General features: G+C 40.2%; 63 protein-coding genes (2 of these 63 only partly in view). 51 read left to right on the top strand and 12 right to left on the bottom strand.

Features of this window, described 5'->3' with window-relative positions:
• The 13 genes from EXT43_RS17710 to EXT43_RS17650 form a co-directional block, all read left to right on the top strand.
• Window positions 1-230 carry the final stretch of an energy transducer TonB gene (locus EXT43_RS17710; RefSeq protein ID WP_054552071.1) on the top strand. It extends 376 nt beyond the left edge of the window, so only the last 230 of its 606 coding nucleotides appear in the window; its start codon lies beyond the left edge, outside the window; its stop codon occupies window positions 228-230.
• Window positions 231-247: 17 nt separating this feature from the next.
• A complete protein-coding gene (locus tag EXT43_RS17705) occupies window positions 248-1555 on the top strand; it encodes a hypothetical protein (protein WP_130167574.1) in 1308 nt (435 codons plus the stop codon).
• A gap of 290 nt (window positions 1556-1845) precedes the next feature.
• Window positions 1846-4599 (top strand): hypothetical protein, encoded by a 2754-nt coding sequence (locus EXT43_RS17700; RefSeq protein ID WP_062565603.1) that lies wholly within the window; start codon window positions 1846-1848, stop codon window positions 4597-4599.
• 78 nt (window positions 4600-4677) lie between these two features.
• Window positions 4678-7311 carry a TonB-dependent receptor gene (locus tag EXT43_RS17695; protein WP_062565602.1) on the top strand — a complete coding sequence of 878 codons (2634 nt, stop codon included), beginning with the start codon at window positions 4678-4680 and terminating at the stop codon, window positions 7309-7311.
• A gap of 159 nt (window positions 7312-7470) precedes the next feature.
• Window positions 7471-7794: a hypothetical protein gene (locus tag EXT43_RS17690; RefSeq protein ID WP_130167573.1), complete on the top strand. Its 324-nt coding sequence runs from the start codon at window positions 7471-7473 to the stop codon at window positions 7792-7794.
• 370 nt (window positions 7795-8164) lie between these two features.
• The gene (gene yegS, locus EXT43_RS17685; protein WP_062565600.1) at window positions 8165-9061 is read left to right on the top strand and encodes a lipid kinase YegS; all 897 of its coding nucleotides are present in this window, start codon (window positions 8165-8167) and stop codon (window positions 9059-9061) included.
• Between the two features lie 119 nt (window positions 9062-9180).
• Window positions 9181-10323 carry an aspartate-semialdehyde dehydrogenase gene (gene asd, locus EXT43_RS17680; RefSeq protein WP_062565599.1) on the top strand — a complete coding sequence of 381 codons (1143 nt, stop codon included), beginning with the start codon at window positions 9181-9183 and terminating at the stop codon, window positions 10321-10323.
• 61 nt (window positions 10324-10384) lie between these two features.
• Window positions 10385-10996 (top strand): FMN-binding negative transcriptional regulator, encoded by a 612-nt coding sequence (locus EXT43_RS17675; protein ID WP_130167572.1) that lies wholly within the window; start codon window positions 10385-10387, stop codon window positions 10994-10996.
• A 285-nt stretch (window positions 10997-11281) separates the two neighbouring features.
• The gene (locus EXT43_RS17670; RefSeq protein ID WP_130167571.1) at window positions 11282-13240 is read left to right on the top strand and encodes a methyl-accepting chemotaxis protein; all 1959 of its coding nucleotides are present in this window, start codon (window positions 11282-11284) and stop codon (window positions 13238-13240) included.
• A gap of 159 nt (window positions 13241-13399) precedes the next feature.
• On the top strand, window positions 13400-14938 hold the full coding sequence (locus EXT43_RS17665) for an EAL domain-containing protein (RefSeq protein WP_082710908.1): 1539 nt from the start codon (window positions 13400-13402) through the stop codon (window positions 14936-14938).
• Window positions 14939-15001: 63 nt separating this feature from the next.
• Window positions 15002-15436 carry a GNAT family N-acetyltransferase gene (locus tag EXT43_RS17660; RefSeq protein ID WP_062565595.1) on the top strand — a complete coding sequence of 145 codons (435 nt, stop codon included), beginning with the start codon at window positions 15002-15004 and terminating at the stop codon, window positions 15434-15436.
• A 302-nt stretch (window positions 15437-15738) separates the two neighbouring features.
• On the top strand, window positions 15739-16422 hold the full coding sequence (locus EXT43_RS17655) for a hypothetical protein (protein WP_062565594.1): 684 nt from the start codon (window positions 15739-15741) through the stop codon (window positions 16420-16422).
• A gap of 346 nt (window positions 16423-16768) precedes the next feature.
• Window positions 16769-17149 (top strand): VOC family protein, encoded by a 381-nt coding sequence (locus EXT43_RS17650; RefSeq protein WP_062565593.1) that lies wholly within the window; start codon window positions 16769-16771, stop codon window positions 17147-17149.
• Between the two features lie 74 nt (window positions 17150-17223).
• On the opposite strand, the gene EXT43_RS17645 is transcribed toward EXT43_RS17650, so the two are convergent.
• Window positions 17224-18030, bottom strand: a complete 807-nt coding sequence (locus tag EXT43_RS17645; RefSeq protein WP_171037160.1) for an ion transporter — start codon at window positions 18028-18030, stop codon at window positions 17224-17226.
• 88 nt (window positions 18031-18118) lie between these two features.
• Between EXT43_RS17645 and EXT43_RS17640 the strand changes: the two genes are divergently transcribed.
• The 8 genes from EXT43_RS17640 to EXT43_RS17605 all read left to right on the top strand — a co-directional run bounded on the left by EXT43_RS17640 (window position 18119) and on the right by EXT43_RS17605 (window position 21661).
• Entirely contained in the window at window positions 18119-18325 is a 207-nt protein-coding gene (locus tag EXT43_RS17640; RefSeq protein WP_054563817.1) for a hypothetical protein, read from the top strand.
• Window positions 18318-18590, top strand: a complete 273-nt coding sequence (locus tag EXT43_RS17635) for a hypothetical protein (RefSeq protein WP_055199120.1) — start codon at window positions 18318-18320, stop codon at window positions 18588-18590. The genes EXT43_RS17640 and EXT43_RS17635 overlap by 8 nt, the downstream gene beginning before the upstream one ends.
• Window positions 18591-18592: 2 nt before the next feature.
• Window positions 18593-19039 (top strand): hypothetical protein, encoded by a 447-nt coding sequence (locus EXT43_RS17630; RefSeq protein WP_062565592.1) that lies wholly within the window; start codon window positions 18593-18595, stop codon window positions 19037-19039.
• A 59-nt stretch (window positions 19040-19098) separates the two neighbouring features.
• A complete protein-coding gene (locus EXT43_RS17625; RefSeq protein ID WP_036971837.1) occupies window positions 19099-19293 on the top strand; it encodes a YwbE family protein in 195 nt (64 codons plus the stop codon).
• On the top strand, window positions 19290-19817 hold the full coding sequence (locus tag EXT43_RS17620) for a DUF4240 domain-containing protein (RefSeq protein ID WP_062565591.1): 528 nt from the start codon (window positions 19290-19292) through the stop codon (window positions 19815-19817). The genes EXT43_RS17625 and EXT43_RS17620 overlap by 4 nt, the downstream gene beginning before the upstream one ends.
• 498 nt (window positions 19818-20315) lie before the next feature.
• Window positions 20316-20732: a DUF805 domain-containing protein gene (locus tag EXT43_RS17615; RefSeq protein ID WP_082665559.1), complete on the top strand. Its 417-nt coding sequence runs from the start codon at window positions 20316-20318 to the stop codon at window positions 20730-20732.
• A gap of 49 nt (window positions 20733-20781) precedes the next feature.
• The gene (locus EXT43_RS17610; protein WP_130167570.1) at window positions 20782-21171 is read left to right on the top strand and encodes a DoxX-like family protein; all 390 of its coding nucleotides are present in this window, start codon (window positions 20782-20784) and stop codon (window positions 21169-21171) included.
• Window positions 21164-21661 carry a hypothetical protein gene (locus EXT43_RS17605; RefSeq protein WP_062565588.1) on the top strand — a complete coding sequence of 166 codons (498 nt, stop codon included), beginning with the start codon at window positions 21164-21166 and terminating at the stop codon, window positions 21659-21661. The genes EXT43_RS17610 and EXT43_RS17605 overlap by 8 nt, the downstream gene beginning before the upstream one ends.
• Here EXT43_RS17605 and EXT43_RS17600 read toward each other — a convergent pair.
• The gene (locus EXT43_RS17600) at window positions 21639-22535 is read right to left on the bottom strand and encodes a LysR family transcriptional regulator (protein ID WP_063529569.1); all 897 of its coding nucleotides are present in this window, start codon (window positions 22533-22535) and stop codon (window positions 21639-21641) included. The two genes, EXT43_RS17605 and EXT43_RS17600, sit on opposite strands and share 23 nt — an antisense overlap.
• 120 nt (window positions 22536-22655) lie before the next feature.
• On the opposite strand from EXT43_RS17600, the gene hutH reads away from it, so the two are divergent.
• From hutH to EXT43_RS17565, 7 genes are all read left to right on the top strand, one after another.
• Window positions 22656-24149, top strand: coding sequence for a histidine ammonia-lyase (gene hutH / locus EXT43_RS17595; protein ID WP_062565586.1), 1494 nt, complete (start codon window positions 22656-22658; stop codon window positions 24147-24149).
• Window positions 24150-24160: 11 nt separating this feature from the next.
• Window positions 24161-26161 carry a urocanate hydratase gene (locus tag EXT43_RS17590; RefSeq protein ID WP_062565585.1) on the top strand — a complete coding sequence of 667 codons (2001 nt, stop codon included), beginning with the start codon at window positions 24161-24163 and terminating at the stop codon, window positions 26159-26161.
• Between the two features lie 121 nt (window positions 26162-26282).
• Window positions 26283-26693 (top strand): GFA family protein, encoded by a 411-nt coding sequence (locus tag EXT43_RS17585; protein ID WP_062565584.1) that lies wholly within the window; start codon window positions 26283-26285, stop codon window positions 26691-26693.
• A 290-nt stretch (window positions 26694-26983) separates the two neighbouring features.
• Window positions 26984-27376, top strand: a complete 393-nt coding sequence (locus EXT43_RS17580; RefSeq protein WP_062565583.1) for a hypothetical protein — start codon at window positions 26984-26986, stop codon at window positions 27374-27376.
• A 26-nt stretch (window positions 27377-27402) separates the two neighbouring features.
• Window positions 27403-27765 carry a hypothetical protein gene (locus EXT43_RS17575; protein WP_062565582.1) on the top strand — a complete coding sequence of 121 codons (363 nt, stop codon included), beginning with the start codon at window positions 27403-27405 and terminating at the stop codon, window positions 27763-27765.
• A 176-nt stretch (window positions 27766-27941) separates the two neighbouring features.
• Entirely contained in the window at window positions 27942-28754 is an 813-nt protein-coding gene (locus tag EXT43_RS17570; protein ID WP_130167569.1) for an AraC family transcriptional regulator, read from the top strand.
• Window positions 28755-28829: 75 nt separating this feature from the next.
• Complete coding sequence (locus EXT43_RS17565; protein ID WP_130167568.1) at window positions 28830-29387, top strand: YbhB/YbcL family Raf kinase inhibitor-like protein; 558 nt, start codon at window positions 28830-28832, stop codon at window positions 29385-29387.
• 368 nt (window positions 29388-29755) lie between these two features.
• On the opposite strand, the gene EXT43_RS17560 is transcribed toward EXT43_RS17565, so the two are convergent.
• The gene (locus EXT43_RS17560; protein WP_130167567.1) at window positions 29756-30187 is read right to left on the bottom strand and encodes a hypothetical protein; all 432 of its coding nucleotides are present in this window, start codon (window positions 30185-30187) and stop codon (window positions 29756-29758) included.
• 183 nt (window positions 30188-30370) lie between these two features.
• On the opposite strand from EXT43_RS17560, the gene EXT43_RS17555 reads away from it, so the two are divergent.
• Both EXT43_RS17555 and EXT43_RS17550 read left to right on the top strand, forming a co-directional pair.
• Window positions 30371-30826 carry a hypothetical protein gene (locus EXT43_RS17555; protein ID WP_130167566.1) on the top strand — a complete coding sequence of 152 codons (456 nt, stop codon included), beginning with the start codon at window positions 30371-30373 and terminating at the stop codon, window positions 30824-30826.
• Between the two features lie 58 nt (window positions 30827-30884).
• Window positions 30885-31358, top strand: a complete 474-nt coding sequence (locus EXT43_RS17550; protein ID WP_054552094.1) for a mechanosensitive ion channel domain-containing protein — start codon at window positions 30885-30887, stop codon at window positions 31356-31358.
• A 57-nt stretch (window positions 31359-31415) separates the two neighbouring features.
• Here the strand turns inward: EXT43_RS17550 and bfr (EXT43_RS17545) are convergent, their stop codons facing one another.
• From bfr (EXT43_RS17545) to EXT43_RS17520, 6 genes are all read right to left on the bottom strand, one after another.
• Window positions 31416-31880 (bottom strand): bacterioferritin, encoded by a 465-nt coding sequence (bfr, locus tag EXT43_RS17545; RefSeq protein ID WP_062565576.1) that lies wholly within the window; start codon window positions 31878-31880, stop codon window positions 31416-31418.
• Between the two features lie 11 nt (window positions 31881-31891).
• Window positions 31892-32365: a bacterioferritin gene (gene bfr, locus EXT43_RS17540; protein ID WP_054552096.1), complete on the bottom strand. Its 474-nt coding sequence runs from the start codon at window positions 32363-32365 to the stop codon at window positions 31892-31894.
• Window positions 32366-32574: 209 nt separating this feature from the next.
• Complete coding sequence (locus EXT43_RS17535) at window positions 32575-34710, bottom strand: TonB-dependent receptor (RefSeq protein ID WP_130167565.1); 2136 nt, start codon at window positions 34708-34710, stop codon at window positions 32575-32577.
• Between the two features lie 221 nt (window positions 34711-34931).
• Window positions 34932-35267 carry a DUF3703 domain-containing protein gene (locus tag EXT43_RS17530; RefSeq protein WP_130167564.1) on the bottom strand — a complete coding sequence of 112 codons (336 nt, stop codon included), beginning with the start codon at window positions 35265-35267 and terminating at the stop codon, window positions 34932-34934.
• Window positions 35268-35295: 28 nt separating this feature from the next.
• Window positions 35296-36366 (bottom strand): PepSY-associated TM helix domain-containing protein, encoded by a 1071-nt coding sequence (locus EXT43_RS17525; RefSeq protein ID WP_130167586.1) that lies wholly within the window; start codon window positions 36364-36366, stop codon window positions 35296-35298.
• A gap of 64 nt (window positions 36367-36430) precedes the next feature.
• The gene (locus EXT43_RS17520; protein ID WP_130167563.1) at window positions 36431-37291 is read right to left on the bottom strand and encodes a cation diffusion facilitator family transporter; all 861 of its coding nucleotides are present in this window, start codon (window positions 37289-37291) and stop codon (window positions 36431-36433) included.
• A 169-nt stretch (window positions 37292-37460) separates the two neighbouring features.
• Between EXT43_RS17520 and EXT43_RS17515 the strand changes: the two genes are divergently transcribed.
• The 9 genes from EXT43_RS17515 to EXT43_RS17475 all read left to right on the top strand — a co-directional run bounded on the left by EXT43_RS17515 (window position 37461) and on the right by EXT43_RS17475 (window position 46610).
• Window positions 37461-37838, top strand: coding sequence for a hypothetical protein (locus EXT43_RS17515; RefSeq protein WP_130167562.1), 378 nt, complete (start codon window positions 37461-37463; stop codon window positions 37836-37838).
• A gap of 58 nt (window positions 37839-37896) precedes the next feature.
• Entirely contained in the window at window positions 37897-39021 is a 1125-nt protein-coding gene (locus EXT43_RS17510) for an efflux RND transporter periplasmic adaptor subunit (RefSeq protein ID WP_082710907.1), read from the top strand.
• 9 nt (window positions 39022-39030) lie between these two features.
• Entirely contained in the window at window positions 39031-42141 is a 3111-nt protein-coding gene (locus EXT43_RS17505) for a CusA/CzcA family heavy metal efflux RND transporter (RefSeq protein ID WP_062565572.1), read from the top strand.
• Window positions 42142-42268: 127 nt separating this feature from the next.
• Complete coding sequence (locus tag EXT43_RS17500; protein ID WP_062565571.1) at window positions 42269-42754, top strand: GNAT family N-acetyltransferase; 486 nt, start codon at window positions 42269-42271, stop codon at window positions 42752-42754.
• Between the two features lie 122 nt (window positions 42755-42876).
• Window positions 42877-43383, top strand: a complete 507-nt coding sequence (locus EXT43_RS17495; RefSeq protein WP_062565570.1) for a hypothetical protein — start codon at window positions 42877-42879, stop codon at window positions 43381-43383.
• 15 nt (window positions 43384-43398) lie between these two features.
• On the top strand, window positions 43399-44010 hold the full coding sequence (locus EXT43_RS17490) for a superoxide dismutase (protein ID WP_062565569.1): 612 nt from the start codon (window positions 43399-43401) through the stop codon (window positions 44008-44010).
• Window positions 44011-44097: 87 nt separating this feature from the next.
• Window positions 44098-45447 carry an AlkA N-terminal domain-containing protein gene (locus tag EXT43_RS17485; protein WP_130167561.1) on the top strand — a complete coding sequence of 450 codons (1350 nt, stop codon included), beginning with the start codon at window positions 44098-44100 and terminating at the stop codon, window positions 45445-45447.
• Between the two features lie 2 nt (window positions 45448-45449).
• Window positions 45450-45917: a methylated-DNA--[protein]-cysteine S-methyltransferase gene (locus EXT43_RS17480; protein ID WP_062565928.1), complete on the top strand. Its 468-nt coding sequence runs from the start codon at window positions 45450-45452 to the stop codon at window positions 45915-45917.
• 108 nt (window positions 45918-46025) lie between these two features.
• Window positions 46026-46610: a thymidine kinase gene (locus EXT43_RS17475; RefSeq protein ID WP_062565567.1), complete on the top strand. Its 585-nt coding sequence runs from the start codon at window positions 46026-46028 to the stop codon at window positions 46608-46610.
• Here the strand turns inward: EXT43_RS17475 and ltaE are convergent.
• Window positions 46593-47600, bottom strand: a complete 1008-nt coding sequence (gene ltaE, locus EXT43_RS17470; RefSeq protein WP_062565566.1) for a low-specificity L-threonine aldolase — start codon at window positions 47598-47600, stop codon at window positions 46593-46595. The genes EXT43_RS17475 and ltaE overlap by 18 nt on opposite strands.
• A 10-nt stretch (window positions 47601-47610) precedes the next feature.
• Window positions 47611-48516, bottom strand: coding sequence for a 23S rRNA (adenine(1618)-N(6))-methyltransferase RlmF (gene rlmF, locus EXT43_RS17465; RefSeq protein ID WP_062565565.1), 906 nt, complete (start codon window positions 48514-48516; stop codon window positions 47611-47613).
• Between the two features lie 327 nt (window positions 48517-48843).
• On the opposite strand from rlmF, the gene EXT43_RS17460 reads away from it, so the two are divergent.
• The 12 genes from EXT43_RS17460 to EXT43_RS17410 all read left to right on the top strand — a co-directional run bounded on the left by EXT43_RS17460 (window position 48844) and on the right by EXT43_RS17410 (window position 55966).
• The gene (locus EXT43_RS17460; protein WP_062565564.1) at window positions 48844-49302 is read left to right on the top strand and encodes a hypothetical protein; all 459 of its coding nucleotides are present in this window, start codon (window positions 48844-48846) and stop codon (window positions 49300-49302) included.
• Window positions 49303-49366: 64 nt separating this feature from the next.
• Window positions 49367-49534 (top strand): hypothetical protein, encoded by a 168-nt coding sequence (locus EXT43_RS20720; protein WP_165385119.1) that lies wholly within the window; start codon window positions 49367-49369, stop codon window positions 49532-49534.
• Between the two features lie 89 nt (window positions 49535-49623).
• On the top strand, window positions 49624-50079 hold the full coding sequence (locus EXT43_RS17455) for a DUF4262 domain-containing protein (RefSeq protein WP_062565563.1): 456 nt from the start codon (window positions 49624-49626) through the stop codon (window positions 50077-50079).
• Between the two features lie 66 nt (window positions 50080-50145).
• On the top strand, window positions 50146-50643 hold the full coding sequence (locus tag EXT43_RS17450; protein ID WP_062565562.1) for a hypothetical protein: 498 nt from the start codon (window positions 50146-50148) through the stop codon (window positions 50641-50643).
• A gap of 262 nt (window positions 50644-50905) precedes the next feature.
• Window positions 50906-51358: a hypothetical protein gene (locus EXT43_RS17445; protein WP_105173436.1), complete on the top strand. Its 453-nt coding sequence runs from the start codon at window positions 50906-50908 to the stop codon at window positions 51356-51358.
• 118 nt (window positions 51359-51476) lie between these two features.
• Window positions 51477-51797: a hypothetical protein gene (locus EXT43_RS17440; protein ID WP_062565560.1), complete on the top strand. Its 321-nt coding sequence runs from the start codon at window positions 51477-51479 to the stop codon at window positions 51795-51797.
• Window positions 51770-52420 (top strand): hypothetical protein, encoded by a 651-nt coding sequence (locus EXT43_RS17435; RefSeq protein WP_240701532.1) that lies wholly within the window; start codon window positions 51770-51772, stop codon window positions 52418-52420. Before EXT43_RS17440 ends, EXT43_RS17435 begins: the two co-directional genes overlap by 28 nt.
• A 115-nt stretch (window positions 52421-52535) precedes the next feature.
• Window positions 52536-52892 carry a hypothetical protein gene (locus tag EXT43_RS17430; protein WP_062565559.1) on the top strand — a complete coding sequence of 119 codons (357 nt, stop codon included), beginning with the start codon at window positions 52536-52538 and terminating at the stop codon, window positions 52890-52892.
• A 129-nt stretch (window positions 52893-53021) separates the two neighbouring features.
• On the top strand, window positions 53022-53492 hold the full coding sequence (locus EXT43_RS17425; RefSeq protein ID WP_062565558.1) for a hypothetical protein: 471 nt from the start codon (window positions 53022-53024) through the stop codon (window positions 53490-53492).
• Between the two features lie 99 nt (window positions 53493-53591).
• A complete protein-coding gene (locus EXT43_RS17420; protein WP_130167560.1) occupies window positions 53592-54095 on the top strand; it encodes a hypothetical protein in 504 nt (167 codons plus the stop codon).
• Between the two features lie 82 nt (window positions 54096-54177).
• Window positions 54178-54645 carry an N-acetyltransferase gene (locus EXT43_RS17415; protein ID WP_205990970.1) on the top strand — a complete coding sequence of 156 codons (468 nt, stop codon included), beginning with the start codon at window positions 54178-54180 and terminating at the stop codon, window positions 54643-54645.
• 418 nt (window positions 54646-55063) lie between these two features.
• Window positions 55064-55966 carry an alpha/beta fold hydrolase gene (locus EXT43_RS17410; RefSeq protein WP_062565546.1) on the top strand — a complete coding sequence of 301 codons (903 nt, stop codon included), beginning with the start codon at window positions 55064-55066 and terminating at the stop codon, window positions 55964-55966.
• On the opposite strand, the gene EXT43_RS17405 is transcribed toward EXT43_RS17410, so the two are convergent.
• Window positions 55899-57347, bottom strand: partial view of a sulfotransferase gene (locus tag EXT43_RS17405; RefSeq protein ID WP_130167559.1) — the 3' portion only. The gene runs 36 nt beyond the window's last position; only the last 1449 of its 1485 coding nucleotides appear in the window; its start codon lies off the right edge, out of view; it ends in the stop codon at window positions 55899-55901. The two genes, EXT43_RS17410 and EXT43_RS17405, sit on opposite strands and share 68 nt — an antisense overlap.

The raw sequence follows: 57347 nt of genomic DNA, 5'->3' as shown, positions 1-57347 counted from the left end.
GCCGAGCTTTATCGCGTGGGATCGAAGGCTATGTGATTGTTGAGTTTACAGTAACCAAGCAAGGCACAGTACGTGACCCGAAAGTTATTAAAGCTGAACCAGAGTCATTGTTTGACCGCGCTGCGATGGATGCAGCACTTAAATTTAAATATAAACCGCGCGTTGTTAACGGTGAAGCTGTTGAAGTAGCGGGCGTACAGAACAAAATTTCTTTCCAAATTAACGGTTAGAAAAGAGGAATGCGATTATGAAACCTTTAAAAGTTGCCGTGATTTGCGCGGCTGCTTTCACAAGCAGCCTTGTAGTCCCAAGCGTTGTTAGCATGTTACCAGGTGTAACACTGGCAACAGCTTACGCACAAGAACAAAAAACTAAACGAGTACCTGCACTGCGCGAAAAAGTGTATAGCCAATTAGCACGAGCACAGAAGCTGGCTGATGATGGTGATGCAAAAGCAGGGCTAGAAGCTCTTGATAGTATTCAAGAGCGCTCTTCGAGCATGAACTCGTATGAAATTGCCATGATGCATAATTTCTATGGTTTTATTTACTACAACGAAAACGACCTTGATAAAGCAATTGCATCGTTTGAAAAAGTAGTGAACGAAGATGCGATCCCAGAAACATTACGTGTAAGCACCACCTTTAGCTTAGCGCAACTTGCAATGGCTAATAGCGATTACGAAAAGGTAATCAAATATTTAGCACAGTGGGATGTGATTAACGACAAGCCTAAAACAGATGCTTATTACGTATTGAAATCTCAAGCGTATTATCAGCTTAAAGATTACCAAAAAGGCATTGAGAACATTAACCTAGCTATCGCAGAAGCCGACAGCAAAGGTGAAATGCCAAAAGAAAACTGGTTAATCTTACAACGTGCAATGTACTACTCACTTAATCAGTCTGACAAAGTGGTCGAGGTACTTGAGGGTTTAGTTAAGCTTTACAACAAGCCAGAGTACTGGGTTCAGTTAGGTGGCATGTACGGTGAAACAGGCGCAGAGAAAAAGCAATTAGCGATTTTAGAAGCGGCATACCAACAAGGTTTCATGAAATCTAAATCAGATTTACGTCAATTATCACAAGTGTATTTATACAACGGCCTGGCTTTTAAAGCGGCGAACGTGATGAGTAAAGCTATGCAAGACGGTGTCGCTGAAAAATCAGCGAAAAACTATGCCTTTGTTGCAGAAGCAATGGTACAAGCAAAAGAAGCTGAAAAGTCACTTGCTTACTTTGCAAAAGCCGCTGATTTAGTAACGCATGGTCAGTACGAACAACGTATTGCAGAGGTAAGTATTAATCTTGAAAAATACGAAGAAGCAGCGGATGCAGCACGTAAAGCTCTAGATAAAGGCGGCTTAGAGTTCGAATCAAATGTATATGTTGCCTTAGGTATGGCGCAGTACAATTTACAAAACTTTGATGCCTCGATTTTAGCGTTTGAACAAGCGGAAAAACACAAAAAGTCGCAGCGTTTAGCTGAGCAATGGATCAAGTATGTGAAGCGTGAAAAAGTGCACGCCGAAACATTACGTACCGCTTTACTCTAAATCGTATTCAACAGGTAAGCGTACAAAAGAACTAATTTATAATCGCAACACCAAAGCTGCCTTCGGGCGGCTTTTTTCCGTTTCAAAAATAAACTAACTTACTCTTTTTTAAATAATTAATATTGTCATTTTATGTTTATTAAAGTGTAACTAGTTTGTCATACAGCTCCCGTAAGGTAGTCGCAGTTTAAAACTCAAGTGACCCAAAAGCATTAAGTTTCAGTGCTTTTTGGTGACTTGAGTTTATGCGCTAACACAATAATTAAATATCTATCTTAACGGAGTGAACAATGAAATTATCTGGCTTATTCAAGGTTAGTCTTGTAGCTACAGCAATCTCACTAGCAGGTTGTGGCGGTGGTGATATCAACATCAACGTAGAAGAAACAGTTGAGCAACCAACTACACCTACTAACCCAACTACACCACCAACAACTGAAGAGTTACCGGGTGTATACAGCCAAAGTCTTTCGAATGAAGTGTCTGCTGCATTAGGTCGTGATGTGACAGTACAAGTTCTTTCAGGCGTAATCACTGAAGATACAACATTATCAACAGACGCATTCTGGGCACTTGATGGTGCAGTATTTGTTGGTAACGATAAAGCAGACAGTGCAACATTAACGATTGAAGCAGGTGCGGTAGTATTCGGTAACAGCGGTTCTGATTACCTAGTTGTTAGCCGTGACTCTAAAATTGAAGCTACAGGTACTAAAAACGACCCTATCATCTTTACTTCTAAGCAAGACGTAGTTGGTGAAGAAACATCTGCAGGCCAATGGGGCGGTATGGTGCTTCTTGGTAATGGTATTTCTAATAAGTGCCCTGCTGAAGGCGATTGTGCTCTTCAAGTTGAAGGTGTTGAATCAGGTGCTGTATTTGGCGGTACAGACAATACAGATAATTCAGGTACATTAAAATATGTTGTTGTTAAAAACGCTGGTTATGAAATTGCCCCAGATAATGAATTAAATGGTATTACATTTGGTGCTGTTGGTTCTGGTACAACGGTTGAGTACTTACAAGTTCACAACAACTCAGATGATGGTGTTGAATTCTTCGGTGGTGCGGTAAATCTGAAGCACGTTGTATTAACAAGCATCGACGACGATAGCATCGACTGGGACAATGGTTACCAAGGTAAAATGCAATTCGTTTACGTTGAACAAGATCCAGATTCAACAGATGCAAACCGTGGTATCGAAGCAGATAACGACGGTAGCACACCGTCTAAAGAACCAAAATCATTACCAATCATTTCTAACTTAACAATCATCGGAAACAACTTTGACGGTGAAGATGATGCAGAGGGTATCTACCTTCGTGAAGGTACAGGTTTACACCTTTACAACTCTGTGATCACTGGCTCTGACGAAATGGGTGAGTGTTTAGAAATTGAAGGTGCGGAAGACGGTGCTAGCGAAACAGTTAACAACGCTAACGATGGCACTATCTTAATGCAAAATACGTTTATGTCGTGTACTAATGGCGAAAACTTCAAAAACCCAGTTGATGGTAGCGGCAACACGTTACTTGAGCTTGAAACATGGTTTACAGCTCAATCTGGCAACGTAATTAATGATAAGCCAATGCTTGGTGCAAACGGTCAACCAATTGCAGGTTCTCCATTACTAGGCGCGGGCCAAGATGTAGCGAATACTGTTGATGCGTTCTTTGATACAGTTGACTTTGTTGGTGCATTAAATGACTCAGATGATTGGCGTGAAGGTTGGGCATTTGGTTACGGTGGCGGTGAAGTAACTGCACCACCAGCAGTAGCAGGTTGCCCATCAGGTACAACGTCAATTTCTCCAGTTGATGGCAGCACAACAACATGTGAAGTGTCTGGTCGTATCACCGCAGATTTAACACTTACTGCGGGTAACTACTACGCATTAAGCGGTGCAGTATTTGTAGGTGATGATAATGCAGATTCAGCTACTTTAACAATTGAGCCAGGTGTAACAGTATATGGTCGTACAGGCGATGATTACTTAGTAATTAGCCGTGGTTCAAAAATTAATGCTAACGGTACTAAAGATGAGCCAATCTCATTCACTTCAAGCCAAGATGTTATGGGTGGTACTACAGCAGCTGGTCAGTGGGGCGGTTTAGTTCTTCTTGGTAACGCACCATCAAACAAGTGTCCAGCAGAAGGCGATTGTGCGCTTCAAGTTGAAGGTGTTGAGTCAGGTGCCGTGTTCGGTGGTACTGATACAACGGATAACTCAGGTACGCTGCGTTATGTTCGTGTGATGAATGGTGGTTACGAAATCGCACCAGATAACGAATTAAACGGTATCACGTTCGGTGGTGTTGGTTCTGGTACAACTGTTGAGTATGTACAAGTACACCAAAATGCGGATGACGGTGTTGAGTTCTTCGGTGGTAACGTACAAGCGAAGTACTTAGTACTAACAAGCATTCAAGATGACAGCATCGACTGGGACAATGGTTTCCAAGGTAAAATGCAGCACATTCTTGTTAAGCAAGCAGCTGATAACTCAGACGCCAACCGTGGTATTGAAGCAGACAACGATGGTTCTACACCGTCTAAAACACCTAAGTCAAACCCAACAATTGCTAACTTAACAATTATCGGTAATACCTTTGATGGTGAAGATGACTCAGAAGGTATGTACTTCCGTGAAGGTACGGGAGCGCAAATCTATAACGCAATCGTAACGGGCCCTGAAGGTATGGGCGAATGTCTTGAGATTGAAGGTGCTGCTTCAGGTGAAAGTGAAACAGTGAACAATGCCCAAGATGGTACTTTAATGATTAAATCATCAGTGATTGCATGTTCTGAAAACTTCAAAGACCCAAGCGGTGTAGATTTCAGTGTTGAGAACTGGTGGACAAACACATTAGGTAACTTAGTTGCTACAGGTCAAACGCAAGTTGTAAATGGTATCTTTACTATCGATACAACAACAGCGACAGACGTTAAAGCAATCGACGGTTTCTTCGATACAACAACGCACATTGGTGCAGTATCTGCTGATAACAACTGGACTGAAGGTTGGACGGTAGGTCTGGAATAACACAGTAAGCGAGGTGCTAAACAACGTGTTTAGCACCTTTAAACAACTTTCTGTAACTTATTTCAGATAGAGGTAAACATGAAACAATATTCAAAACAGTTCAGCTTAACAGCACTAAGCGCAGCTATCTTATGCGGCTTGAGTGTCTCAGCACACGCAGCTGAAGTAGACGAAGAAGCTGTTCTTGAAGAAGTTGTTGTTAGTGCAAGTCGTTTAAAAGGCACTGCAACAGCTGTTCTAGAAGAGCGTAAACAGCAAGCATTCGTTGCTGATATTATGGGTGCAGAGCAAATTTCACGCAGTGGTGATAGTGACGCTGCTGCAGCGCTACGCCGTGTAACAGGTTTAACACTTGTTGATGGTAAGTTTATTTATGTTCGTGGTTTAGGTGAGCGATATTCAAGTACACAGTTAAATAACTCTGCTGTACCAAGCCCAGATCCAACGCGTTCGGTATTACCACTGGATTTATTTCCATCAGGTATTATCGAAAGTTTATCAGTACAAAAATCGTATTCACCGTCAATGCCAGCGTCTTTTGGTGGTGGTAACGTTGATATTCGTTTGAAATCAATTCCAGATCAATTTGTATTTGATGTGACGGGTCAGCTTGGTTACAACACCAATAACTTTGATGATGGTCTTGAATACAGCGGTGGTTCGGATGACTGGTACGGTGTTGACGATGGCACACGCGAAATTCCACGTCCTATCCTTGATGTATACCAAAGTGGTCAATCGCTTGATGATTTAACACCTGAGCAAAGCCGTGCTTTAGCACTGTCGTTAAATCGCGAATATGATCCAAAATCAGCAAAGGTTGATCCGAATACGAAGTTCACTGCCACATTAGGTAATAGCTTCGAATCAGATAAATGGCGCTATGGTTTCTTATCGTCGCTTAGTTATGATAATAAGCATGTTGTTGCAGATGAGTATCAAGGTCAAGGCTTCTTGATTGGTGAAAACTCAACAACCATGATCCGTGGTTATGACCAAGTACTAAGTACAGAACACACGGTTAAAACATCAGGTATGGTTACTGTTGGTGTTGAGTATGACAAAGCGCATAAAATTGACTACACAGCATTAATCTTACGTGATACTGAAGATAAAATTTCAGACCGTTTAGGTATTGACCAAAACAACAATACCTCAGACAACAAGCGTGTACGCTCGTACGATGTTCGTTATGAAGAGCGTGAGCTGATCGTTAATCAGTTAAAAGGTATGCATACTTTTGATTGGTTGAATTACGCGGGTTTTGACTGGAAGTATTCAATTGGTCGCTCAAACCGTTACGCACCAGGTAACATGGAAACTCGTTTCATCGTTACTGATGCTAACGAAGATGGGTTTTACGATACAGTAAACGAAAGCGCATTAACCAATGCAACAACAGCTGCACGTTACACTTTCCAAGATTTGGATGATGAAGTAGAGAACTACGGTTTTAACTTTACGTTGCCTATTATGTTAGATGGCGTGGATGTTGAGCTTAAATCAGGTGCTGACTTTATATCTAAAGAGCGTTCAGCAACTAACCGTCGTTTTGATATCAATACACGTGCATTCTCAGATGTTGACTTAAACGGAAATGAGTTAAACACCATTTTATCTGATGATGTACTTACAAACGCGTCACTAACGCAGCCAATCTTAAACGACACAACGGTTTCAGGCGATGACTATAAGTCAGCGCAGAAAGTGGATGCATACTACTTCGAAGCTGATTTCTTCTTCAATAACACATGGCGTATTACCGGTGGTTTACGTTGGGAAGATTTCCGTCAAGTATCTGTTCCTCTTGACCCATTTACTGGTGGCCTTGCATCTTCAATCGATTATGATGAGTTAGATCAGCTCGCATTCCGTGAAGATGACGTTTATAGCGCACTTGCTTTAACTTATGTGCAAAACGACGAAACGCAGTGGCGATTAAGCTATGGTGAAACAGTTGTTCGTCCAGATTTACGTGAGATTTCTGATGCAACTTACATCGATCCGCTTACTGAATACCCTGTAGGTGGTACGCCTGGTTTACGTACAACGCAAATCAAAAACTATGATTTTCGCTGGGAAAACTATTTTGATACGGGCGAGAACTTCTCTGTTGGTGTGTTCTATAAAGACATGGTTGATCCAATTGAGTCTGTTCAATCACCTGCACAAGATGGTCCACCATTGGTACGTATTGCTAATGCAGAAGATGGTTATGTTGCTGGTGTTGAATTTGAATACCTGAAAGATTTCGCTTTCTTAGGTGGATTCTGGCAAGACGTGTTCATGACAGGTAACGTGACTTTAAGTGACTCAGAAATCAACATGGACCGTCAGGCGATTGTTGAACAAACAGGGGTTTCTGCAGCGGTTACAAATACAACACGTCGCATGACGGGTCATTCAAAATATGTTGTGAATATGCAGTTAGGTTATGACGCACCTAGTGGGCAACATGCTTCAACACTAATCTATAACGTATTTGGTGAGCGAATTATAATTCCTGGCATTGAAGGTCAAGAAGACTGGATGGAGCAACCTTTCCACTCTCTAGACTTTAACTACACCTATTTCCCTGATTTCAACTCAAGCTTGAAGTTCAAAGTGACGAATATCTTGGGCGCAAAATCTGAAATAGAGTCAGCGGGTACCTTAACTCGTTCTAAAGAGAAAGGCACTGAGTTCTCAATTGAGTACAAATATCAGTTTTAAATCTCTGACCAAGGAAGGATACAATAATAAATCCTAACGTTGATTTAGCCCTGCATTAGCAGGGCTTTTTTAATTTTTTTGTAATTTAAATAATATACAACTGTCATGGAAATATATGAGTATTTATAGCTGATTTAACAAGGAACAATGGAGTTAATTATGAAGAACATGTTATCAGTAGTGATTTTAAGTGCTTTATGCTCATTCTCAGTTAATGCAACCCAATGTGAAGGATATGTAGATAAGCTGTATAAGCTTTCAAATGGTAAGGTAAAGGTTTCACTAGCTCAATTTTCAAATACTTATGATATTAAAGATGAAAGTGATTTGATTTTAATTACAAATGCAGCATTGGCTAATAAGATTTTAAAATTATCCGTTGTTGAGATGGATGGAAGCGTTATTACTAATTCAAATGCAAATTGCGGTGATAATGATGCTGATGATCAATTAACAGTAATAGCTACATCTTTAGATTTTTAATTGTATAAATCCTAACGTTGATTTAGCCCTGCACTAGCAGGGCTTTTTTGTTTCTATACCCAAACCACCTCAAGATGCAGAATTCAGCGTTTCACAGGTGCTTAATATCAAGGCGTTACTTTGCAAGAATGGCAGTCCCTTTTAAGAAGTAAGAACGATGAGAGTAAGTGCCTGTGAAGCGCCCAAAGGGTTGGTTTAAAAGCGATTTATACTGCGTTATTGATTTTAACAATAGAACCACTATTACTTGCAATCAATGCCTTGCCTAAATCGCTTTTAATTCCAACTGAAACTCGCATCTTGAGGTAGTTTGGGTATATTAAACCATTGCGTGTTATGGTAGTTCTAAGTGTTAAAACAGGGATTAAAAATGGACTTACGGTTAATTATAAATGGCAAAAAAGCGGCTGATGAGCAGCTTCGTGACGCTATCGGTCAATTTCGAACCAGTCAGCCACTTGCAGTGCGTGTTACTTATGAAGGCGGTGACATTGAGCGCTTTATTAATGAAGCCGTGGCAGAGGGTGTAAAACGTGTTGTCGTAGCTGGTGGTGATGGCACCGTTAATGAAGCCGTTAATGCATTAATGAAACTGGAAAAGTCACAACGTTTAGAGCTTGCTATTTTACCTATGGGCACAGCGAATGATTTTGCTACAGCCGCTAATATTCCTCATGGGTACTTGCCAGCACTGAAACTTGCCGCAGATGGTCAGCCGCATGCAATTGATACCGTAGAGGTTGATAAGCGTTATTTTGTGAACGTAGCCAGTGCTGGCTTTGGGGCAAAAATTACCGCAACCACACCGCCTGCACTGAAAAACTTACTCGGTGGTGGGGCGTATACCTTGGCTGGTCTTGTACAAGCGCTGAGTTTTGTCCCTTACAGTGGCGAGTTAACGCTGCCTGATGGTGAACGTACTTCGGGCGATATTATTGCCGCTGCCGTATGTAATGGCCGCCAAGCGGGCGGTGGCCAGTCACTTGCGCCACATGCGTACATAAATGATGGCTTGGTTGATTTAGTGGCGTTTACATCATTTGCAATTTCAGATGTACCAGCGGTTATCGAAGAGCTAAGCAATTATCCTAATTCATCACAACAGTGGGTAAAACGCTTTCAAGTGCCATGGCTCGAATGGCAAACACAAACAGAAATGCCAATAAACTTAGATGGCGAGCCAATCACCTCAAAACAACAGCGTTTTGAAGTGCATGTTGGTGCGCTTAACTTAGTGCTGCCAGAGGCTTGCCCGATGCTAAGATGAAAATTTTTGATGTTACTCGGTTAGCGCTGGTTTTGCTTGGGCCGCAATGCTAGATTACTTCTGTAAAAATTAAACTCTCACGCAATGGACTTTAATTTTTAACAGTTTAGGTAATTTGAATGAATCAAACAGTGGAACAAACAATGAAAAAAGTAGGATTAGTCGGTTGGCGGGGCATGGTTGGCTCTGTGTTATTAGAACGTATGCAGCAAGAAAATGATTTTTCTAATATCGACACGACTTTTTTCACCACCTCACAAACCGGTCAATTAGGTCCTGATCTTGCGGGTCCTGCTAAACCGCTTTTAGATGCCAATGATATCGCTGAGCTTGCGAAGATGGATATTGTTGTTACTTGCCAAGGCGGTGACTATACCAAAGCCGTTTACCCGCAATTACGTGAATCAGGTTGGCAAGGTTATTGGATTGATGCGGCATCGGCACTGCGTATGAGTGACGACAGTATTATTGTGCTAGACCCAGTAAACAAAGACGTTATCAGTGCAGGCTTAGAGCGAGGTGTTAAAACCTATGTGGGCGGAAACTGTACCGTATCACTTATGCTATTAGCCCTAGGCGGTTTATTTGAGCAAGACTTGATTGAATGGGTAAGCCCAATGACATATCAAGCGGCTTCTGGTGCAGGCGCACGCAACATGAAAGAGTTAATTGCGCAAATGGGTGCAATTCACGAAACAGTGGCAGACAAGCTTGCAGATCCAAATGCTGCGATTCTTGAGATTGATAAGTTAGTCACCGAAAAAATTGCCTCAAGCGATTTACCACAAGACCAGTTTGGTGTTCCTCTAGCTGGTAGCCTTATCCCTTGGATTGATGTACCAATGCCAAGCGGTCAAAGTAAAGAAGAGTGGAAAGCGCAAGTTGAAGCGAACAAAATTTTAGGTAGTAGCGAACAACCTGTCCCTGTTGATGGCTTATGTGTTCGCATTGGCGCAATGCGTTGTCACTCACAAGCAATGACAATTAAGCTGCGCAAAGACATTAGCGTTGAGAAAATTGAAGAAATTCTTGCTTCTCACAATGAGTGGGTAAAAGTGATCCCGAATGATCGTGGCATTACATCAACTGATTTAACGCCTGTAAAAGTAACTGGCACACTGTCTATTCCGGTAGGTCGTATTCGTAAATTAGCGATGGGACCAGAATACATCAGTGCATTTACAGTGGGTGACCAACTGTTATGGGGTGCAGCTGAGCCACTTCGTCGTATGTTACGCATTATTGTTGATGGTCAACATTAATCACACAACTCAATATTAAGGCTAGCAGTTTGCTGGCCTTTTTTAGCACTAAAGGAAAGTAATGCACACCCCTAATAAATGGAAAATGACACCAGAGCGAGTATCGCAGTTCATCAAAACCTACAGCTTTGCATTGATGGTTGATAGTGAGTTTGAGGCAACTCATTTACCATTAGTGTATAAACCCGATGAGGGCGAGTTTGGTACCTTATATGGTCATGTGTCACGAGCGAATCGTCATGGCAAAAGCTTGCAAGGTACCCGTGTATTAGTGGTTTTTAATGGGCCGCATAGTTATATTTCACCCACTTGGTATAGTGAGAAGCCAGCTGTATCGACCTGGAACTACGCTGCGGTGCATGCCCAGGGCAAAGTAGAATACCTCGATGATGACAACACCTTAGCCTGCCTAGATGAGCTAATTAGCCAATACGAGCCAAGTATTTTAAACGACACCAGTTTGTTGCCAGTTGATTATCAAGCCAAGTTACTTCGTGGCATAGTGGGTATTAAAATCGAACTTGATTCAATTCAGGCAAAAGAGAAGTTAGGCCAGCATAAATCGGCGGCGGATCAACAAGGTGTTGTAACAGGGTTAAAATCAGATAAACACCCAGATGCCCAAGCTTTACTTAGCTATATGCTTAAACATAAAGTAGGAATAGGCAGCTAATTTGCATCCCGCAAATGCTGCCAATTGGTTGGAAAGTATCTAGCATGGCTTTGTTAAAAGCATGTTAATTACTAATGTTAAAGTTAGTACATTCCATGTGTCTGTCAACTAAATGTCATATTTTGAGAAAGTAAGATTCGAGTTAAAGCAATCTTAGAAGATATGTAAAACTCATTGATTTTATTTAGTCTAATCTACTTTGCTCCGAAAAAATAAACACTTAATTATTTGCCGAACTTCCAAGGCCTCACTATATTTTCTTAAGTGCTTAGTTGGAAGTTGGCTATGAACATTTCAAAAAAATTAAAACTCGCCTTTGCGTCAGCAATTGTGCTGCCACTCATCATCATTGCTGTGCTTGTAATTACACAAACAAGACAGCAAGCCCTCGATAGTTTTGCCGAGCTTAGTCAAAGAGAAGCAAGACAAGTCGATAATGGTATCAGTATGTTTTTTGCCGAAATCGAAAAAAACGTCGATTACCTTGCATCCCATGCCGCTATCTTAGACGCCAAGCAAGGCGTTAAAACCCATATACAGTCACCTAGTGCAGAAAAGCTTGATCATTTAAGTGGTAGTAGCACCGAACAAAACGCCTTTAGTTTGTTTGATCACTTTGGCGCCACCCACCCGGGACTTGCTTATATTTATATGGGTAATGAGCAAGGCGGTTATATTCAATGGCCAGAGGGTGAAGTTACAGCGAATTATGATCCAAGAGTAAGGCCTTGGTACGAAACAGGCAAAGCAGCAGATGGTAAAACGGTAAGAACCAATGCCTATTATTGGGCAGCCGATGACATGGTCATTGTTTCTACTGTTAAAGCGATTAAACAAGCAGGAGAGTTTATTGGTGTGCAGGGCATGGATGTATCCTTGCAGGGCCTTACCGATATTATTGCGAACATTAAACTTGGTGAAACTGGCTATTTAATGTTGATTGAAGATAGTGGCAATATACTCGTTGACGTTAAAAATGCTGATTACAGGTTTAAGCAGCTAGCACAAGTCAATAACGGAAAATACAAACAGCTCGCTGATAATAATCAGGGGCAATTTGAAATTGACATTAATGGCAAAGATTACTTAGCGAATATTTACACCTCGCAAGAACTAGGCTGGAAATTTATAGGTTTAGTTGAAAAATCTGAAGTGATGAGTGCTGCAAACGCAATGACGATTACTATTTTAGTCATCAGTGCAATCTTGATTGCTGTGTTCATTTTAGTTGCTAGCTATATTTCTAAATTAATTTCTGCACCTATTGTTGAAGTAAGTGATGGTCTTACCGAGATATCGCAAGGTGGTGGTGATTTAACTAAACGTTTAGTGATTAAAACACGCGATGAAACGGCCAAACTGGCTAACAGCTTTAACTTATTTTTGAATCTAATATCGGATTTAGTCACGCAAATTAATGATTGTGCGCAAAATGTTAGTGATACCTCAGCGCAAACATCATCACAGGCGGCACAGTTATCTGGCTCAACATCACAGCAACAACAAGCCCTTGAAATGGCGGCCACAGCAATTAATGAAATGGCAGCGACTGCTAATGAAGTATCTGCTAGTTGTGCCAATGCAGCCGAGCTTGCATCGCAAACACAGCAGGCCTCTGAGCTTGGGCAAAGTGTTATATCTGAAACGGTTGATAGTGTTGTGTCTTTGTCTGAGGTGATCACCAAAGCAACCCAAGATATAAACCAACTCGACGCTGAAAGCGAAAACATCATGTCGATATTAAGCGTGATAAGAGGCATTGCAGAGCAAACCAATTTGTTAGCCTTAAATGCAGCAATTGAAGCGGCGAGGGCAGGCGACCATGGTCGAGGGTTTGCGGTAGTTGCAGATGAGGTGCGTGCGTTATCACAAAGGACCTCAGAATCAACAGAAGAAATAGCAAGTCAGTTAGATACGTTACGTAAAATGTCTGATCAAGTGTCTAAAGAGATGACAACCAGCTTAAACCGTACAAACAAAACAGTTGATTTAGCTCATTCAGCACAGCAACAATTTAGCGAAATAACCGCGTCTATCGTCAATATTAGCGATTTAAATACACAAATTGCCACTGCAGCCGAAGAGCAACAGCATGTAGCCGAAGACATTAACCGCAATGTTGTTGAAATAAAAAATGCGGCTGATGATGTAAGCGAAATTGCCGATAGTGCAAGAGGCAATGGAGAGAAACTAAACCTGTTATCGAATACACTGACAGATTTAGTGGGTAAATTTAAAGTGTAAGTGAGGCATTATTGAAACATTGTTGCTATTTGTTTTTAAGTAGACTTACGAGCTGGATCAATTTATAAAATAATAATTACCTGTTTTAGGTTCTAGGACTTGATTTAATAATACAATATGATTAATTTTTAACAGCAACCAACAACACAGTAATGAGCTATGCAGGGAAGAACATTCAACTTTAACAAATTGCCACTTATTGTTTGTTTACTAATGTTCTTTCTAACCTGCGTTTTTCATGTGTCTGTAAGTTATTTTCAGGTAAGACACCAAAAGCAATTTTCGAACGTTTTATTAAATAAGGCTGAGCATATATCTGCAGATATCTCATCAGCAATAAATGCCGCGTCACAGATATCATCTCGTCAATGTGACACTCAAACCATTAATAAATTACGGGTGATTTTGGCAAATTATGAATACGTTCATGATCTAGGTTTAATTAGAAAAGGTAAGGTTAAGTGCTCTGCAAATTGGGGTAAGTTAGATAAAACAACTTTACTTACTCAGCAATTATATAATTCATCTTCAGGATATGATTTTGCAGCAGAGGTTGCGGGTGTTTTTCCGGTAGAAACAAAGTATGACGTCACTAAACGTGACGATATCATCGCATTCACTGTAAACAAGCCTTTTAAACATATTGATGAATTAAATAAGCACTTTGAATTTAAAATTATTTCTAAAAATAAAGAGTATGTTTTTCATCACTATGAAACCCAATATCAATTTAACAGCAAAACATTTTTACCAACGCAACAGGTAGAAACGTGTAGTACACAATTTTCTTATTGTGTTGTCACTGAGAATAATCGCCCAGGTATTTTGTATTTCCCGCTGTATATATCTGTATTGATCATATGTATGCTTGGTTTAATTAGCTTTTTAATAGCCTATTCTTTGAGCTCATATTTTGATATGCAAAACTCCATGGAATTCAGACTTCGAAGTGCAATCAAAAATGCACAGTTGTATCTTGAGTATCAACCCATCATAGATGTTAAAACTAACAAAATAATTGGTGTTGAGAGTTTAGTCCGCTGGAAAGACGAAATACATGGCCAGGTTTCACCGGAACTATTTTTAGGTGTTGCTGAGCAGTTATCTTTGTATCCTATGTTGGCCTATGAATGCGCGACGAAGGCCCTTCAAGAATTAGCACCAATTATGAAAACCGATCATGGTTTTTCTGTCGCAATTAATGTTAATGCATATGAAATTGAAAACCCCGAGTTTTTAGATTACTTACATCAGCTTTGCAGTAAGCATGAGCTAAGGAGTGAGCAAGTAAAGATAGAGATCACAGAGCGCATTGGCCTGCCATTAACTTTATTAGCTTGCTTCGCTTTAAAGGCTAAAAAATATGGCTTTAAAATAGCGCTCGATGATTTTGGAACCGGGGTATCTAACCTTGTGTGGCTTACAGAAATCAACTTTGATGTAATCAAGATAGATAAGGTATTTACCCAATCAATTACAGATGGTGTTAAGCAAAAAATGATTTTGGCGATAATGTCATTAGTCTCAGAGTTGAACCGAACTGTTATCTTTGAAGGGGTTGAAACTGTGGACGAGTACAATTTTATCGAGAGTCATAACCAGGATTACCAAATACAAGGGTGGTATTTTTATAAATCATTGTCTTTGCAAGAGTTACAAAGTGCTTTAGTTGGTAATGACAATGCTCAAACGCTCTAGACTTATTTTGCTGTTACACATTAGTATGTAACCGGCAATCAATGTAGAACAAAATGGCAAATAATGAAAATAGACAATGTGAACGCTCAAGATTACCCAGAGCTACTTGCTGTATGGGAAAACTCAGTACGAGCAACTCATGATTTTATAACAGAAGACGACATAGCCTTTTTTAAGCCAATCATCATTGAGCAGGCGTTTCCTAATGTGACTTTAAAGTGCATTAAGGATGAAAATAAAACAATTTTAGGATTCGTTGGCGTACATGAGTGCAAAATAGAAATGTTGTTTATTTTAAATGCCGCAAGAGGTAAGGCCATAGGTAAAGCCCTACTTAACTTTGCGGTTGAGCAATTAGCCGCCAACAAAGTGGATGTAAATGAGCAAAACCCACTTGCAGTTGGGTTTTATCAGCATATGGGTTTTAAAGTTGCCTCACGTTCCCCTTTAGATGATATGGGCAAGCCTTTTCCAATATTGCATATGGAGCTCGTGTAGGAACGGCTTCAGCCATGTAGGTCGCCATTTATGGCGACAAAACCTTGAACATTTTTCAAATTACGCGCTAAAGCACGACCTACAAACGCGCGAAACAAGTTTCACGCCTACGAAAGAAAACATTAGGCGCTAGGATTTAGGCTCTGGGACGCGATGTAAAATCGCTGCTACTTGTTCGGCGTTGAAACGCCTCCTACAAACTTCCCCTTGTATCTTATAAACTAAAAAATCATTACTTGTCATACAAAATAATCTATTGTATTTTCAAGGAATTAAGGTTTAAAAATAAAAGGATTTTAGTAATGGTTAAACTAAATGGATTCACAGTTTTAATTTTGATTGCTATCAGTTCGCTAATAACTTATTTGGTTACTTCATCGAGCAACAATAGTGAGGTGACGGCTACCGTAATAGAGAGTCAAGTTAACAGTGATTCTAATAAAGAAGTGATCTCGGCGAATAACAAAGATACACATCAAAGCACTATTCAAGTTAAACAATTAGCCAGTTCAGATCCTGAAGGTAATAAGGTGAGTGAAGAGCAAGGTCAACAAACGAATTTAGCTGATAGACATTTTTCATCATCAGAATCTGTTACCAATTTATTCATCACTGATAATGAGCAAATTAAACAGCAAAGCGTATTTGGCGCAATCACAATTCCTGAATTTCATGACTTTTTGAATAATGTACGAGGTGCAGAAGAAACCGATAATTCAATAGAAAGAGAAGTTAAGCTGCTCGAGATGTTGAATCAAATTCGCACAAACGATGTTTATGCTGAAGACTTTGCTTGCAGAGGTAAAGTCTGTGCTATGTCATTTCACCATGAGGCTAACTCTGATTTTGATCTTGATAAGTTGAGTACTTTTGATGAAAACTACCTTTTCACAAACACATCAAAAGACGAATCAGGTTCAACAGTGACAAGAGTCTTGTTTATTCAAACAGACAACCCATCTCAATTAGTTTTTACCAATGGCTAGTCTTTGTAAGTCGCTATTTATGGCGACAAAACCTTAAACATTTTTATGTAGGAACGGCTTTTGCCGTGAACCATAAATGTTTGGCGTTTGAAACGCCTCTTATAAACAAACGCGCGAAACAAGTTTCACGCCTACGAAAGAAAACATTAGGCGCTAGGATTAAGGCTCTAGGACGCGATGTAAAATCGCTGCTACTTGTTCGGCGTTGAAACGCCTCCTACAAACTTTGCTCTCGTAACTCGCTAACTTTACTCTCGCAACTCGCTAACTCATAACTTATCTTTTGCTTAATTTAATGAACGCGATATGCTGATGTAACGAATAAAGCATTACATGGGAGTAGCAAATGAATCTCAATCAGGTGACGTTACCTGTAAAGGATATGAATGAAGCGGTAGCTTTTTACTTAACACTAGGAATGATTCAGATAGTAGATACACCGCATTACGCACGCTTTCAATGCCCAGATGGTGATGCTACATTTTCGCTGTCATTAGAAACTGAAGAGTTTAGTAATAGTGCGGTCATTTATTTTGAACATGAGCAGCTCGATGAGCTCTATGCAAGCCTTGTTAAAAAAGGTATTAGCTTTGAACAGCCGCCAACAGCCCAGCGTTATTTATGGACAGAAGCAATTCTAAAAGACCCATCAGGGAATAAAATTAAATTATATTGGGCCGGAGAAAACCGCTTAAACCCACCATGGAAGGTAGAAAAGCGAGGGTAAAAAAGGCGCTAGGGTCTAGGTCCTAGCGCCTAATAGCTAAAAACTATTATCTAAAAAGCTTAGCTCCAAAAACGTCACTGCTTTTCTTTCAGTAGTTGTTTGAGTTCAGCCATTTCAGCTTGTAGCTGAGCAATTTGCCCTTTGGTTGCAGGCATGTCGGCATCAGATGTTTGCTCTTCACGGGCGTTACGATGCTCTTCAGACATAACTTCTAAAATTGCACCAACCATCATGTTTAAAAATACAAAGGCTGTTAAGAAGATGAACGTTAGGTAGAAAATCCAGCTGAGTTCATACACAGCCATGGTTTCATACATAACATCGGTCCAATCCTCAAACGTGGCAATCCTAAATAATGTGAGCATAGAAATAGACACATCACCCCACAGTACTGGATTTATATCAGCAAACAGCATGCTACCCATGGCGGCATAGATATAGAAGATTACAAACATGAGCAGGGCGATATAGCCCATTTGTGGAATGGCTTTTAAAAGCGAGTTAACCAGCAGTCTAAGCTCTGGGATCATAGATACAAGTCGCAACACGCGGAAAATACGCAGTAATCGAGCGATAAAAATCGTAGAGCCAGCAGCGGGGTAAAGGCTACCCACCACTATTATAAAGTCGAAAATATTCCAACCTTTGGTGAAAAAGTCTTTAAAACCACGGCTTGCGATAAACCGTATCACGAGCTCAACTAAAAAGAATACCGTGATACCTAAGTCCATCCAATGTAAGGCAAGCTCAGCAGTTGGATGTAAAGAGTAGGTGTGTGCACCCACTGTTAGCGCTGAAATAACAATGACAGCAATAACAAATGATTGAAAAATTTTACTTTTATCGATACGCTGAAACAGCTGTTGTAACTGCGACAACATCATATAGAACCCTTTGGTAATAATATTTAAACCCACGCAATATACAGGAAAACGCAGCACCAATGTATAACTACATAAAGGAAATTTAATGTTTTTAAATGCCTTAAAATTGGCCGTGATTGCGACCCTTGCAATACTTTTATCAGCTTGTAGCTCAGATGCCCGTTATCATGAAATTCAATCGGCGCGTTTAAGTGAATGCAATCATATGGCAGATAAAGAGTACCATGAGTGCGTAAAGCGCCAGCAAGACAGCTACGAAGAATTTAAAAAACAACAAGCAGAACATGACTAAAACTGAAAAACGTCTAGATAAGGCTATTCGAGTTGCATTAACGCAAGCGTGCGAACAAGCAAAAGAACAAGTACAAGAATTTTCATGGTTAACGCATACTGCTGACCTAAAAAAGCTACCGCAATCACTAAAAGTAAGTTGTTATTGTAAAGAGCTGCCGATAACCGCTGAGCAAACCCAGTTAATTTCCAGTTTAATTATCAAAGAATTGAGCGCTATAGATTTAGCTATCAATGCAAAAGCAATTGCGTTTTTAAAGGAATAATAATGTACGTAAATTTAACCCCTAAACAGATGGTTAGGTTAAATCTAGCCCTTGCTATGTTATTTATTTGTATAGGTGTGTACAGCTTGCAATCAGACTCATTACCTATTTCAAGTTTTACCGGTTTTATATTTGCTATCGGTTTTATGGTACAGGCCTACCGCTCAACAGAGAAACTTGCTGCCAAATCAGCGCTTAGTAAAACACTGACGGCAACAGGCACAAGCTTAACGGTTAAGCAGGTTTATTATGGCGATAAAGAAGAGACTCTTGAATTAAGCCGTATTACGCAACTGAAAGTTGCTGATAACTATTTAGCCGTAATTTTAGATGGTAACGGCCAAGGTTATGACTTTCAAATAAAAGGCAAAGCTGAAGCAATCACTAAACGTTTAAATGAGATATTGCCAAAGGCGCTGCTTAAAAACAGCCCAATCAAACAGGTTTAATTTGGTAAGCCAGCCGCAAATGGCTATAATCGGCAAAAATTATTGAAAGAGATATAGCAATGGCAGTGCCTACGCGTTCACAAATTTCAATTGGCTGCGAAGTCAACATTGTTTTAAAACAAGATCAACGAACAGGCCAGTTAACTCAAGGTGTGGTGTCACGTATATTAACTAAATCCCCAAACCACCCGCATGGTATTAAAGTTCAACTTGATGATGGTCAAGTAGGGCGCGTGAAAGAGATCTTATCATGAGTGTTTTAAGCGAAAGTGAATTTTGGCAACTTGTGACCGCCGAAGATAAAACTGCTGAGCCTGAGTCTGTTTGTAACGCATTAAAAGCAAAGCTGACTGATTTATCTGACCAGCAGCTGATGGAATTTGATAAGCAGTTTAACCTACGTATGCGTAAAGCCTATACCTGGGATCTATTTGGTGCCGCTTATGTAATGGCCGGTTGTAACGATGATTATGGTTTTTCTGAGTTTTTATGTTGGCTTATTTCACGTGGTGAACAGGCTTTTTTAAAGGCGCTTGAAAACCCGGACTCAATTGCCGAGTGTACGCCAGTTTATCATTTAAACGAACAGCCTTACCCGTATTTAGATGAGTACGATTTAATTGCTGGTATGCTTTACGAAGAACGTAATGATGACGAATTACCCTTTGTGCCATCAGGCCTTGAGCAACCAAAAGGTAAACGTTTTAAAGATAAAGCTAAGTTTTTAAAACAAACCTACCCAAATTTATACGCCAAATATTGGCAACAACCGAGTTAATTAACAGCACCTAAGGGTGCTTTTTTTATGTCTTTAGGTTACTTGCTTTTACCATGAAAACTCAGTAAGTTATTAAATAATATTAATAAAGTGAATGCTAACATGCGTCAGGAGCTTATTGAGCTAAAGCAGTATTTAATAAAAAAGGCATTAAAAGAGAAACCTATGCGATTGATACTTTACCAAGAATTGAAGGGCATTGTATTTACGACGCAAAGAGTCATATTGAGGTTTTTTACTTCGAACGAGGGGTTAAGTTTCAGCAAAAAACATTCTCTGATGTTGAAGATGCGATAAGTTATTTCAAAGCTGAGTTGCTTTCAGACCCATTTTCTAAATTATAACGTTCATAGGCATAAAGTTTACCAGCAATTTCTTAGTACCCAAATTCAATCATTTTGTGTTATCTTATTCATGCTTAATTCAGCACTATTAACAACATAAATCAGCAGACTAGATTAAAACTGTTTGCTACAACACATATCAAAGGAAATGACAGTGTCAGAAAACGTATATCAAGCCCCAGAATCAAACCTTGCTACAGCATCAACAGAAACAACCACTTTAAGCATGAAAGAAATTTTGTTTTCTTTTAAAGGTCGTATTCCTCGTAAGACCTATTGGTATTCTTTCTTAGGTATTATTGTAGCTTCATTTGTTTTTATGTTCGTAGTTGCATTATTAACAGGTGGTAATGAAACAGCAATCTCTGTGATCACACTAATCTTTTATATCCCACTTATGTGGGTTTCGCTTGCGGTTCAAGTAAAGCGCTGGCATGACCGTAATAAATCAGGTTGGTGGGTATTGATTGGCTTAGTTCCAGTTATTGGTGGTATCTGGGCGTTAATCGAAAATGGCTTTTTAGCAGGTGATGAAGCTGAGAACCGTTTCGGTCAACCTACTAGCTTATAAGCTATACTGTGTGCTCTGAATATTAGAGCACACAAAGTAAATTTACCCGATGAAGCATTTAACTACGATTCAAATCGCTCGATTTATTATCAGCTTTAGTTGGCTTTATCATGGGCTGATGCCAAAACTTATTCACATAGCCCCCCTTGAACTAAAAATGACGGCCAGTTTTGGTTTTAATGCTGAAATCTCAACGCTCATTACCCGAGCAGCTGGCATGGGTGAAATTATATTTGCCGTGCTGTTTTTTATTTTCTATCGTTCAATGTTAATCAATATTCTCAACATAGCTGCTTTAGTAGGGCTAATGCTGTTTGTTGCTGTTTTACAACCAGCACTGTTAGTCGAAGCGTTTAATCCTGTGACTACAAACCTTGCTTTGATCGCCTTTAGCCTCGTATTAATTAAAGAACTCAAAGAACCACAGCTCAATGCTTAATACGCCGCACCAGTCACCAATAACTCAATTCACAAAAAAAGAAGAAAAAAAATTTTTATCTTCTTATTTATTTTTTATAGGGTTAGTACAGATTATTGCCGCGTTCTATTTTTTGGATTTGCCTATAAAAGAGCAACTAATAGATGAGCAGGGCGTAGTACAACGCTTTTATGATTCACATAGAAATTGTGGCAAATTTAAATGTAAACTCATGACAGTTGTTGGTACTGAGAAGACGACTACATTCCTTAGACCAACTAACTTACCAATTAGCTTAAATGATAACGTTCATATTTTGGCTTCGTATGATAAAAGTGCCGAAGCGTATAAAGTCCATCAATTAAAACTTAATGGTAAAATGATTCAAAGTTATGAACAGGCGCTATTTAAAAGCAACATAGCTCGTATATTGCTTGGTATTTTTGGTCTGATTTTGATTGCTTTTAGTTTAATAAAAAAGTTTAAAGCTAAACCGAATAACAACGCTTAATTTCATCAATCATGGCATTTGCTAAAGGCGAGCTGGCGTTTGTTTTTGAGGTGATCAATACCACTGGAATATCGTAGTGATATTTTTTTGGCTGGATAGCTTTGAAAATGCCTTTATCAACCCAAAACTGTGCGTAGTGATCGGGTAAATAACCAATAAACTCACCCGATAAAATTAAATGTGCAATACCTTCATCGTGATAAGCAACAGCACTGTTTTGATAGTTTAATCCGTCGTTTCGGCTTTCTTTATCGCGCATGTAGTTACTAGTAATGACTTCGGCTTCTTTAATGAGCTCATCTATTTGTTTGTCTTCACACTCAAATAATGGATGACCGACTGCGCAATACAAAAAGTTAGTTTCGTTATGTAGGGCGGTGTAATTTAATCCGCGAATATGATGGCGGCTAACACCAATCCCCACCAACGAGCGGCCATTGGCTACTGCGGTTTCTACCTCTCGTGCCTCGCACACATTAATATCGAACTGAATGTTTTTACCTTTGCCTTTTAACCTTGCTATCGCGCGGGGAATGGCACAGCGTGGGTCGCTGACCATGGTATCTATCATGGCAATACTTAAACGTCCCGATAACTCGTTTTTAGAGCTGGCTACGGTATTAGCAAAGGCTTCGCATTGCTGAAGCAGTTCTATCGATGCCTGATAAGTGATGGCGCCAGCGTCTGTAATTTCAAAACCACTGCGGCCACGTTTACATAATTTAATACCAAGCCTTACTTCTAAATCTGATAAATGCGCACTGATGGTGGAGCGGCCAATATTCAAACGTGACTCTGCGGCTGATAACCCGCCACACTCAACAATTGCTACAAAAACGCGCAATAAGCGCAGGTCTACGTCATGAACTTGCATAGCTCTTCTTTTAGTTCGATAAATCTGGAATGAATAACGATAATTATGCATTTGTAAAACAACTAGAGCAAGCTAGACTCCATCTAAATAAAACTTAATCCTGTTCTTTAGGAGTTATAAATGACATTTAAGTATGGTGTTGACCAATTAACGTTAGACAGCGTTAATGCTATTGCAGCCGGTACGTTACAGGCAGAGCTTTGCCAAGAAGCAATTGATAAAATTAATAAAAGCCGCCAAAACGTAGACAAAATGGCTGCCTCAGATAAAGCCATTTATGGTATCAATACGGGCTTTGGCCCATTATGTGATACACAAATTTCTCCAGAAGAAACCAACCTATTACAAAAAAACTTATTAATCACACACGCTGTTGGTGTGGGGGAGCCAATCGCTAAACCTATTTCAAAGCTGATGCTAATCACCAAAGTACATGCATTAAGCCAAGGTTTTTCAGGTATTCGTTTAACCGTTGTTGAGCGTATGCTTAAGTTTATTGAACTTGATATTATCCCAGTTGTTCCAGAGCAAGGCTCAGTAGGCGCGTCGGGCGACTTAGCACCGTTATCACACTTATTCTTACCTCTTTTAGGTGAAGGCGAGTTCTGGGTAAACGACACAATCAAACCCGCGGCAGAGGTATTAAAAGAGCATGGCTTAGAGCCGCTTGATCTGCACGCTAAAGAAGGTCTTGCGTTAATCAACGGTACTCAGTTTATTTTATCGCACGCCATTACAGCGCTTACTAAAATGCGTTACTTATTAGACCTTGCAGATATTGCAGGCGCTATGAGCATTGAAGGTATGCAAGGTAGCGAATCGCCGTTCCGTGAAGAGTTACACGCAATTCGTGCTTTTAAAGGTAACGTTGAAGTTGCAGCGCGCATGCGTAGCTTTTTTGCAGGCTCTGAAAACATGGCTTCACACACTGATTGTGACCGTGTTCAAGACCCTTACTCACTGCGTTGTATTCCACAAGTTCATGGTGCATCACGTAACGCGTACTACCACTTAAAAGAGCTTGCTGAAACAGAAATGAACTCTGTAACAGATAACCCAATTGTGATCAGCGAAGAAGAAGCTATTTCGGGTGGTGGTTTCCACGGCCAACCACTTGCTATGGTTTTAGATTACGCTTCAATCGCAGCGGCAGAGCTTGGTAACATTGCTGATCGTCGTTGTTATTTATTGCTTGAGGGCTTACACGGCTTACCACGCTTGTTAACGACATCGGGTGGCTTAAACTCTGGCATGATGATCCCGCAATATGTGACTGCGGCACTGGTAACAGAAAATAAATCATTGTGTTTCCCGCCATCAGCAGACAGCGTACCAACATCAATGGGTCAAGAAGATCACGTATCTATGGGTAGTATCTCTGGTCGTAAGTTAAACCAGATTTTAGGTAACCTTGATAAAATCTTTGCTATTGAGCTGATGTATGCAGCGCAAGCAATCGAATTTAGACGTCCTAACAAGTGTTCAGACATCATTGAAGAAAACTTTGCGTTAATTCGCAGCAAAGTTACCAAACTAGAAGAAGACCGTTTACTTAAGCCAGACATTGATGCCATGGTAGAACTTGTTAAATCGCAAGCGTTTAAAGTTAACTAAGGGAGCAAATAATGACTTTTCAAGAACAAATTAAGCAAGGTATCCCAAGCGTATTGCCAGAGCCAAAACCGTATCCAAGTGATGCAAACCGTGCTCCAAAACGTAAAGACATTTTATCGGCTGACGAAAAGCAATTAGCTATTCGTAACGCATTGCGTTATTTCCCTAAAGAATGGCACAAAGAATTAGCCGCCGAATTTGCCGCTGAGCTTAAGCAATTTGGCCGTATTTATATGTATCGCTTTAAGCCTAACTATGAACTTAAAGCGCGCTCAATCAACGATTACCCAGCTAAATGCGAACAAGCTGCCGCTATCATGTTAATGATCGACAATAACCTTGATCCTGCAGTAGCACAGCACCCTGAAGAGCTAATCACTTACGGTGGTAACGGTGCGGTATTCCAAAACTGGGCGCAGTACTTATTAACTATGAAGTACTTAAGCGAAATGGAAGAAGACCAAACGCTACACATGTACTCGGGTCACCCTATGGGGTTATTTCCATCATCAGTTGAAGCACCGCGTGTGGTTGTAACAAACGGTATGATGATCCCGAACTATTCAAAGCCGGATGATTGGGAAAAATTCAATGCACTAGGTGTAACTCAATACGGTCAAATGACTGCGGGTTCATTTATGTACATTGGCCCACAAGGTATTGTTCACGGTACAACTATTACCGTAATGAATGCGTTCCGTAAAGTGCTCGAAAAAGGCGAATCACCAAAAGGCAAGATCTTCTTAACTGCTGGTTTAGGCGGTATGAGTGGTGCGCAGCCTAAAGCGGGTAACATTGCTAACTGTATTACCGTGTGTGCTGAGGTTAACCCTAAGGCAGCTATTAAGCGTCATCAACAAGGTTGGGTTGATGAGCTAATCGATAACATGCCAGAGCTTGTTGAGCGTGTACGTACGGCTCAGCAAAATGAAGAAGTGGTTTCAATTGCCTTTATCGGTAACGTGGTTGATGTATGGGAAAACTTCTTAGCAGAAGATATTTTCATTCACTTAGGTTCAGACCAAACTTCACTTCATAACCCTTGGTCAGGCGGTTACTACCCGGTTGATATCAGCTATGAAGAGTCAAATCGTTTAATTCGTGAAGAGCCAGAAGTATTTAAAGAAAAAGTACAAGCGACGCTTAAGCGCCACGCCGATGCTGTTAACAAGCACACAGCAAAAGGTACTTACTTCTTTGATTACGGTAATGCGTTCTTGCTAGAAGCATCACGTGCTGGTGGCGATGTAATGGCTGAAAATGGTATTGATTTTAAATACCCATCGTACGTACAAGATATTCTTGGCCCAATGTGTTTTGACTACGGCTTTGGCCCGTTCCGCTGGGTATGTACGTCAGGTAAACCAGAAGATCTTGATAAAACAGATGCGATTGCTGCAGACGTTTTAAATAAAATCATGGCGGACTCACCTGAAGAGATCCAACAGCAAATGCAAGACAACATCACGTGGATCAAAGATGCGAAGCAAAACAAACTGGTTGTTGGTTCGCAAGCTCGTATTCTTTATGCAGACGCACTAGGCCGCGCTGAAATTGCTAAAGCCTTTAATGATGCCATTAATCGTGGCGAAATTGGTCCGGTTGTACTTGGGCGTGACCACCATGATGTAAGTGGCACTGATTCACCTTTCCGTGAAACATCAAATATTTATGATGGTAGCCGCTTCACAGCAGACATGGCGATTCACAATGTAATTGGTGATGGTTTCCGTGGTGCTACTTGGGTATCTATTCACAATGGTGGCGGTGTAGGCTGGGGCGAAGTGATCAACGGTGGTTTTGGTATGCTACTAGATGGTAGTGAAGCTGCCGAGCGTCGTTTGAAATCTATGCTATTATTTGATGTAAACAACGGTATTGCTCGTCGTAGTTGGGCGCGTAACGAAGAAGCTAATTTTGCGATTAAACGTGAAATGGCTCGTACCCCTAAACTTAAAGTGACCTTGTCTAATAACGTTGATGATGAAGTTTTATCAAACTTAGATTTCTAAGTTGTGTCAATGCAAAAAGGCCATGTTGTAAACGCAACATGGCCTTTTTTATTGCCAAAAATTATTAAATAGCGCATCGTTTAGGGAATAAATTTTTAGCTTGGCGAATAAGGAGATAGATATGACTAGACTACTTACTGGTGGATGCTGCTGCGGCGAAGTCAGCTTTAAAGTCGCTGATAACTTTAGGCGTTTTTTCTTCTGTCATTGCGAACAATGCCGCAAACTAACTGGCACTGCTCACGCTGCAAATTTGTTTACCTCGCCTGATGCTATCGAATGGGGTAAAGGCCAACATCACATCACGCGGTTTAATTACCCTGGACGTGCATTGTCTAGAGCGTTTTGTAAAACCTGTGGCTCAGCGCTGCCATTTGAATCACAAGACAGTAAATATCTACTTGTACCTGCAGGCAGTTTAAATGAAGAGCCAAGTAAGGAATTAGACGCGCAAATATTCTGCGAAGAGCAAGCCGAATGGCATAAAAAAGGATTAAATGGCAAAAAGCAGATAGGTTTTGGTCGCGATTAAGCCCCATTAAAGGGGAAAGTTTGCGAGATACGAGAGTAAAGTTAGCGAGTTTCAAGTTTGTAGGAGGCGTTTTAACGCCGAACAAGTAGCAGCGATTTTACATCGCGTCCCATAGCCTGAATCCTAGCGCCTAATGTTTTCTTTCGTAGGCGTGAAACTTGTTTCGCGCGATACTATGTAGGACGTGCTTTAGCGCGTCAAAAGAGAAGTTAGTGAAATACGAGAGTAAAGTTTGACCAGTTAATCGAGTTTGATTAATCTGTAAAACACATTTTAAAAGGAGGTTTAACATGTTTAAAGTTTTAACCTTAGCTGCTTTAGTCTCGTTAGCTGTACCTACAAACGCAAATGAAATTACAGCTGAGTTTCTTAAAAAAGAGCTTGAACTTGCTCATTCTCAGTACATCAGAGGTTCGAGCGATAGTGCGCTTTATGCGTTAAATGCACTAGCAAGAATTCTTGAGCTTGATAGCGCTAAAACGCTGCAAACAGAATTAGGTCCTAATAATCTTGCTTTTACTTATTTGCGCATTGGACTCATTTATGAGCATGAAGGTGATCAGCATCAAGCCAATAGCTACTTTGCAAAAGCGATGAATGCTCACCAAGGCGAAAAACTTAAGCTTGCAGAGCTTAAAGCGTATATAACTAAATTAGATAAATCAGCTGCTCACTTAATTTAAATATAATTGGAAATACAAGGAAGACGATGATCAAATGGCACGAACTAAATAAATACCAAAAAGCTGCATTTTGGTGCTTGATAGCTATTGTTGGTTGGTTCTCACCTGAGATTGCACTGTTATTTCATTTTGGTGGAATAGAAGTTGTATTTGCGTTTTTAGCAATGTACAGCTTGCCTATCATCAGAGTCGTGCGTTCTTACCTTCAAAAAATTAGAGAAAATCTGTTACTTGCCTATGTGTCATTTCAAAAAAGTGCCTCTGGTAAACCCAACGTCTTTTTAATGCAAACGGCATTTTGCTGTCTTGCAATTGCACTCACCGGATCATTCTCTTTTGCAATGGTATTTTTAATGCCAGGAATGATGTTAAACAATATGCTTGTTTAATTGGAGTAAAGTTAGCGAGTTACGAGAGTAAAGTTAGCGAGATACGAGAGTAAAGTTAGCGACATAGAAGGGTAGAGTTTGCGAGTTACAAGTTGGTCGGAGGCGTTTCAACGCCGAATAACTAAAATTCACGGATGATGCCGTTCCGCTCAGAGCAATAAAAAACACTGTAAATTATGAATGAATTGATAGAGATAGGTTTAAGCACTGTAAAGCGACATCCGTTTTTACCGTTTTCGATTTACTGCGCTAATGATGAACAACATATTGTAAATGTGCCTATCGCAAACCCATTACTTGTCGTTGTGTTATCTGGCAGCAAAACGCTAATAGATACAGAAGAAGTTAACTGTGATGCAGGTAATTTTGTCTTAATGGCAAATACACCTCAGGTTGCAATGCGCAATATTCCACAAAACTTTGGCTATATTGCGTTATTGATTGAATTTGATTACACCGACTTTGAGTGTTTGAAATATCAAGCCGGAGCAAAGAAAAAGTTCATTACTGGGCAAGTCGATCCACTGTTTCAAATGACCTTAAAACAATTTATTGAATGGGCTGCATTAACACCACCACAATTATGGCCAATAAAAAGACAAGAGCTTCTGCAAGTGCTATTTTCACAAGGCTTCAAAGACTTAGGTTCAATTATTGAGCCACCAACACTGACTCACAAAGTACATACTATTATCGCGAGTGATTTAACGCGTGATTGGGATGCAAGCAGTATTGCAACGACGTTAGCGATGAGCGAATCGACACTCAGAAGAAAGCTAACCGCAGAAGACAGTAGTTTTCAGTTAATTAAAGATAACGCGCGTTTAAGCCATGGACTACACTTAATTCAAAGTAGCTCACAGTCTATTGGCACTATTGCCCAGCAATGTGGTTTTTCGTCGCAATCTAGATTCACCGATAAGTTTAAACTTTTGTTTAATACAACTCCAACAGCCCTTCGTAAAACAATAATGAGCGAAGCAGGCTAATAATTGACAGTTTTGGTACTAATTTGATCTGTCTTTGCTAGGTATTATGATTATTCTTATTAATCGGAGAATATTATGAAATCATCAACATTGAAAATTGCTACACCGTTATTTTTGCTATGTTTATCTGGCACCACATTCGCTGAGACATTTACGCTAACAAGCAAAGACATTGCCCATGGTGACTTTATGGGGAGTGCGCAAGAGTTTAAAGGGTTTGGTTGTAATGGCGATAACCTTTCTCCACAACTTGCTTGGCAAAATGCACCTAAAGGAACTGAAGCATTCGCATTGACCGTTTATGATCCAGATGCGCCTACAGGGAGTGGCTGGTGGCATTGGCAAGTTGTGAATATCCCTAAGTCGGTATCAAGTTTAGCAAGCGGTGCAGGCAGTGCAGAGAAGAACGCAATGCCAAAAGGCAGTGTGCAGATCACAAATGATTATGGTTTCAAAGGCTTTGGCGGTGCTTGCCCACCGGAGGGACATGGCGCTCACAGATATCAATTTACACTACATGCGTTATCACAAAAACTTGAATTACCAGAGAATGCATCAGGCGCGTTAGCTGGTTATATGATCAACGCTTATTCGCTTGATTCAGCAACAATTGAAGCGCTTTATAAGCGTTGAGTATAGCAAGTTGCTAGGGGAAAGTTAGCGAGATACGAGAGTAAAGTTTGCGAGGTACGAGAGTAAAGTTTGCGAGGTACGAGAGTAAAGTTTGCGAGATACAAGGGTAAAGTTTGCGAGATACAAGGGTAAAGCTAGCGAGTTACAAGTTTGTGGGAGCGTTTTAACACCGAACAAGTAGCAGCGATTTTACATCGCGTCCCAGAGCCTAAATCCTAGTGCCTAATGTTTTCTAAAGTAGGCGTAAAACGTGTTTCTCTAGTTTGTTTTTAAATAGTCGCGGCGGAAAGACGCCGCTACTTGTGAAACTGTATAGGCTCTAACATCCTGACTCGCATCTCGCATCTCGCATCTCGCATCTCGCAACTTTAATCTTCTTTCTTTGCTTTTTTCGCGAGAATTTCAACTTCGGCTTTTTCGGTTACGCCTGCCATACTGAGGGCTGTGCTGCCTACTGATTCATATTCAAGTTTGATTTTATCGAGTTTAGCGTCGTTTTTGTCTGGCAAATTTAAGCTACGTGATGACATTCCTTTGGTTAAAACACCTAGGTTATCAAATACTTTTTCTTCACCGTTGTTCATAACGACTTTAATTTTCTTAAGATTCACAGTGCCGTGGGTGCACTTAACTTTAATATGGCTGTAGTGGCTGCTGGTGATAGGATTAACGGTATCGGTTTCGCTTTTGTAGCTGACCTTTTTCTCTGCAATTGTTTTCCAGTCGTCATCACCCGCTAGGCTTTGAGTACTGGTTAAGGCCAAAAATGTGGTTAAAGCGATGAGTTTGACTATTTTCATTTGATTCCCTCCAAAAATTATCATCATTAAATTTATAGCATATAAACAGATTGGTTGCCTATGCAAAGTTCATAAAATAGAACCAAAAGCATTTTTTAATCGTATTAACTAATACGTTATAAATTCACCAACCTTAATCAGCATGCTATGCTAGTAAAGTGTCTATAAGTTTATGGATTTTCAATGAGATATTACTTTTGTTTAGTGGCTTTTTTACTATCAACCTCATCAATTGCCAGCGCTCTGCTGGATGTAAAGCCGAGCAATAAAACGCAGTTTTTGGCACTGATAAAAGACAAGCAAGGTGATTACAAAACAAAAGAGGGCAGTGATGCGGTTTGTCAAAACGCATCTTTTTCATTGATAAAAGAACCAACGCAAGGCTTTAACTTAGGGACGTTAATCGACTTTAGTGATTTACATAACGGCACGCAGGTAAAGAAAATACCTAACTTTTGCGTTGTCAGTTCGAAGTTAAAATACTTTGTAGATGGTATTGTTAGAACTAAGCGCTACTTTCGCTGTGATAATGAAGACGACAACGGTTCAACAACTGAAGATCTGCGTTTTAAAGATAATGGCAATATTACTTATACACTGAGTAAACCTAACGTTTCTTGTGTGTTTGAAAAGCAATAATTGTATGCCTCGCGCAATTTTAAGCCTATGATGGGCTTTATTTTTACTTGAAAATCTTATGACTAGCCAATTTATTCAAGCATTTTTAGTACTTGCTGCTTTTTACATAGCAAGCCTTATTATCGACCGGGCAATTAAACAGTTTCAACGTCGCTTTGATTCAACTGCACTTGAAACTTTCCGGCTTATTTCTAACTCGCAGCGCGCTATTTTATTATTCATTGGTATTGTTCTGGCGTTATCGAAACTGGGTTTTGACGTAGCCGCGTTAGTTGCCGGCTTAGGCCTAACAGGCTTTGCTCTAGGTTTTGCGTTGAAGGATGCTATTTCAAACCTAGTAGCAGGTGTCATGATTGTGCTTTATAAGCCCATTAAACTTGGTAATTACATTGAAGTGAGTAATTCAAAGGGCACTGTGATTGACCTTAATCTGCGCTATATCACAATTAAAGGCGAGGGAGCTGTGCATTTAATTCCTAACTCTTTAATTTTAAGTAATAAAGTGTCAATCATTGATCGCGAAGACGATTAATCACAAATTTTAGCTATAAAAAAAGCAGCCTAGGCTGCTTTTTTAAGTTTTAGCAAATTACATTTGAGATTGCAGGTAATTCTCAAGCCCTGCGGTTTTGATTAACTGCTGCTGTGTTTCAAGCCAATCAATCTGTTCTTCTTGCTCATCTAAGATGTGATCAAGCGCTTCACGGCTGATGTAATCTTTTTTCTCTTCAGCAAGTTTAATTGCCGCTTTAAGATCAGGTAATGAATCCAGTTCAAAGCTCATGTTAGCTTCGATCATTTCTTCAGAGTTTTCACCAATACGTAGGCGACCTAAATCTTGTAGGTTTGGTAAACCTTCTAAAAACAAAATACGCTCAATTAAACGGTCGGCGTTTTTCATTTTTTGAATAGATACTTTGTAATCAGCTTTGTCTAATTTTGAAAAGCCAAAATCTTTAAACATACGAGCGTGTAAAAAGTATTGGTTAATACCTACTAATTCATTCGCTAATACTTTATTAAGTGCAGCAATGACGCTTTTATCGCCTTTCATACAATTAGCCTCTATTCGCCCATTTGAGATTGATGGTAGTTTTGGCTACCAATTTTGTCGATTAGACCAAGCTGTTGTTCTAACCAGTAAACATGATCTTCTTCTGTATCAAATAATAGCTTTTCAAGCACTTCGCGTGATTGATAGTCTTTTTCTTGTTCACAGATGGCAATTGCTTCTTTAACACAGTCAACCACTTCTAGTTCAAGTGTTAAATCGTTTTGCATCATGCTTTTAACGTCTGAACCAATTAATAAATCACGACGTTTAGTCATGTTTGGTACGCCTTCTAAGAATAGAATACGTTTAATTAACCAATCAGCGTGGTCTTTTTCTTCTTCCATTTCGTGGTTAAGACGCTCATACAGCTTATTTAGGCCCCAATCGTCATACATACGAGAATGAATAAAGTATTGATCTATAGCGGCTAATTCGTTTGCGAGTAGTTTGTTAAAACTATCGATGACTTTTTGGTTACCTTTCATAATGCTGTCCTCGAATTCCAAGTTGCGGTAATTGTAGTATATAAAAACAAGATTGCAAACTTTTTCCTTTGTAAATCAGTTGTTTACTATTGAGTGTAATTCTCGTTTAAGTTTGCGTTAATGGTTGATAAATGAACAATTTATCGTTTTTATTCTTAAATGAAAAAAGCCCTTACTAAGAAGGGCTTGTTGTTCTAATAAAAATTAATTTAGAAGCGATAAGTTGCACCAAGTGTTACTGTGGTACCTAAACCTTTAATGTTATAGCCACCGTAGGTGTATGACTGGGCGCGGGCAGGGTAGTAATCATTGTTAAATAGGTTTTCAACACCCATAAACGCTTGCCAGTTTTTACTAAAGTTATAACGGCCGCTTAGGTTGAATAGATTGTAACTGCTAATAGGGCCTTGATCGCCAACATAGTCACCGCCTGCATTTGGTTCAAAGCGTTTGCGTGAACCCACATATAAATAACTCACCGTAAGTGATAATTCATCATTAGGCTGCCAGTTTAAGTTAGCTGTACCTTTTGGTGGGCTGATTTGGCGAGAACCTAAGTAAATATCGTCTTCGGTGTTTTTACCTTCAACAAAGCTGTAAGTTGCAACCAGTTTTAGGGTTGGGTTAATTTTATAATCAACCAGTGTTTCGTAACCCCAAATCTCTTGCGGCGCACGTACTGGCTCATAAACACCCGTTGCTTCATTAAAGCTATTCGTGGTGCCAAACTCTGATGTACTACGGTAAGCTGCAAATTCAAAACGCAAGTCATCAAACTGTGAGGTAAAACCAATTTCATAGTTATCGATGATTGATGCTTCTGTTTGAATTAGACCAATATCATTCACCGTTGCTGAACGTAGTAGGCGGCCAATATCTGAGATATCAGACCCTTGTGAATAATTGGCAAATGGGCTGAAAGCCTCAAGTAAATTGTATTTAACACCTACATTATAGGTGGTTGCATCGTAATCAATGGTGTCGCCTTTTACGCTAAGTGGCACAGAGCACTGTGTTTCTGAACGGCAAAGCTTTAAGGTATTGTAATCATCAACGGTTAAATCAATGCTCTCTTGGCGCACACCCGCTTTAATGACTAAATCATTATCGATTACCCATTTTGTTTGTAAAAAGCCAGCAAGGCTTTCCATATCCATTTCTGGTACCCAAACACGGCCATCTACAAGTGGCTGAGAAGTCACATCATTCAGTGCATCAAGGCCATAAATGAAGGTGGCTTCAACATTTTCAAAATCAACAAGGGTATTAAAGGTAGCGCGTGCACCTTTCTTTTCAGAGCGAATAATTGATTGGCCGCCTTCGTAGCCTTCGTCTGGGTTAGCTAGGTTGGTAGAAAAGAAAAACACATTCTCGATATCTTGCATGTAAAGGTCGAGCGTCATTTGGGTATTAGTAAACAGGGCGTAGTCTGTGTATTTTAAGGTAATGTTTTCGTTACCATCCGGGCCTTGTGGTTTACCTTGCTTTTGTAGCTCTTTAGGTACATGAATAGCATACGTTTTTTCGCCATCGTTTAGGTTACCAACAACGTCACCTAAATCGGTTTTTTGTTGAGAGCTAAAGTAGTTATAGCTAAATTGCAGTTGCTTCTCATCGTCAAAATCATAACCAAGCTTGGTGAAGTAGTTTTCTGTTACTGCATCAGATAAACCATACTGTAAGCCAAGAATATCGCCTTCAGCATCACGTTGAACACCATTTTCTTCGTAACTTGCGGTAAATAAATAGCTAATTTTATCAGCACGACCATTAACCGCAGCAGAGACTCGCGCACCAGCGCTTTCTTCTAGTTTTACTGCACTAAAACGTGACGATAGGCTGATCTCACCTTCTGGCTGACCATCACTTGTAGCCTGCTTTGTGATGTAGTTAATAATACCGCCCGATGCACCATTACCATAAACAGAGGTAGCACCTTTGATCACTTCGATACGCGCAATGGCACTTGGGTCGAGTGTTTTAACTCCCAAAGAGCCGTTTCTGAGCGGTGTAGATTGTGGCACACCATCAATCATCACAAGTGGTGCACGGCCACGTAAACTCTGACCTGTATTACTCGAACTACCTGTATCTGGAGCAAGGCCTGGTACCATTTGCGCAAGTAAGCTTTGTAGCTCTGGATTAACTTTTAAATGCTCTTCAATTTGCTTTTGGCTAATAATCGTTACAGAAGCGGGTACTTCATCAATGCTTTCAAATACACGGCTGCCTGATACAACAACGTGTTCCATTTCTTCTGCGGTAAGCTTTTTATTGATGGCATCATCAGCAAATGCTTGGCTGCTAATTGCAATAGCGACAAGAGTCAGTGAAGTTTTTAACATGTTTATCCTTGTTAAATCGGTATTTATTATGTGATTGTGCGGCAGTCTAAATGTAAAGAAGTGTAAAGGCAAGGCTAATGATAATTATTTGCAATAATAAGTTGGCAGGTTTTAGTCATTTGTATTTGCTTGCTTAAGCCAAAGGGCTTAAATGGAGAGTCATGATAAATAGGGGATTGTCGTGTTTAATAGCTACCAAGTAACTGCAGATTAAAGCGGCTTTAGCTTAAAAAACGTTTTAAGTCGTCTGGAATAGGCATTGGTTTGAAAGGGCTAACATTAGTGCCGCCGGTGTTACCGAGAGGGACCCAAATACGCGAAAACACAATTGAAGCTGCCATGCGAGCAAACTGACCAATTATTTCCTTAGCATTATGGGTTTTAAAACCAATTTTACACATCCACCAATGAGAGTAAGTATGCGCAATGATATAGCTTTGACCCAGAATATGAGTCCGCTCTAGGTTATAAAAAGCGGTTGTGTAATCTGCTTTCTTATAACTAGTTTTAGCCAATATCATTTCGGTGTTAAAGGCTTTTTTGAGCTCACTATTCATGGCGAATGTCACTTTCAGTAATGGTTGTTCATTTGTAGTGCCGTTTGTACCAAAAATAAACACCTGAAATCGTGAAAAATAACGGTGACAAAGCAAATAGTAACCACAGTAATTGCACGATAGGGCCTGCAAAATCACCAATATGAAACTTATATTTAAAGTTCCAAGTTTGCGTGGTCCAAGAACTTTGGCTGGCATCATAGCTTGCAACAATATCTGCTGAATATGGGTTTGCCCATACCCAACTATAGGCATGGCTTTCACCCGGGTTCTCTATTCTAAAACCAATATTATCAGTTGGCTTTTTCGGTAAATAAATTCTAAATAACTTACCCTTAGGAAATACAGTTTGTGCGTTATCAAACGCTTTTTGCACTTGAAAAGGCGTATCCGCTAAAGGGGGAATAACGGCTGGCGGTTTTGGTCTATCTTCAACTGTGCCTTGCATCACAAATTCTAATACGGCTTTGGTTTGTGGTTTCCAGTTAAACGCCATACCTGTGTAAGCAATTAAAATGAGTGGAATTAAAAAGTAAACACCCAGAACGGTATGCAGCTGATACATCAACACTCTAAATTTAGCTTTACGCTTAATAGCCAAGCGCTTCATGCGATTTTTTGGCTTAACCCAAATATAAAAGCCGAGCAGAATTTCAATAATAAGAATGAGCGCACACACCGATACCCAGTTTCTTAAAGGGCGGTTTTTATCGCCACCTTCATAAAGCAGCCAGCGGTGCAAAGCCATGGTAAAGCCATAAATTGTACTGTAGTAATCGTACTCATGTAACACTTGACCGTTGTATGGATTAACACTCACATATTTGTTATTGGCCAACTGTAATTGCCACGCAAGATCACTTCGCTGCTCAGGCATTAACAGGGTAACCGGTTGTTTGGTTGAAGCTGAAACATGTTTTATGAGGCTATCAAAATCAAGTGCTGAAGCCGCTGGCGTTACAGTCCATTTATCGCTTTGAGTAAGGTATTGAATATCTTTTGCGTAAATAAGTAACGCACCCGTCAAACTTAAACAAATCAAAAATAAACCGCTTACTAATGCAAGCAATAAATGCGTACGACGTAACCACAACTTCAACAAGGTTTGTTCCTTCAGTTTACTGTTAAAACAAAACTGAATAGTAAATGATAACGCGTAACATTTACACTAAAACTTGTTCTATGGTGCAGCTTTCAATTGCAAAGTTATCATGTAAAAAGTGACGTATTTCATCGTTATTGATGTTGTGCTTGGCACTAAACTTGAGCTCGCAATGAACGTGATGATCATCTACCTGCCATGTTTTGAGGTAATCAACATCAGTGATTGCAAATTGGGCTTTAAGCTCCGTAATAGCTTCTGTTAAAGCAAAATTATCAGGGGCTGCCTGCATTAATATTTTACTGCTCGCTATTAACAACAAAACACCATGGTAAATGACATACACAGAGATCAGCATAGTGGCAATTAAATCAACAATATACCATTGATAAAGAATGATTAAGGTACCCGCTATTATCACCACTACAGAAGCTAATGCATCAGACACATTATGTATAAACGCAGCACGAATATTCATACTGTCTTTTGCGCCTGCTTTGTAAGTTAAAAGGGCGGTGACTAGGTCAACAACCAGTGCAAACCCTGCAACCCAAATGATGATCCAACCATCAATAGGCTCTGGGTTTAAATAGTTGGAGATGGCTTCAACAATTAGGTAACCACCAATCACAATTAAACTTAAGCTGTTAAATAAGGTTGCTAAAATTTCAGCGCGTTTATAACCGTATTGATAACGATCGTTGGCAGGTTTCGCGCCAATTTTTAGGGCAATTAGGGCAATGAATAACGACGAGGCATCACTTAAATTATGCAGTGCATCAGCAATTAACGATAAACTGCCAGAAACAAGGCCGCCAATCACCTGAGCGACAGTTAATAACACATTGATTGCAACTGCCAGCATGAGTTGGCGGGTGCTTTGGTTATTTGTATCGTGATGATGGTGGTGTCCGTGTCCCATAAAAATACCGAGTTATTGATTTGCTTTATTTTTATACCATGCGTGCCGTGGTATTGAAATGTTTGTAATGATTTGTTCGTGTACAGATTATAATTAACTGTTCAAATGCCGGTGGATTTGTTAATTTATCGCCGTTGTACCAATCTTAGTTCTAATTTTTAGGCTCAATGTGAAAGCTGCATTTATTATTTTGATTAGCGTATTATTGCTCCAGCCACTGCTGGATAGCTTTGATGTGGCTGATCATAATGCTGCGTTTAATCACACTTCGGTACTGCTATCTGAAGAAATTGACCTTGAAGCCCATTGCGCTATCAATGGCGATCATCAGCTACACCAATTAGAGCACACCGAACTGAGCAAACAGTTGTCTGATTCAGCCGAAAAAGGCCATTGTCATGTTTGTCACAGCCCAGCGTTTGTCGATTCGCTGCAATTGACCGAGCCTGCTGATACCTATTTTACTAAAATTGAATCTCTCGATTTAACCTTCACATCAGCAGATTTAGCACCGTTACATCGCCCACCTATTTTAGATCTTACTTAATCCCAAACCCTTTTTAGATTTTATTTGGGCTTAGCCCATTTTAAGTAAGAGACGATATATGTTTTTAAGAAATTTTATGCGTTACGCATTACTGTGCGTATGCTTTATGTATGTGACAAATAATTCTGCGAAAGAAGCACATGAACATCAAGAAAATGAACAAGCTGAGCATGCTAATGAAGTCAATTTAACTGAGCAGCAACAGCAACTAGCTAATATCAAGGTTGAGCGCCTTGTACTGAAAAAACACAATCAAACCTTATATGCACCGGGTGAAATTAAAGCCAATGGTTATGCCAGTTATGTGGTGTCACCGCGCGTTGATTCAATCGTTGTAAAGCGCCATGCCTTGTTAGGGCAACATGTCAATAAAGGTGACTCTTTAGTCACCTTATTTAGTGGCGAAGTTGCCAGCCAGCAAACTGAATTTAGATTGGCCGAAGCAGAGTTAAAACGGCTAACTAAAATGACACCAGGCACGGTGAGCAAAAAGCAAATCTTAACTGCCAAAGCCGAGTATGAAGTAGCTTATAGCCGCTTAGTTGCCTTTGGTTTATCAAAACAAGCTATAGCTCAAACACTGACTATAAGCCCAGAAAAACTCGGCGAATATACCTTATTTGCACAAACATCCGGTGCTGTTTTAACCGATAACTTTGCCCAAGGTCAGCGAGTTGATTCGGGGATTGAGTTGATGCTGATTACTGATGAATCAGCGCTTTGGGTTGCAGCTCAGCTTTCATCGAACCAAGACCGTATTATTAATAATGGCTCGACAGCGCTGTTAGAAGTAAACGGTAATCGCTATCAAGCAACAGTCATTCAAGAAGCACATACCATTGATGAACAAACACGCTCACGAACCGTTAGGCTCGAGGTAAAAAACACCCAGCATAGTTTGCACCCAGGCATGTTTGCGGATGTGTATTTTCATTTTGAAACAGACCAAGAGGTACTTGCCGTACCTGAAAACGCGTTAACACGTAGTGCAGATGGTGACTGGCAGTTATTTGTCGTTGATGACGATGGTGGCTTTGCTGCCCAAGAAGTAACCCTTGGCAGAAGTTTTGGTGATTATCGTGAAGTATTAGGTATTAAAGCCGGGCTTGAAGTTGTCACCCAAGGTGCTTTTTTTATTGCATCACAGCTAGCTAAAGGCGGATTTGATCCGCATAACCACTAGAGGTGACGCATGTTTAATTTATTAATTGAGGCGGTGATAAAGAACCGTCTACTCGTGGTATTGGCCTTACTTGCAGCGATTGCAGTGAGTGCATTTATGATCCCAAAACTTAATTTAGATGCTTTTCCTGATGTGACGAATGTGCAAGTTGCGGTGAATACCGAAGCACCAGGGCTTGCGGCTGAAGAAGTAGAGCAACTGATCACATACCCGATAGAAGCAGTTATGTATGCGCTGCCCGATGTAGAGCAGGTGCGTTCTATTTCTAAAACGGGGTTATCGGGCGTCACTGTGGTGTTTAAAGAAGGTGTTGATATTTACTTTGCTAGGCAACTGGTTTTTGAACGTTTGCAGTCTGCTAAAGAGCTGATCCCAGCTGGTGTGGGTATGCCAACCATGGGCCCTAATACATCAGGGCTTGGACAAGTCTATCAGTATTTACTTGAAGCAAAGCCAGATGCCAACATAGATAGCATGGCACTGCGTAGCTTAAATGATTGGGTGGTTAAATTACTTATATTACCTATTGATGGTGTGACCGATATTCTGTCATTTGGCGGTGAGGTTAAGCAGTATCAAGTGAACATAAACCCCAATAAGTTACTTGCTTATGACCTAACACAGCAAGATGTTAGTGAAGCTCTAGATGCTAACAACAGTAATGTGGGTGGCTGGTATATGAATCGTGGTCAAGAGCAGCTTGTTATTCGTGGTACAGGTTGGTTTACCCCAGGAGACAAAGCGCTTGCTGAGATTGCGCAAACACCTATCAAAACCATTGATGGTACAGTCGTTAAAGTGGCAGATGTTGCAAATGTTGAGCTTGGCAGTGAAATTCGACAAGGCGCTGTCACCTTATCTAAACGCAATGAACAAGGCGAAATAGTCAATCGTGGTGAAGTGGTGACTGGTATCGTGCTGAAAAGAATGGGCGCTAATACCAAGCAAACAATTGATGGCATTAACGCGCGTGTCGAGATGATAAATCAAGCGCTGCCAAAGGGGGTTGAATTTAAAGCCATTTACGACCAAGCAGAGCTTATTAGCCAAGCGGTACAAACGGTTATTGATGCACTGCTTTTAGCTTTTGTGTTTATTATCATTGTATTAGCGCTATTTTTGTTGGATTTAAGAGCAACATTTTTGGTGTTGTTGTCGATCCCTATTTCGATTGGTTTAGCGCTGAGTGTAATGGCATGGCTTGGCTTGTCGGCAAACTTAATGTCGTTAGGTGGGATTGCTGTTGCAATCGGTATGCTGGTAGATGGCTCAGTTGTGATGGTTGAGAATGTATTTAGACACTTAGGGCTTAAGCATAATCAACATAAGCCTTCTTCGCAGCTGGTGGCTATTGCTGCAAAAGAAGTGGCACGGCCTATCTTTTTTGCCTCTTTGATTATTCTAACGGTATTTTTACCGCTGTTTAGCTTTGAAGGCGTTGAGGCTAAGTTATTTCAGCCAATGGCAGTGAGTATTATGCTTGCGATTATTAGCGCTGTGATCGTTGCCTTGGTTGTGGTGCCAGCTCTGTGTGTGTACTTATTTGCTAAAGGCGTGACAGTAAAGCAAAGTATTTTGTTAAAACCTATCGATATGCTTTATCAACGGGCTTTACAAAAAGCATTGCAGGCCAAACGCAGCGTTTTAGCTATAGCAGGGTTATTGTTGATTGTTGCGGCCGTTATGCTACCTAGGCTGGGTACTGAATTTGTGCCAGAGCTTGAAGAAGGCACTATTAACCTACGTGTGACACTTTCCCCATCTGCAAGTCTCGATACGGCAATCTCAGTGGCGCCTAAGCTTGAAGCCATGTTGCTTGAATTTAGTGAGGTGGAATATGCGCTGAGCCGAATCGGTAGGGCTGAAGTGGGAGGCGATCCTGAACCAGTTAACAACATTGAAATCTATTTAGGCTTAAAACCTCATGAGCAATGGGTAAACGCGAAAACTCGGGTCGAATTACAGCAGCTAATGGAAGCCAAGCTTGAGCAGTTCCCTGGGCTTTTGTTTAACTTTTCACAGCCTATAGCAACGCGAGTAGATGAGCTTTTATCCGGTGTTAAAGCGCAATTGGCCATAAAATTATTTGGTAGTGACCTAGGCGTTTTAACTGAAAAAGGCCAACAAATTGAGCAGTTAGTTCAGCAAATACCTGGTGCTAAAGATGTCGCGATGGAGCAAATAGGCGGTGAAGCACAGCTGATAGTTAAACCTAACCGTTTAGCATTGTCGCGCTTTGGTTTATCGGTGGCTGATTTGATGGATGTAGTTCAGCATGGTATTGGTGGGCAATCCGCAGGGCAAATCATTAATGCCAATGAGCGCTATGATATTTATGTACGCATAGCCCAAAGATTTAGGCAAAACCCGAATGTGATTGCTGATCTTCGACTGCAAACCCCCACGGGTGCCATTGTAAGGGTGGGGGATGTAGCCGATGTACAAATTGAGTCTGGCGCTCCGCAAGTTCGTCGCGATGATGTTCAAAGGCGGGTGGTTATTCAAGCGAATGTGCAGGGGCGAGATATGGGATCTGTAGTTGCCGATATACGCGCTACCATTGCCGATAAAATGCAGTTACCTAGTGGTTACAGTGTGGCGATTGGCGGTCAGTTCGAAAACCAACAACGGGCACAAAAGCGGCTAATGATAGTAGTGCCAGTGGCCTTATTACTGATTGCGTTATTGCTTTATTTTGCTTTTAGTAACCTATCGCAAGTGGTGCTGATTCTTGTCAATGTTCCCTTGGCTGTAATTGGTGGGGTGATTGCATTGTATGTGTCAGGACAATACTTATCTGTACCCAGTTCAGTAGGATTTATCACACTGTTTGGTGTTGCTGTATTGAATGGTGTTGTGATGGTCGAAAGCATTAATCAAAGGATTAGTGCAGGAGATAGCAAAGATAAAGCAGTATTTGAAGGCGCTGTTTCAAGGCTAAGACCCGTACTCATGACCGCGCTTACTTCAATGCTTGGGCTAATTCCAATGCTCCTTAGCACAGGAATAGGGGCCGAAATACAAAAGCCACTTGCTACGGTTATTGTTGGCGGCTTGGTCAGTGCAACCTTCTTAACTTTATTTGTACTTCCGGTACTTTATAAGTCGATGAGTAAATAAAGCATAATGGGGCTAACTTTTAGTAGCCCCTTTTTAAATGCCGTGTATTTCTGTAAAGGGCGTTTACACCATGCTAAAGCCCTTATAAACTGGGCGTTACAATAATGATGTAAAAAAGGAATACAGAGTGAGTAACGCAATTACAATTCGTCCGGCAGTCGCAAGTGATGCTGCAACAATCCTACATTTTATTACCGAACTTGCTATTTACGAAAAAGAACCCGACGCAGTTAAAACAGACGAGCAAGCTATTTTAAAAACGTTATTCAGTGAAGGCGCAACGGCGCATAGTGTTATTTGTTTAGACGGCGACACACCAATTGGTTTTGCAGTGTATTTTTATAATTACTCTACATGGCTTGGCAAAAATGGTTTGTATTTAGAAGATCTTTACGTCAGTGCAGATAGCCGTGGTAAAGGTGCTGGTAAGCAAATTATGCAATACTTAGCTAAGCAAGCACTCGAAAAAGACTGTGGTCGTTTTGAGTGGGTGGTACTTGATTGGAATAAACCAGCCATTGATTTTTACGACAGCATTGGTGCTAAACCACAAAACGAATGGATTATTTACCGCCTAACAGGCCAAGAGCTTATCGACTTTGCGCATCAATAAGTAATGTTGCTATAAATAAAAATTATCAAATAACAATATAAATAAAAATCATTTGCATTTGGTCTTTTCTGTGTGTAGTTTAAATACACATAGAATGATTGGTATAAGTGCAGGTGATTTTTATGACTCAAACAACACGCCACACACCGTTAACTTCGCACGCCATTGATGATGCGCTTGCTCCTTGGCAAAGTGCTATTTATCAAGGCAACTTAGCATTTGAATCTGGCGAGCTTATTACTGCGCGTGATCATTACACGGTTGCAAGCATCCGCGCCGAAACACTTCTGGCGCAATTTTCTAATATTCCAATCAACCATTCGGTAACTCGCTCGTTAGAGCATTGTATTGCAGCATTTGTTGTTGCCACTTTGAATCTTGCCGACACCTTTAAAGTCATGCAAAAACCCGATAAAGCATGCACCTGGCTTTGTCATGCTCATCAACGATTAAGCGTGCTATTAAATCACCCAGAGCAGCAAGTTCGCACCTTGGTGCTGCACCATCATCATAAAACCTATTATGAGCTGGTTAAGTTTGCGAGCATGGCATCGGCATTTCCGACACTCATTAACCGAATCAACCAGCTATTAGCTGACCATCCCCATAAAACGCAGTTATTACATTAACGATAAGGAATCAGTATGCCTTTTACATTACCCGATTTAGCGTATGACTATGATGCACTTGAACCGCACATTGATGCGAAAACCATGGAAATACATCACACCTTGCATCATCAAACCTATATTAATAAAGCGAATGCTGCACTAGAGGGCAGCCATTATTCAGAGCAAGATGCTGAAACATTACTCCGCACTATTTCATCAATGCCTGAGTCTTTACAAAAAGCAGTACAAGAGCATGTGGGTGGCCATCATAATCACTCATTATTTTGGCAAGTTATGTCTCCTAATGGCGGTGGTACGCCAAGTGCAGAGTTAAACACTGCAATAGTTGATACATTTGGCAGCTATGACGCATTTAAAGAGCAATTTACTAATGCCGCGGTAAGCCGCTTTGGTAGTGGCTGGGCTTGGTTATGTGTTGATGAAAATAACCAATTGGTCGTTGAAAGTAGCCTTAATCAAGATAGCCCATTAATGCATAATCATACGCCTATTTTAGGGCTTGATGTGTGGGAGCATGCGTATTACTTAAAGTATCAAAATCGTCGCCCTGAATATATTGCAGCATTTTACGAAGTGATCAATTGGCCGGAAGTTGAACGCCGATATTTAGCCGCAGTTAAATAGCTGTTTAAATAGTTAAGGTCCGAAACTGGCTAGTCAAAAAATAATATTCAGTTAAGCTAACGGTATTAGCGTGTAACGAGAAGAATTATGACTAGCCAACAATGGCAAACTGCAAGGCAAAGCCGCGACCCACGCTTTGATGGGGTGTTTTTTGTGGCGGTAAAAAGTACAGGCATTTATTGCAGACCCATTTGCCCCGCACCAACAGCACAAGAAAAGAACGTTGAATACTACCAATACGCGCACTTAGCTGCGCAAGATGGTTTTCGACCCTGCATTCGCTGCCGTCCAGATAGTGCACCGAATAGCCCCGCTTGGCTAGGTACTAAAACCACCGCATTACGTGCCAAACAACTGATTGATAAAGGCGAGGCTTACGACTGTGAGGTTTTAGCCGACAGACTCGGCGTGTCGAGCCGCTATTTACGCCGTTTGTTTAACCAACATTTTGGACTGTCGATCACCCAATATCGATTATTTAACCAATGCAATTTTGCCAAGCAGCTATTACAACAAACAGATTTGTCGGTGGCAGATATCGCATTTGCTTCTGGTTTTAATAGTATTCGTCGTTTTAATGATGCTTTTTTAAAGCAGTTAAATATTGCCCCTTCAAAGTTACGCAAGTCAGATAAAAAACCAGCCTCAACATTAACTTTAACACTGGCATTTAGGCCGCCTTATAACTGGCAAGCACTCCATGATTTTTTGCAGCGCCGTTTAATTAGCGGCCTAGAATGGTTGAGCGCAACAAGCTATGGTCGCACTTTTAAAGATAAATATTGCCAAGGGCAATTCACAGCGCATTTTGTTGAGCATAAAAACCATTTTAAAGTAGCAATTGATATTGATAACACCCGCTATTTACAGCAAGTGATCCATAACATTCGCCGTGTGCTTGATTTAGACGCCGACACGCACACTATTGAACAGCATTTAGATGCAGAGCTTAAAGGCGCGATGCCGCTTTGTGTTGGGCTGCGTTTGCCGGGAATTTGGTCAGACTATGAAGCGGGGATACGTGCGGTACTTGGTCAGCAAGTGAGTGTTACAGCGGCTCATAACCTAGTAACACAGCTTGTAAGTGAGTTTAATCAGCAAAGTAATAACCACTATTTTCCAAGCCCTGAATGGGTTGCCAATTCTGAACTCGATTTTTTTAAAATGCCACAATCACGCAAAGATGCGCTAAGGCGTTTAAGTGCTTATTGTCAGCAAAATCCAGATAATCAAGAGCTTAATAATTGGCTTGAGCTCAAAGGTATTGGCCCGTGGACAGTTAATTACGCCAAGCTACGCGGTCAAAGCCACCCCGATATTTTACTGGCAGGCGACTTAGGGGTTAAAAAAGCCCTCGCTGGAATCAGCGAATTTAATAGCGAGCACTGCGCGCCATTTCGCTCTTATTTAACTTTTCAACTATGGCAACAATTATGAGTATGCAACAAGTTATTATGCCAAGCCCGATTGGCGATATTACCATTCAAAGTACATCAAAAGGCGTCAGTTACGTCGGCTTTTACCCGGTGGTTGCAATGCAAACAGAGGTTGTTGATGAGCACACTCTTACACCCATTTTAATTTGTATAAGTGAGCTTAATGAATATTTTAACGGTGAGCGTACACGTTTTACAGTACCCCTTGATACCCAAGGTACTCACTTTCAAAGGCAAGTGTGGCGTGCGCTTATAGATGTTGAGTTTGGTCAAAGCAAGAGTTACCAAGATATTGCACTTGCCATTAATAACCCAAAAGCGGTGCGTGCAGTGGGCGCTGCAAATGGAAAAAACCCAATTAGCATTATTGTGCCGTGCCATCGAATTATTGGCGCAAACGGTAAACTCACAGGCTATGCAGGAGGCCTTGAAAGAAAAGAGTGGTTACTGAAACACGAAGGCTTGTTATAAAACAGCAATTTTACTGGGACAACGATTGAGGTAATAAGAGTAAGGTAATAGATGATGTTGTCGCGCGATTAGGGTAGCATATTGCGACTTTAAAATTTGGGCAACATCATGGCACAGCTGTACTTTTATTATTCTGCAATGAATGCAGGCAAATCTACCACACTTTTACAATCTGCATTTAACTACCGCGAACGTGGTATGGAACCGGTTATTTTAACAGCGGCTATTGATGATAGAGCAGGTGTTGGCAAGGTGTCTTCACGTATTGGTTTACAGGCTGATGCGCATATTTTTGATGCAGATAAAGATGTATTTGAGCTAATCAAATCATTAAATGCAGAGCAAAAGCGCCATTGTATTTTAGTTGATGAGTGTCAGTTTTTATCAAAAGACCAAGTAATGCAATTAACAGATGTGGTTGATGAGCTTGGTATTCCGGTGCTGTGTTATGGCTTACGTAACGATTTTAGAGGCGAGTTATTTAGTGGTTCACAATACCTACTTGCCTGGGCAGACAAACTAATTGAGTTAAAAACAGTGTGTCATTGTGGTCGTAAAGCTAACCATGTACTGCGTACCGATGAGCATGGCAATGCGATTGCAGACGGTAATCAGGTAGAAATTGGCGGCAACGACCGATATGTATCGGTGTGCCGCAAACATTATAAAGAAGCGTTAAATCTCGGCCGCTAATGCCGAGATAAAACTATCAATATCTTGCTTAGTGACGCCTAAATGGGTCACTAATCGCAGTGGTTTACCCGGTGAAAACAGCATATTTTGCTCTTTTAGTGCATGTGCCACTGCTTTTAAATCGATATGTTCGGCAACATTTGCGTAAACAATGTTGGTATCGATTTGAAAAGTTGACGTATCAAAACCAGTTAACGTGTTTAACTGCTCAGCTAAATACGCCGCGTTATCGTGATCCTCAGCAAGCCTTGCTACGTGATGCTCAAGTGCATACTGGCCAGCGGCTGCAAGCATACCCGCTTGGCGCATACCACCACCAAGTACTTTACGCCAGCGGCGCGCTTTATCAATCAGTGCTTTGCTACCTAATAATAGTGAGCCAACAGGCGCACCGAGTCCTTTTGATAAACAAATAGACACTGAATCAAAATACTGGGTGATCTCAGTGATATCAACACCTAACTTAACCGCCGCGTTATACACGCGGGCACCGTCTAAGTGCAGAGCAAGGTTATGTTTATCAACACACTCTCTGGCTTCTTTTAGATAACTTAGCGGGAGAACTTTGCCACCAATGGTGTTTTCTAAGCTAAGTAGTTTGGTTTTAGCAAAGTGAAAGTCATCAGCTTTAATTGCAGCCACAACTTTGTTTAAATCTAGGCTGCCATCGGCATTATTTTCAATTGGTTGTGGTTGAATAGAACCCAATACAGCAGCACCGCCACCCTCAAATTTGTAGTTATGTGCTTGTTGACCACAAATATATTCGTCGCCACGTTCACAATGCGCCATTAATGCTAGTAAGTTTGCTTGCGTGCCAGAGCTGCAATAAAGGGCGCTTTCGAAGCCATGGCGCTCAACAGCAAATTGTTCAAGTTGATTAACGCTTGGGTCGTCACCATAAACGTCGTCGCCTACTGGGGCGTCATTCATGACCGCGCGCATAGCTGCTGTTGGTTTTGTAACTGTGTCTGAACGAAAGTCGATCATCTTATTATCCTTATACTAGTTCGTTAAGAATGGCTTCGCGGTCAGCTTGGTCAAAATAGCTCCAAGCAATAAAGCGACTAATTTTTTGGCCTTGTGCCATTTTTATAACTTTTACTTCTTTCACATCAAGTGTGCTAAGTAGCTTTTTTACATGCGGTAAAGTGTCAGACTTAGAAACAAGCGATGTAAACCAAATACATTGCTCTGCAAACTCTTGGCTCTCAACGCACATTTTACTGATAAATTCGCGCTCACCGCCTTCACACCAAAGCTCGTTTTGGCGGCCACCAAAATTAAGCGCTTTTTGTGGCGCTTTGTTAAGGTTTTTCCATTTACGCTCAGTACCTGCTTTGGCCTGTTGCTCGCTGGCATGAAACGGTGGGTTACATAAAGTTAGGTGAAAAACATCTTTATTCGATATCACGCCCGTAAACATTTTATTGGCGTTGTTTTGCTGCTTAACATTAATTTTCAGGCGGTTGAATTGCACGATTTGTTTGGCAATTTTAACAGACAAGGCATCAATATCGGAGCCTGTGAAGTGCCAGCCATATTCGTGATTACCAGTAAGCGGGTAAATCACATTTGCACCTGTGCCTACATCAAGCACTTTTACTTGCTTACCCGTCGGAATATGACCTTGGTTATCGCTTGCTAATAAATCGGCCAAGTGATGAATGTAATCCACTCTGCCAGGAACCGGTGGGCAAAGGTAGTTGTCGGGCAAATCCCAAAAATCGATTTTATAATGGCTTTTTAATAACGCTTGGTTGAGGGTTTTAACCGCTAATGCATTGGTGAAATCAATGGTATCAGTGCCCGCTGGCGTTTGCGTTATATAAGGTGTTAGGGCAGGAGTATCTTTGCATAGCAAAGTAAAGTCGTAGCCATTTAAGTGGCGATTTCGCGGATGCATTAAGGAAAACCTATCTGTTAGCCATATCAAAGGCTGATTGTACCAAATAAATCTTTGCTCTGAGTTAGTTTGCGGTGGATATTTTTGCTTAGTAGCATTAATACATGGTGAGTAAAAATAAGTTGAGAACTGATTGAGTGGATTTACTCAGAGTATGGGCTAGTTGAGGTTAAGAGCGAAAGAACGGGCATATTGGCCATGATACAAGCAACTAAGGTTTGTGTTTATAAAATTTTGACACAAATTGGGTCACATTGGGTACTACCATAAGACATTTAAAGCTGATAAATTCGTAAGTGATTCAATCAAGGAAAAATAATAAAAATCATGGTTAAAAAGATACTTAAAGGAATTGGTATAACATTTTTAGTGTTAATTAGCTTATTTGTACTTTTAGCAATTTGGACTGCGAATAAATCGTCTGCTTACAAAGAAACTGCTATTCCTTACCTAAATTCAGCAATTGTAGATATTTCTAATTGGGATGCTCAAACTCTAAAAAACTATATGACCCCATCATCAATTGAAAATGCCACAGATGAAGATATTTCTAAAATCATGCGTGCATTTTCAAAGTTGGGCGAATTAAAAGAACTAGGTGAATTTGAATTTATAAATGTTAGCTCTAAAGCTGTTACTGGAGGTGGTTCTGGTACTTATGTTACTTATTTAATTCCAGCTTCATACACTAATGGAGACGCAAAAATAACCGTCACGTTAAAAGAAGAAGGTGAGTCATTCTCTATTTATAACTTCAATTTAAATTCGATGGCGCTTATTGATTAAGTTTTATCAAAAATAGCAAGCGCAACTGGTTGTATTTAAATAGTTTATTTTCAAAGGAATGTTTATGTCTAAAATTAAAAAAATAGTGATAGCTGTAGTAATTGTGCTAAGCCTTGGCGCAATTGCTAAACAATACAATGAGCACAATCACACAGAGATGGCAATTAAAGAGTGTGGCAATAAAGACAACATCGCTAAAGTCGACTCTAAAGGTTTTGAGTGTAAAGACTAATAGAGAATAGCGACAGTTGATTGATGTTATAAATACGAAGCAGCCGTTACGTTAAATAATGCTTTATGAATATGGAGTTAGTTTAAACTATGAATGAAGCAGAGAAAAAAATCCTACAAGTCATTGAGCAATATGGGTGTTATGTAACATCAGTTTTTGATCCTGAAGGTGAGAGCCCCAACTTTACATATTCAACAGGTATCAGTAAAACATATGATGCACCCGAACTTATTATAATCGGTTTAAACAGCAAACTAGCTCACTCAATAGTAAATAATTATGAAGGACGTTTAAAAAATGGTGAGAAATTCTCAATTGGTGAATTCTATGAGGGGTTCTTAGAAGGTTTTGATGTTACTTTCTGTGAGGTATCACAAGAAAATAAACAAGAGTTTATGCTTTCAGCTTGTTGGTATAATAATGACAAATTTGAAGCATTACAGTTGGTGTACCCTACTACTAGTGGTATTTGGCCTTGGGATGCTGCTGCAAACCAGAGCTTTTTAACACTTCAGCCTTGCCTAGCAACAAAGAGTGCGTGGTAATTTTTAAAAGGTCGTTTAGTTAACATTTGAGCGAGGTATGTTCATTCACCTTTGTTAGCTGAATTCATGATGGTTTCAAAAGGTTTTTATAACTCGAAAGTGAAAGGTTTGAATAAAGAACAAAGCAAGGAAAGTTGTATCTTATATGCTGTATTTACAACTGTTTTATTGTACTTCCTTTTTAAAATTACGTTAATTTTTTCTATGCAGTTAAATTGGCATTCAACCTGTCTAAGCTCGCTTTGGGATAATGCCAACTCTGTAGTGACACCTTTTTTAGGGTTTTCCATTGTCGCTGTATTAAGTTGTATCTGGTTTTTTTATTGCGCCATAAAATACAAACAAAAAGCAGGTAAAGCGGTATATCTTTTATTAGGCGTAGGAGCTGTGTTCTATTATTTTTGGTTTAGAGGCTTTTACGGTTTTTGGCAGCTAATGAGCTACGAAAAAAAAGAAATAACAGTACAAGAGTTTTATGAAAAAACAGGTGGTACAGATAGACTCACTTCGATGTTTGGTAACCGCCTCAGGCATCATGAACTGTGTAAGTCACCACATGACTAGATGAATCAAAATGCAGATGAGACGTTTTGTGTGGTACCAATATCAGTTGCTGTAAAAATACACAGCATAGTTATTTCGCTCTTATATTCAAGAAAATGAGCAACGAGCGCATTTTATTTTTCTGAAACCCTTTAGGATTAATTAAAAATACGAGTTGCCGATGCCTTAAGTTATTTGTTACTAATAGATTTATTAAATACATGAGCGTGACATTGGCAGAAAGATTCGTGACGCGCGCACTATTAAATTGTTAGGTAGCTAGATGGAATTTCAGAGTTGGCCAACACCTTTTGAAAATGGCAGTTTGTGGTTAGTTGATTTGTCATGGGGTACTAAAGAGTGGACTCTAGAGAAATCGAATGGTGTAAAGTACCTGATTAAAGGCGACGCAAAACACGAAAACCATGAACTTGTTGCTCGTGTATTTCACGAAGAATCACAAACTATATACCAGCTATTATTTGAATCTGTAAATGGCTTTCGTTGTCTTGATGAGCATGGGTTGACTGAAGTTTGGAGCGAAAAACGACCAAAGTTCAATACTTTTAAAATAAGAGGTCACGGCTGGCACAAAGAAAGTCCGCTCACCTTCTTTATAGGAAATGATGGTGAATGGTCTCACTTAATAGTTACTTCTGACGAATGTTTAGAGGTTGTTTGTCGAGAAAGCCCTATTGTAAAAGTGATTGGTAAAGCAGAGGTTTTCGCTACCTAATAAAGCCATAAAACAATGGACGCAAAACAGCAGGCTGGTGGTCCTTTGTCGCTGATTTTAGCAAAGCATTTACGCGCCAATTAGTAAGGAAATATGCCCAAGGAAGCATCATAAACGAATGATTTATCTAACACTTAACTCAAATAACTTTAAGGAAACCAAAGAGTTTTATTGCACGACGTTGTCTTTATTTAAAGCTCAATCTGAAACAAGGCTAATATGCTTAGCAGGAGAGTTAATTTTAGATTTAGATGGTTCTTGCCCATGCGCAGAGTTTGGAATTCATATAGGCGATAAACAAATAACTATTCTAAAAACTCTCGAAAAGACTGGAGTTGTTTATTCTTTCGAAAACAACATTGCTGGAGATTTTTTGGAGCTAATTGATCCATCGGGTAATAAAGTAGGCATATGGGCGCATGGTGGTTCAATAAAATGATTACGCGTAACAAAAAATTATGTCGCCAGAAAGCGGGCTGGGGCGCATATATGAAATACGTTTTAGGAATGCTAATAATGATTTGGAGTATTTTTTCTTCCGCCAAAGACTATCCTGAAGTAGTTGTTGGTGAGGAAGATGGTTTTGTCGATCTGACCTTTACAATTTCAAACTCCAAGAAGCTCGAATCTGGTTCATATGAAGTTGTCGTTAAAGGCAACCTGAAAGGCAATATAGTTGGGTTTGCAATCGAGCTGTTGCCATCGTGGAACCCGCAAGCAGTAGAAGGTATTGATGATCCCTTTTATTGGGGAGAGGCATTCTTCAAGAACACCGGGGCGGAGTCAGTTGCCTTTATAAGATCACTAGCTAGTCTCTACGGAGCTACCGTAAGTGGTGCATCGGTTTCAAATGAGGTATACGCCCAAGTGGTTGGGCTTGCAAGCAATCCTGAACAGCTTGAGGTCTCACCCTGCAGAATGAAGTTCTTCTTCAATCCTGACGGAGAGGAAGAGCTGTATTCTGAGGTTTTCATAAACATTGATCTTTCTGAGAAAAGGCTGGAGTTCAATGAAAAGGACAATGCTTATCGTGCGCCATTATTACGTTCATTGTTGCAATAAAGGCTTAACAAGCTGCTGCACCAGACAATTTCCGCTGTCACCTTTTTGGCGTGGCAAAAAAGTAGCCATCAAAAATTTGCTTGTTGAGCCGGGCGTTATGTATTCCGGTAGAAATATGGACAACCTGAAAAATTCGATTATGGCACTTGCCGCATCAGCAAAAGTTCAAGAGGCACTTTATCCAAGTTTCGCGGCTGTTGGTGATGAATTGGTGCTTGAGTTTAGTGAATGCTTAGACGACTTGAAAGTTAGTGATTTAACACCTAAACAAGTAGCATCTATTGAGGCGTTAGATGTTTTTATTAATCAGCATTCAGGTGCGCAATTCTCAGCCATGTATCTTGAAAGTAGTGCTTTATTTGACGATCCTAATTGGGAAGAAATTAGGTCACTTGCCAAGCTGGTTGCTGAAGAAATGGGTTGGTCATCAACTGAACCAATCAAACAAAAACATAGAATTGTAACTGGTTAGCTGAGAGCACATAACAAACGCATTAATAATGAACGCCTAACGCTTGGCTGGCGCTCGTTCCTCTCAAATTTTAGCCAAGCTTAATCCGCCCATTATACGGGCGTTAGCTTTTAAAGTAAGGATTGACTATTGAGGAAAGTTTTAGCTGTTATAATTGTCACTTATATTGTGTATGGGTGGATTTGTTATTTTTGGGATAATTCAGAAGGATCAAATAAACTAGCTAAATTTAGTAGTCTTACTCTTGAAGATATTGTCTCAATTGAAGCGATAAATTCTGAGTATATTAATGTGACAAATTCAGCATTAAATTCTACCCAATCAAAAGAACTATTAATTAATGCTATTACTAGTGCGGAGCAAGCATCAACCGCTAATAGACCACCCAAAAACACCAAACTATATATTAGAATTAAAACAAAGAACGACACCATAGGTTTGAATTTGATGGTTCCACTTACCAAAAGATGTGAAATGTATTTTGTTGTTGTAGATCGGGTTTATGATGGTGAAAGTTACACTCAGGATAGTTATGGCCGCTTTATCGCTACTGGGCTTTATGAATTTTTAGTTGAGGCAAAGTTAGTAAACGAGAGCTAACAAGCAATTAAACAGGGATAAATAACTTGCGGGCTATTCGCTTCGCTCAATTTTAGCCCACAATTTTTTAACCGTTAATATAGCGTTAGGCAATCAGGCATGTCCAAGTTTACATATTATAGAAATCTTATATTAGCTGCTGTTTGTGTTGCTCTTGGTACATCTATTAGCTATGTTCAACTAACTCAAAAAAACGGTGGCTTCCCTTATAAAGAAGAGCTGGTTAGTCGTGATGGGTATATCGATTGGGTGCAGGAGTATGATTACGGAATTCGCTTTGCATTTGTAGATGATAATTATAATTTCAATTACCCTTCTAAATCTAACGGCCAGAGCATAGTTTATGACTCATTATTCAACTCTAAAGGGAAAAGAGTTGAGGTTCTATTTGAACCTAGAGAAAGTACGAAGCCAATATATACAACTAAAGAGTTTCACGATGTATTTGAAGTCAAGGTAGAGCAAAATGTAATCCGTTCCTATGCCGAATCAGAAAAGGCGTGGAAATCAGATAACCTACTTATGCCGTTTATATTGGTACTATTTTTAATTGGTGGGCCTTATATATGGTGGAAAACCAAGAAAGAGTACAAGAATGCCTAACAAGCGCATATTGTCGGACTGTTTTTCCGATGCGCTCCAAATCAGCCGAAAATGTGGGCGTTAAGCAACAACAAGACTACCGATGACTAAAATAGAATATACAAATTTGCAAGATCTTGATCAGGATGAATTACTTTCAATCTTAAATAAAGACAAGATCCGAGAACACTTGGTATTACACGACCAATTCAATGAAAAATCGTTAGCTGAATGGGTTTCAAACAAGTTAAGTGTAGATTCAACCGAGGGATGTAAAATAAGAGGAATACGTTTAAATGGGGCTGTTGCTGGTTGGTGTGGAATCCAGTTTGAAAATGATTCCTATGAGCTTGCAATAGTTTTGAATGAAGCCTACTGGGGCATTGGTACTGCCGTGTTTAAAGATATGATGGTATGGGCTTCAGAGCTGGGTCACAGACTTGTAGTTTTGCATTTGTTAAATACTCGCCCTGAATACAAGTTTCTTACAAAAATGGCATCAAGGGTCTACGAGAGCACGATGTTTGGTCAAAAATACACAAGCTATGAACTTAGGGTGCCAAGAGCCTAACAAGGCAACGGCGACGGTTCCTACTCACTGCTGCTTGCGGCGCTACCAAACATTTCTGTACAGCTATGTGTCATGCTCAACGTCTAGTCACACTCAATGATGGCCTAATGACCGCAAATGGCACAATGCCGTCTCTCCAGAATATGTTAATTACGTAGCATTAAAGTCATCGAACAAACTTTTTCAGCACCATTTCATAGCTTTTCGTTAGAGATCATTTAGCCAAAGGCTTCTGCAAGTCGAACTTCTCATATCAATGAATAATGGCTCTGCATTGGTGTTACTATTTAATCAAAAGCTCATCGTGCCTGAGATTCTCATTTTGAGTGGCAATCGCCACATTCACACTTGCTTTGATAAATAGACTGGCGTAACTTAACACTGGTACGATGAGTCTATAAAAATAAAAAGGTCAAACGTGACGATTAAACAAGAATCGGTGTTTATTAAACTCGCCGAAAGCCAAACCTTACATTTACGCCGTATTAGTAAGACTGATGCGAAAGGCCCTGCGGTGTTTTTTATGCATGGTGCCGTTGAAAATGGCAAAATCTTTTACACCCACAGCAATAAAGGTTTAGCACCATTTTTAGCTGAGCATGGCTATGTTTGCTATGTGGCAGATTTACGTGGTCGTGGTGAGAGTAAACCTGCGATTTCAAAGCATGCAAAGTATGGTCAAACCGAGGCTATTTTAGAAGATATCCCTGCATTTTTAGATAAAATTAAGCAGCTTGAAGGCGAGCCTGCGCGTTATTGGGTGGCACACTCATGGGGCGGGGTGTTAATGAACAGTGTGTTTGCCCGTTTTCCTGAGTTGATTGATGATGTGAAAGCCTGCGGTTATTTTGGTTCTAAACGGTCTTTGTATAACCATCATCCAAGCAAATATATTCAAGGTAATTTGATTTGGTATGGTTTGGCGCCATTAGTTGCCCGTAAGCATGGTTTTGTGCCGGCAAAAAAGCTGAAATGGGGCAGTGATGATGAAACCCGTAAGTCACATTATCAAAGTATGCAGTGGGCTAAGCGTAAACCTTGGGTCGATACTGACGATGGCTTTGATTACGCCAACGCATTAGCTGATAAGGCGCTGCCGCCCATTATGCATGTGGCGGGTATTAAAGATAAAGCCCTATGCCAGCCGATTGATATTGAAAAATTTATGGAAGAGTCGGGCATAGGTAAGCAAACGATGACCATTTATGGCCGTAAGTTTGGCCATAAGGTCGATTATGATCACATAAATATGCTTACTCACCCACAGGCGCGTTTTGATCAATTTGTTGACTTGTTGAACTGGTTTGAGACTCACGCATAAGCGTGTGCATTGCGCTCTCGTAGCGTTTGTATTTCTCTAATGCTTTATCACTTAACGGCTGTCTTACAGCCGTTTTGCTGAGCGTTGCCACCGGTTTTTTTGACTTATAAAAATCTAAAAACTGTGTGCTGTACTCAATGTTTAAGAACTTACACAGGGCCGTTAGTGTTTGTTCGCTGTCACTGATAAGTGCTTCATAGCTTAAATCAAAAACCGCCTCTGGCATCACGTTTTGCCAATGCTCCATTAACTGCTGATACAAATCAAAATACTGTTTAAACTCTGGGAGTGAACAAAAATAAGGTTCGTTTTCAGCAAAATAGTTGCTAAACACCGACCAAGCAATTGCATCATACTCGCGCTGCATATTAATAAACTTGGCGTTAGGAAAGAGTAAATAAATCAATCCGAGTGACTGATAGTTAGCAGGCAGCTTATTGATCATAAAGGGGCGCACAACTGGTGCTTGTTTTATTCGTTCAATATAAATATTGCGGGCATTGTTAATTAGCCCTTGGTTTAGCTCTGCTAAGCAATCTGGGTAGGGGAGTTGCGTTTGTTGTTCAAGGTATGCAACAACCTGATTACTGATACTGGCATCTTCGCCAAGGCTGGCAAAGTCATTGTGGCTTGCCAGCATTTGCTCTACCAGCGTTGAGCCACTTCTTGGCATGCCAATTATAAAAATGGGTGTGATTGTGCCTGTGAATGTTTTGTCTCTGGCATCAATTAGCTCGGCAGTATTTTGCTCTATGATGCGCTGATAAAATGGTACTAAGTCACGGGTTTTAAACTGCGTGAGTTTTGTTTGTAGCTTATTAGCAAGGCTGAAGTAGTTAAAAGCTTGTTCTGTATCATTTAACTGATCATAGCTTTTACCCAGTGCATAATAACACACCATTTTTAAGCGCAGATTATTGGTTAAAGTTAAAAACTGGTGTAGCTCATTTATGTAATTTTGTTCGTTGTTAAAACGTCCAAACTGCACTAACTCAAATAAAATGTATGCTTTTACAGGGTAATTTCCCATACCAAGGGCATGCTTTAAAATAATGTACGCTTTGTCTAGCTCACCATAGGTTAGATAATGCTGAGCAAGATAGTAATGTGGCTCAGGGTTATGGCTGGCAATTGATTTAGCATATTCTAGTACAGTTAATGCATCTTGCGGTGAATGCACGCCATTAAAAGCATCGGCAAGAGCATGGAGCGGTTCAAGCATGTGAGGTAGTCGTTCACAGGCTCTTTGTAGAAGGTAAACCGCAGCATCATAACGTTCTAAACGCAGGGCAATGCGACCCAATCCAAATAACGCTTCGCCGTTTTCAGGATCTGAATCGAGAATGGTTTTAAAATGAAACTCAGCCTCTTTAAGCTTGTT

This window comes from Pseudoalteromonas sp. CO109Y, from assembly GCF_004208935.1.
Lineage (GTDB): Bacteria > Pseudomonadota > Gammaproteobacteria > Enterobacterales > Alteromonadaceae > Pseudoalteromonas > Pseudoalteromonas shioyasakiensis.
This window is presented reverse-complemented; position numbering and strand designations above follow the sequence as displayed.

What these genes read in the sequence shown, in the direction of transcription:
- EXT43_RS17705 (WP_130167574.1), top strand. Translation starts at nt 248, where the DNA reads ATGAAACCTTTAAAAGTTGCCGTGATTTGCGCGGCTGCTTTCACAAGC.
- EXT43_RS17700 (WP_062565603.1), top strand. Translation starts at nt 1,846, where the DNA reads ATGAAATTATCTGGCTTATTCAAGGTTAGTCTTGTAGCTACAGCAATC.
- EXT43_RS17695 (WP_062565602.1), top strand. Translation starts at nt 4,678, where the DNA reads ATGAAACAATATTCAAAACAGTTCAGCTTAACAGCACTAAGCGCAGCT.
- EXT43_RS17690 (WP_130167573.1), top strand. Translation starts at nt 7,471, where the DNA reads ATGAAGAACATGTTATCAGTAGTGATTTTAAGTGCTTTATGCTCATTC.
- yegS (WP_062565600.1), top strand. Translation starts at nt 8,165, where the DNA reads ATGGACTTACGGTTAATTATAAATGGCAAAAAAGCGGCTGATGAGCAG.
- asd (WP_062565599.1), top strand. Translation starts at nt 9,181, where the DNA reads ATGAATCAAACAGTGGAACAAACAATGAAAAAAGTAGGATTAGTCGGT.
- EXT43_RS17675 (WP_130167572.1), top strand. Translation starts at nt 10,385, where the DNA reads ATGCACACCCCTAATAAATGGAAAATGACACCAGAGCGAGTATCGCAG.
- EXT43_RS17670 (WP_130167571.1), top strand. Translation starts at nt 11,282, where the DNA reads ATGAACATTTCAAAAAAATTAAAACTCGCCTTTGCGTCAGCAATTGTG.
- EXT43_RS17665 (WP_082710908.1), top strand. Translation starts at nt 13,400, where the DNA reads ATGCAGGGAAGAACATTCAACTTTAACAAATTGCCACTTATTGTTTGT.
- EXT43_RS17660 (WP_062565595.1), top strand. Translation starts at nt 15,002, where the DNA reads ATGAAAATAGACAATGTGAACGCTCAAGATTACCCAGAGCTACTTGCT.
- EXT43_RS17655 (WP_062565594.1), top strand. Translation starts at nt 15,739, where the DNA reads ATGGTTAAACTAAATGGATTCACAGTTTTAATTTTGATTGCTATCAGT.
- EXT43_RS17650 (WP_062565593.1), top strand. Translation starts at nt 16,769, where the DNA reads ATGAATCTCAATCAGGTGACGTTACCTGTAAAGGATATGAATGAAGCG.
- EXT43_RS17645 (WP_171037160.1), bottom strand. Translation starts at nt 18,030, where the DNA reads ATGTTGTCGCAGTTACAACAGCTGTTTCAGCGTATCGATAAAAGTAAA.
- EXT43_RS17640 (WP_054563817.1), top strand. Translation starts at nt 18,119, where the DNA reads ATGTTTTTAAATGCCTTAAAATTGGCCGTGATTGCGACCCTTGCAATA.
- EXT43_RS17635 (WP_055199120.1), top strand. Translation starts at nt 18,318, where the DNA reads ATGACTAAAACTGAAAAACGTCTAGATAAGGCTATTCGAGTTGCATTA.
- EXT43_RS17630 (WP_062565592.1), top strand. Translation starts at nt 18,593, where the DNA reads ATGTACGTAAATTTAACCCCTAAACAGATGGTTAGGTTAAATCTAGCC.
- EXT43_RS17625 (WP_036971837.1), top strand. Translation starts at nt 19,099, where the DNA reads ATGGCAGTGCCTACGCGTTCACAAATTTCAATTGGCTGCGAAGTCAAC.
- EXT43_RS17620 (WP_062565591.1), top strand. Translation starts at nt 19,290, where the DNA reads ATGAGTGTTTTAAGCGAAAGTGAATTTTGGCAACTTGTGACCGCCGAA.
- EXT43_RS17610 (WP_130167570.1), top strand. Translation starts at nt 20,782, where the DNA reads ATGAAGCATTTAACTACGATTCAAATCGCTCGATTTATTATCAGCTTT.
- EXT43_RS17605 (WP_062565588.1), top strand. Translation starts at nt 21,164, where the DNA reads ATGCTTAATACGCCGCACCAGTCACCAATAACTCAATTCACAAAAAAA.
- EXT43_RS17600 (WP_063529569.1), bottom strand. Translation starts at nt 22,535, where the DNA reads ATGCAAGTTCATGACGTAGACCTGCGCTTATTGCGCGTTTTTGTAGCA.
- hutH (WP_062565586.1), top strand. Translation starts at nt 22,656, where the DNA reads ATGACATTTAAGTATGGTGTTGACCAATTAACGTTAGACAGCGTTAAT.
- EXT43_RS17590 (WP_062565585.1), top strand. Translation starts at nt 24,161, where the DNA reads ATGACTTTTCAAGAACAAATTAAGCAAGGTATCCCAAGCGTATTGCCA.
- EXT43_RS17585 (WP_062565584.1), top strand. Translation starts at nt 26,283, where the DNA reads ATGACTAGACTACTTACTGGTGGATGCTGCTGCGGCGAAGTCAGCTTT.
- EXT43_RS17580 (WP_062565583.1), top strand. Translation starts at nt 26,984, where the DNA reads ATGTTTAAAGTTTTAACCTTAGCTGCTTTAGTCTCGTTAGCTGTACCT.
- EXT43_RS17575 (WP_062565582.1), top strand. Translation starts at nt 27,403, where the DNA reads ATGATCAAATGGCACGAACTAAATAAATACCAAAAAGCTGCATTTTGG.
- EXT43_RS17570 (WP_130167569.1), top strand. Translation starts at nt 27,942, where the DNA reads ATGAATGAATTGATAGAGATAGGTTTAAGCACTGTAAAGCGACATCCG.
- EXT43_RS17565 (WP_130167568.1), top strand. Translation starts at nt 28,830, where the DNA reads ATGAAATCATCAACATTGAAAATTGCTACACCGTTATTTTTGCTATGT.
- EXT43_RS17560 (WP_130167567.1), bottom strand. Translation starts at nt 30,187, where the DNA reads ATGAAAATAGTCAAACTCATCGCTTTAACCACATTTTTGGCCTTAACC.
- EXT43_RS17555 (WP_130167566.1), top strand. Translation starts at nt 30,371, where the DNA reads ATGAGATATTACTTTTGTTTAGTGGCTTTTTTACTATCAACCTCATCA.
- EXT43_RS17550 (WP_054552094.1), top strand. Translation starts at nt 30,885, where the DNA reads ATGACTAGCCAATTTATTCAAGCATTTTTAGTACTTGCTGCTTTTTAC.
- bfr (WP_062565576.1), bottom strand. Translation starts at nt 31,880, where the DNA reads ATGAAAGGCGATAAAAGCGTCATTGCTGCACTTAATAAAGTATTAGCG.
- bfr (WP_054552096.1), bottom strand. Translation starts at nt 32,365, where the DNA reads ATGAAAGGTAACCAAAAAGTCATCGATAGTTTTAACAAACTACTCGCA.
- EXT43_RS17535 (WP_130167565.1), bottom strand. Translation starts at nt 34,710, where the DNA reads ATGTTAAAAACTTCACTGACTCTTGTCGCTATTGCAATTAGCAGCCAA.
- EXT43_RS17530 (WP_130167564.1), bottom strand. Translation starts at nt 35,267, where the DNA reads ATGAATAGTGAGCTCAAAAAAGCCTTTAACACCGAAATGATATTGGCT.
- EXT43_RS17520 (WP_130167563.1), bottom strand. Translation starts at nt 37,291, where the DNA reads ATGGGACACGGACACCACCATCATCACGATACAAATAACCAAAGCACC.
- EXT43_RS17510 (WP_082710907.1), top strand. Translation starts at nt 37,897, where the DNA reads ATGTTTTTAAGAAATTTTATGCGTTACGCATTACTGTGCGTATGCTTT.
- EXT43_RS17505 (WP_062565572.1), top strand. Translation starts at nt 39,031, where the DNA reads ATGTTTAATTTATTAATTGAGGCGGTGATAAAGAACCGTCTACTCGTG.
- EXT43_RS17495 (WP_062565570.1), top strand. Translation starts at nt 42,877, where the DNA reads ATGACTCAAACAACACGCCACACACCGTTAACTTCGCACGCCATTGAT.
- EXT43_RS17490 (WP_062565569.1), top strand. Translation starts at nt 43,399, where the DNA reads ATGCCTTTTACATTACCCGATTTAGCGTATGACTATGATGCACTTGAA.
- EXT43_RS17485 (WP_130167561.1), top strand. Translation starts at nt 44,098, where the DNA reads ATGACTAGCCAACAATGGCAAACTGCAAGGCAAAGCCGCGACCCACGC.
- EXT43_RS17480 (WP_062565928.1), top strand. Translation starts at nt 45,450, where the DNA reads ATGCAACAAGTTATTATGCCAAGCCCGATTGGCGATATTACCATTCAA.
- EXT43_RS17475 (WP_062565567.1), top strand. Translation starts at nt 46,026, where the DNA reads ATGGCACAGCTGTACTTTTATTATTCTGCAATGAATGCAGGCAAATCT.
- ltaE (WP_062565566.1), bottom strand. Translation starts at nt 47,600, where the DNA reads ATGATCGACTTTCGTTCAGACACAGTTACAAAACCAACAGCAGCTATG.
- rlmF (WP_062565565.1), bottom strand. Translation starts at nt 48,516, where the DNA reads ATGCATCCGCGAAATCGCCACTTAAATGGCTACGACTTTACTTTGCTA.
- EXT43_RS17460 (WP_062565564.1), top strand. Translation starts at nt 48,844, where the DNA reads ATGGTTAAAAAGATACTTAAAGGAATTGGTATAACATTTTTAGTGTTA.
- EXT43_RS20720 (WP_165385119.1), top strand. Translation starts at nt 49,367, where the DNA reads ATGTCTAAAATTAAAAAAATAGTGATAGCTGTAGTAATTGTGCTAAGC.
- EXT43_RS17455 (WP_062565563.1), top strand. Translation starts at nt 49,624, where the DNA reads ATGAATGAAGCAGAGAAAAAAATCCTACAAGTCATTGAGCAATATGGG.
- EXT43_RS17450 (WP_062565562.1), top strand. Translation starts at nt 50,146, where the DNA reads ATGATGGTTTCAAAAGGTTTTTATAACTCGAAAGTGAAAGGTTTGAAT.
- EXT43_RS17445 (WP_105173436.1), top strand. Translation starts at nt 50,906, where the DNA reads ATGGAATTTCAGAGTTGGCCAACACCTTTTGAAAATGGCAGTTTGTGG.
- EXT43_RS17440 (WP_062565560.1), top strand. Translation starts at nt 51,477, where the DNA reads ATGATTTATCTAACACTTAACTCAAATAACTTTAAGGAAACCAAAGAG.
- EXT43_RS17435 (WP_240701532.1), top strand. Translation starts at nt 51,770, where the DNA reads ATGGGCGCATGGTGGTTCAATAAAATGATTACGCGTAACAAAAAATTA.
- EXT43_RS17430 (WP_062565559.1), top strand. Translation starts at nt 52,536, where the DNA reads ATGGACAACCTGAAAAATTCGATTATGGCACTTGCCGCATCAGCAAAA.
- EXT43_RS17420 (WP_130167560.1), top strand. Translation starts at nt 53,592, where the DNA reads ATGTCCAAGTTTACATATTATAGAAATCTTATATTAGCTGCTGTTTGT.
- EXT43_RS17415 (WP_205990970.1), top strand. Translation starts at nt 54,178, where the DNA reads ATGACTAAAATAGAATATACAAATTTGCAAGATCTTGATCAGGATGAA.